The sequence below is a fragment of the Hymenobacter sp. UV11 genome (assembly GCF_004684095.1).
In the GTDB taxonomy this organism is placed as follows: Bacteria; Bacteroidota; Bacteroidia; order Cytophagales; family Hymenobacteraceae; genus Hymenobacter.
Genome location: NZ_SRII01000012.1, coordinates 55,381 through 113,051 on the forward strand (window position 1 = coordinate 55,381; position 57,671 = coordinate 113,051).

Genomic DNA, 57,671 nt, shown 5'->3' on the forward strand with positions numbered 1-57,671 from the left:
GAGCTGCAACCCTACGCCGATGCCGACCTGCACCTGCTGCCGGCCAGCGCCTACCAGGGCCCCGACTTTTTGCTGCCCGAGCGGCGCAGCCAAGGCTCTGGCCTGCTGGCCGCCTAGCTACCCGCCGGGGCTAAGGGGCTGCTAAGCAGCCATTCCTGCAAGCGGGCTTTAAGCTCGGAAGCGGCCAGGCCGCGGTAAATTTCGCCGTGGCGCACCAGGCTCATCTGGCCGGTTTCTTCGCTTACTACCAATACTACGGCATCGGAAGCCTCGGTGAGGCCCAGCGCGGCGCGGTGGCGCAGGCCCAGCGCGGCGGGCACCTCGGGGTTTTGGCTCACGGGCAAGATGCAGCGGGCGGCCATGAGGCGGCCCTGGGCTACTATCACGGCGCCGTCGTGCAGGGGCGAGTTTTTGTTGAAAATGGCCAGCAGCAGGCGCTTGCTGGGCTCGGCATCGAGGCGGTCGCCCGACTCGGCGTAGGCGCTGAGGTCGGAGGTGAGGGTGAAGCAGATGAGGGCGCCGGTTTCCTTACCCGCCAGGCTTTTGGCAGCTTCTACGAAGGGCAGAATGCTGGGCGCGCCGCCGCTGGCACGGCTGGGCCGCCGCCACCAGCCCAGCGGGCCGCCGCCCTCCAGCGCCACCTTACCCACATTGAGCAAAAACCGCCGGATTTCCTGCTGAAACAGGATAATGCTGGCCAGCACGCCCACGCTCATAAACTGCCCCAAGATGGCCGACAACAGCCCCAGCCCCAGCGCATTCACCACCAGGTAGAGCAGGTATAGGCTCAGCAGCCCGAGCGCCACATTGAGGGCCACCGAGCCGCGCAGCAGCTTATAGAGCTGATACAGCAGCCAGGTCACGAGCAGCACGTCGGCCACATCGACCAGCCCGAGGTGCAGGAAATAAAAGGGGTAGGGGAGCGACAAGGAAAAGGAAGTTGGCGCCGCAAAGAACGGCCGCCGCGCCGCTTTTTTAAAGCCGGGCCCGTGGTACCCCACCGCCCTCCCCCCCCGTGAGCAGGGCAATGGTCTGGCGGGCCTCGGCCACGTCGTGCACGCGCAGCAGGCGCGCGCCGCCCTGCAAGGCCAGCACGTGCAAAGCCGTAGTGCCGTTGAGGGCCGCCTCGGGGCCCAGGCCGAGAGGCTTGTACACCATGGCCTTGCGCGAGAGGCCCACCAGCAGGCCGTAGCCCAGGGGCTGCAGCTCGGGCAGGCGGCGCAGCAGCTCGTGGTTGTGGGCCGGGGTTTTGGCAAAGCCGAAGCCGGGGTCGAGCAGCACGTCGGGCAGGGGCTGGCCGCCGTTGGCTTGGCGCAGGGCGGCCAACTGGTCGCGGAAAAAGCGCAGCAGCGTGAGCACAATATCCTCCTCGTAGTGGGCCAGGCTGCGCATGGTTTGGGGCGTGCCCTTGAGGTGCATGAGGCAGTAGGGCACGCGCAGGCGGGCCACGGTAGCCAGCATATCGGCATCGAGGGTGCCGCCGCCGATATCGTTGACGAGGTCGGCGCCGGTGGCCACGGCCTCGGCAGCCACGGTGGCCCGAAAGGTATCGGCCGAGATGAACGCCTGCGGAAACTCGCGGCGCAGGGCGGCCAGGGCGGGCAGCAGGCGGCTTTTTTCTTCGTCGGGGCTGATGTCGTCGGCGCCGGGGCGCGAGCTGTAGCCGCCCACGTCGAGGGCGGCGGCGCCGGCCGCCAGCATGGCCTCGGCGCGGTGCAGCAGGGCGGCTTCATCGGCCGGGCCGAGGCGCGAGCCGGGGTAAAACGAGTCGGGCGTGACGTTGAGAATGCCCATTACCTGGGGCTGGCGCAGGTCGAGCAGCCGGCCGTGGGGGCTATGCAGTAAGTGAGTAAGCAGGGGGGTGGGCACGGGGGGGGTAGGGCGAATGAGGGGTTAAATATCCGGCATTGCGGGCGAACTTGCGGGGGTTTTCGGCCCGCACGGCGCGGGCGTCATTTCCCGCAGAGGGCGCAGAGGTTTACGCAGAGGTGCGCTGAGCGCTGTCGGCTCCTTCATCCACTCATTCGCTATATCCCTTGCAAACTCCCGCGCAATACGACCTAATCCTCAGCATCTGCCGCGAGCTATTTCTGGCTAAGACGCACGACTATGGTACGGCTTGGCGCATCCTGCGTTTGCCGTCCGTCACGGACCAAATCTTTATCAAGGCCAACCGCATCCGCACCATACAGGAGGCTGGCGTACAAAAAGTGGCCGATGGCATCGACGACGAATTAGTGGCCATCGTCAATTACTGCCTTATCGCGCTGATGCAGTTGCGCCTGCCAGCCGAGGCGCCGCTCGACTTGCCGACAGAACAGGTAACTGCTGCATACGACCACGAAAATGCCTTAAACCGCGAGCTGCTGCTAGCCAAAAACCACGACTATGGCGAGGCGTGGCGCCAGATGCGCATAAGCAGCATCATCGACCTCATTCTCATGAAATTGCATCGCATTAAGCAGCTCGAAAATCTTGGTGGGGCAGCCTTGGTGAGCGAAGGCGTAGAGGGCGGCTACCGCGATATGCTGAACTACGCTGTGTTTGCACTCATTTTGCATGAAGAAGCGGCCGCTGCCGCGCCGCGCCCGTAAGGGCCTAGCCAGGACGTAACGACCTTTGCCTACCTCCTTTATGAAGATTTACCTGCCCCAGCCGATGCGCCAAGTTACCCGCCTGTGCTGGGCGATGCTGGGCATCCTGTTTATTTTTTCGGGCCTCATCAAGCTCAACGACCCGGTGGGTACGGCCTACAAGCTCGAAGAATACTTCGAGGTATTTGCCGACGACGTGCCGTTTTTGAGCTGGCTTTTTGATGCGCTCAAAAATGCCAGCCGCTTCCTGAGCGTGGCCCTCAGCTCGCTCGAAGTGATACTGGGCGTGGCGCTGCTGCTGCGCTGGTACCTGCGCCAAACGCTGTACGCGCTGCTGGCGCTGCTCGTGTTTTTCACGTTTCTCACCTTCTACTCGGCCGCCTTTAACAAGGTGACGGACTGCGGCTGCTTCGGCGACTTCATCAAGCTCACGCCCTGGACGTCGTTTACCAAAGACCTGTTCCTGCTGCTTTTGTGGGGGGTAGTGTTTTTCAATCTGAAGCACCTGCGGCGCTCCTTTGTGCGGGGCATGGGCGGGCTCATGGCCATGACGTTTGCCAGCGCGCTGGCCATTGGCATTGGGGTGCGGGCGCTCGGCCACCTGCCGTACTTCGATTTTTTGCCCTATAAAGTGGGCAACAACATTCCTAAGCTGATGAAGCCGGCCGAGGCGCCGCGCTACCAGTACACCTTCACGCGCAATGGCCAAACGCTGACGGCCAACGACTTCCCAACCGACTCGACCTGGAAATACCAGTCGATGACGGTGCTCAACCCCGAGAAGTCGAAGCCGCTTATCACCGATTTCGTCATTACCGACCCCGACGGCAACGACATAACCAAGCAGGTGCTCACCGGCAACAAGCTGATTCTCATCGTGCAAAATACCAATAAGGCCGACCGCGAGCGCTTCGAGCAGTTCAACCAGCTCTTTGCCGAGGCCGCCAAGTCGCGCAAGCACATTGATGTGCTGACCATCACGAGCACGGCGGCGGGCAAGTTTGACTCGTTTCGGCACGACGTGAACCTCGCTACCCCCTATTCCTTTGCCGATGCCACGGTGCTCAAGTCCGTCATTCGCTCCAACCCCGGCCTGCTGGTGCTGCACGACGGCACCGTGATGGCCAAGTACCATTACCACGACATTCCGGCCCTCTACCAGGTCGAGAAAGCCATTCAGTAACCGGCTTATAAAACAGGATTTGTCATTGCGAGCCTGCGAAGCAATCGCCCCAGAACGAGTCGTTCGGGCATCGTTCTGGGGCGATTGCTTCGCAGGCTCGCCATGACAGGCGTTTTGCGGCAGAACCCTAGTCCTGGCTCACGGCAACCAGCGCGGGCGCTTCGACGGCCAGCGGGGGGGTAGGCGTGCCGGGCAGCGTCAGCGTAAACTCGGTGAATTCGCCCTCCTCAGTGGCTACGGTGAGCGTGCCACCGTAGCTTTTGGTGATGATATCGTAGCTGAACCACAGCCCCAGGCCGGTGCCCTCGCCGGGCGGCTTGGTGGTGAAAAACGGGTCAAATATCTTTTTGATAACCGCCGCCGGAATACCCGTACCGTTGTCGCGCACGCGCAGCACTACCTGCTCGCCCTGGCGGGCAGTACTCACGCGCACCTCGGGCACGTAGGCCGGGCCCAACCGCGCCGCCTTTTGCCGCACGGCATACACAGCATTGGCAAACAGGTTGAGGAGCACCCGCCCTATTTCCTGGGGCACCAGCGGCAGCAGCCCCAAGCGCGGGTCCAGGTCGAGGGTGCGGGTAAAGGTAAAGTCCTGGTTTTTAAGCTGCAGGTTGTGGTGGGCCAGGCGCAGGTACTCTTCGGCCGCCTTGTTCAGGTCGAGGGGCTGGCGCTGGCCCTTGTCGGCGTGGGCGTGCTCCAGCATTCCCTTCACAATGTCGCCGGCCCGCATGCCGTGCTGGTTGATGATGAGCAGGTTTTGCTTGATATCGGCCAGCAGGTCGATTTCCAGGGCCGCGTCACGGGTCGGCTTCTGCGTTTCCGCCTCCAGCTCGATGGCCAGCTCCAGGCCCACCTCCGAGAAGTTGTTGACGAAGTTGAGGGGGTTTTGAATCTCGTGGGCCACGCCGGCGGTGAGGGCGGCCAGCGCCACCATCTTTTCGGTTTGCACCAGCTGGCTTTGGGTAGCGCGCAGCTCCACCACCGTCTGGTCGAGGTTGTCGCGCTGGTGGGCAATGTAGGCGTTTTTCTCACCCAGCACCCGGTTGGCGCGCTGCTTGAGGTAGATGTTGCGCACCAGCAGCCCCACCACCAGCACCGTGCCCACGAGGCCCGCCAGCAGGCCCCACAGCTGCAGGCGCTGCAGCTGGCGCGCCTGCGTGAGCAGCGCTATCTGGTCCTGCTTCTTGCCCAACTCGTAACCGTAACGCAGGGCGCTGGTTTTGCGCTGCGTTTCGGCACCCGCCAATGAGTCCTGGTAGCTCACCCACAGGCTTTGGTAGTGGTAGGCCGGGGCAAAATCGCGGCGCCGGGCATAGGTCTGGGCCAGGATATCGCTAGCATCGGCCAGGCCCGTTTTGTCGTTCACCTGCTGGCTGAGGGCAAAGCCATGCTGCGCCAGCACCAGGGCGCTGTCGGCGTAGCCCATGTGCAGGTAGGCCCTGGCTAGGGCCAGCTCAGCGCCGGGCAGGTTATAGGTATCGTGGTGGGCCCGCGCCAGGGCGCGGGCCGCCTGGCCGTGCGCCAGGGCCAGCGCATAATTGGCCTGCTGCGCGTACATCTCGGCCAGGTTAATCTCATCGGTGGTGGCATTGCTGATGGCGCCCATCTGGCGGTGCAGCCGGGCCGCGCGCCGAAAATACCGGGTAGCCTGGGGCCAGTGCTTCAGCAGCAGGTGCGTTCGGCCCAGCAGGGTTAGCGTTGCGCCCACTACGGGCTGATTAGCAAGTTTTTGGCCGCCCGCAAGCGTGGCCTGGAGCGTGCGTAGCGCGTCGGTATAGTTACCCAGCTTGATGTAAATGTCGCCCAGCGTGTACTGCAAGTACAGCTGCGTTTCGTGGTCGTGGGCGCGTTCGGCGTAGGTCAGCCCTTTGAGGGCAGTTTGCAGCGCCGCCACCAGGTTCACGCCCGTCATCTCGTCTATCAGGCTCAGCTGCAGGTAGGCCCGGGCCTGGCCGCTCACGTCCTTGCTGCGGGCAAATACGGCCAGGGCCTGCTGCGCGTAGCGCCGCGCCAGCGGGAAGTTATCCTGCCGCCGGGCCGCCGTACCCAGGCTGATGAGCGCGCTGCCCTCGCCTTTTGAGTAGTGGAGGCGCCGGCTCAGCACCAGGGCTTTTTGCGAAAAGGCAATAACCTGCGGCAAGTCATTCGCCAACAAATCTGATAGCGTCTGGTACCGTTGCACCCGCGTGGTATCCTGCCGCGCATCGCGCTTCAGCAGCGTATATAGGCTGTCTACCCCCCGCGGCGGGGCCGCAAGGGCACGAAAGCAGAGTGAGCAGCTAAGCGCTGCCAAAGCAAGCCAGCATCTCATAAGCGGGAGCGCGGGGCGCAATAGCTGGTATCGGCATCTGGCTGGGTAGCGGCCGCGCCGAACCCGGTAGAGCGACTGTTATCACGGGGCGGGAGCCTACCGGCGCGAGCCGCGCAGCAGCCCCAGGGCGCCCAGCACAAGCGGCCCCACCGCCAGCCCTAGCAGCAGCCCGGCAATCGGGCTGGCGGTGGCAAAAAAGCCTTCCCTCTCTTCAACAAAGTGCGGCGGAAAATTGACGTTGGGGCTGCCCCCAAAAAAGTAGTTGCTGCTGTCGCCAACCACAAAACTGCCTTCCGCCGCCAGAGACGCGTCTTCCAGCACGCGGGTGTAGCCCAGCTTAGAGAGGTCCTCTTTGATTTGCTTAGTTGCATCAGGGTTTTTAGCCGGCCAGATTTCCCAGTAGATAACCGTGCGGTTTTTCAGTGGGGTGTCGTCAGTTGCGCGCAGCTCCAGGCGCAGCTCTATGTCCCGTTTTTTAGGTTCTGCGTTCGAGCCTACCTGAAAAGCATAGTATTGGTAGTTGTCTGTTCTTCCCACCTTTGGCTCGGTGCCTAAAACGGTTCGGTACAGCATCGCAGACTTTTGGTACGCCGAATCGGGCGTATCCTCACCCGTAAACCGGATGGATAAGATGGCCGGCCTAAGGACTTTGGCCTTTTGGTGAGGCGGGAAAGGTGGCAGTTTCATGCGCGTTGGGGGTAAAAAAGCGTGTGTAGTAGCGGCCCACCATCTCAGCCCTCCTGGCGGCGCCGGCAACTGGCCCCCACTCATTCAAGTCGGGGCTTGCTCGTTAAGTAAGGCTGGCTACCCAGGGTTATTTAGTTGATAATTAGTGAGTAAGACACGGAGCAATCGACATGAAACAACTTTCCGCCTTCGCCCCAGCGGGCGGCGGCGCAAGGCGGCTACCCCCTCCCGAAGCGGCTGAAGCTCCATCCATAAAAGTAAACTGCATAACCAGGGCGCTACATCAGTGTCAGCACTGAATTTTGAGCGCCCGGCGTTGGCCAGGGCAGCGGCCGGCGCCGGGGCGGCCGGGTGCCAGTAGGGCGAGTCGGGCTCATCTTTGCGCAGCTCAACGGCTGTCTTTGCGTATGCTTCTCTTCCTTTTGCGCCGCCTGGGCCAGGGCCTGCTTGTGCTGGTGGGCGTGGCCTGCACGGTTTTTTTTCTGTTTAATGTGCTGCCCGGCGACCCGGCCGCCCTGCTGGCCGGCCAGCGCTCGGACGTGGCCACCAAAGCCGCCATCCGGGCCGACCTGGGCCTCGACCAGCCGCTGCCCACCCGCCTGCTAGGCTACCTGAATGACGCCTCGCCGCTGGGCGTGCACCCGCGCGACTCGGCCGGCCGGGCCCGCTACGGGGGGGTAGGGCTGCTGCCGCTGGGCGGGCAGCGGGCGCTGGTGCTGAAATGGCCCTACCTGCGCCGCTCGTTTCAGAGCAACCAGGACGTGCTGAGCATCTTGCTCGACCGGTTTCCGGGCACGCTGTGGCTGGCGCTGGCCGCCATGCTCTTGGCCGCCGTGGGGGGGGTAGGGCTGGGCGTGGCCGCCGCGCTGCGCCCGCAGTCGTGGCTCGATAGGGTGCTCGTGACCGGCTCGGTGCTGGGCATTTCGGTGCCCTCGTTTGTGGCGGCCATTCTCATTGCCGTCAGCTTTGGCTTTTACTGGAGCCACTGGACGGGCCTGAGCCTGACCGGCCAGCTCTACGAAACGGACCCCTTCACGGCCCAGCGCCACCTGGTGCTGCGCAACCTGCTGCTGCCGGCCGTGGCGCTGGGCGTGCGCCCGCTGGCCATCATCATGCAGCTCACGCGCTCCAGCATGCTCGATGTGCTAAGCCAGGACTACATCCGCACGGCGCGGGCCAAGGGCCTGAGTCCCGGCCGCACGGTGCGGCGCCACGCCCTGCGCAATGCCCTCAACCCGGTGGTCACGGCCGTGTCGGGCTGGCTGGCCTCGCTCATGGCGGGCGCGTTTTTCATCGAATATATTTTCAACTGGAAAGGCTTGGGTACTACCACGCTGCAAGCCGTGCAGAACCTCGATTTTCCGGTCGTGATGGGCGCTACCCTCTTCGTGGCCGCCATCTTCGTGCTGGTCAACATCGGCGTCGATATGCTGTATGCCTTGCTCGACCCGCGGGTTAGAATCAATTAGGCCTTTTGTCATTGCGAGCGCAACGAAGTGAAGCGCGGCAATCTTTCCTTGCCGTTGGGTTACTACCCTAGTGAAGCGAACGACCAGGAAAGATTGCCACGCTTCACTTCGTTGCGCTCGCAATGACAGGCGATTTTTATCCTCCAAAACCATGAACCACCTCTACCTCATTGGCTTGCCGGGCTCGGGCAAAACCACGCTGGGCCGGCAGCTGGCGGCGCACTACGGCCGCGAGTTTCTGGACCTCGACGCCGCCATTGTGGCCGAGGCGGGGCAGTCTATTCCGGCCATTTTTGCCAGCGAGGGCGAGGCGGGCTTTCGGGCGCGCGAAGCGGCGGCGCTACGCGCCGTGGCCGCCCGGCCTACCCCCCTGGTGGTGGCCACAGGCGGCGGCACGCCCTGCTTTCACGACAATGTGGCGGTGCTGCGCAGCAGCGGCTTTTTGCTGTGGCTCGATGTGCCGCTGCCCGAGCTGGTGCGCCGGCTGGGGCGCAGCCGCACCAGCCGCCCGCTGCTGGCAGCGCCCACCAGCCCCGGCGAAACGCCCGCCCAGGCCCTTTCTGCGCACCTCAACCGAACCTTGGCCGCCCGCGAACGGTTCTACCACCAAGCTCACCTGCGCCACGCCGGAGCTGCCACTGCGGCGGCTATCATCTCGGCGCTGACCGCGGCCGGCTTTGCGCCTACTCCAACCTAAAGCCGGGGCTGGCGTAAATTTGCACTAAACTACCTGGTTATATTCGCTTTCGTATGGAGATGGACACTATCACGGACCAACCGGCCGCACCGACGGCAGCCCCGGTTCGGCCCAAGCACAAGGGCTCGGCCCAGCTATTTAAGAACCCCGTGCTGGAGCGGCTTTCGCACACCCACATTGCGCTGCCGGTCAGCATTTTTGTGGCCACGGCGCTCGTGAGCCTGTACTACGGTATCACCCGGGGGTTCGTGGTGGGCTTTTCGGGCCTAGGCCTGTTTTTGGGCGGGCTGCTGCTCTTCACGTTTGCGGAGTACCTGGTGCACCGCTATTTGTATCATATTCCGGCCACGTCGCCGGGCCGGATTAAGTTTCAGTACACCATGCACGGCGTGCACCATGAGTACCCCAAGGATGAAACCCGGCTGGCCATGCCGCCCATCCTGACGGTGTTTGTGGCTTCGCTGTTGTTCTTCATTTTCCGGTTTGCGTTCGGCAATTGGGCCTTTGGCATTCTGGCGGGCTTCACCTTCGGCTACGCGATGTACCTGTTTGTGCACTACGCCATTCACATGTATGCGCCACCCAAAAACTTTCTGAAAGTGTGGTGGACGCACCACGCCCAGCACCACTACCGCCAGGACGAGGTAGCATTTGGCGTGAGCAGCACCCTCTGGGACCACATTATCGGCACCATGCCTACCAAGCGCTCATAGCGTTTGCCCCCTACCCCCCTCAAAAAAGCCGGCGCTTCCATCTGGAAGCGCCGGCTTTTTTTATGCAGTTGATGTAGCTTAAACGGAGGTGCCGCCACCACCGCTGCCGCCGCTCATTTTGGAAACCAGCCACCAGATAACGAGCACCACCAGAAAAACACCGATGACGCCTATCCAGAGGCCGCCTTTGAAAATATCGCCCGCCAGCGAGCAGCCCGTGAGCGTGGAGGCCAGCACGGCAAATAGGAATAGCAGAGGAAGACGCGAAGTAGTCATGGAGAATAATCAGGAGGTGAAGTAATTATGAGTACCTGCCGCGGGGCAGCTTCTATGGCTTGGCTTACTACAATCGGCGTAAAAAGGTTGGCTCGGCGGGTTACTACCCGCTTTTTGGCGATTTTACTCACCCCTTATCCAGGAATATCCGCCACTTTTGCATCCCTATGGAATATCCCACTCTCTCCGCTGCCTTTACGCAGCACTTTGGCGCTGCCCCGGCCTTGGTGCTGCGCGCGCCCGGCCGCATCAACCTCATCGGCGAACACACCGACTACAACGACGGCCTGGTGCTGCCAGCGGCCATCGACAAGGAAATCCGCTTTGCTATGCGCCTCAATGGCACCGACCGCGTTCGGCTGGCGGCCCTCGACTTCGACGCGACCTACGAGGTGGCGGTGGCCGACATTGCGCCCCTGCCCGACGGCCACTGGGCCAACTACCAGCTCGGCGTGGTGGCGGGTCTGCTGCAGCGCGGGGCCCAGGTGCCGGGCTTCGACTGCGCCTTCGGGGGTAATATTCCGAGCGGGTCGGGCATGTCCTCGTCGGCGGCCCTCGAGTGCGGCGTGGCCTGGGGCCTGAATAATTTACTAGACCTTCGGCTCGATACCATGACGCTGGCCCAACTCTCGCAAACGGCCGAGCACGAGTATGCCAAGGTCATGTGCGGGCTCATGGACCAGTTTGCCAGCCTTTTTGGCCGGGCCGGGCACGTGGTGGAGCTCGACTGCCGCTCGCTGGAGTACAAGTATTTTCCCTTCGACACCAGCGCCAGCCGCCTGGTGCTCTGCAACTCGGGCGTGAAGCACGCGCTCGCCGACTCGGAGTACAATAAGCGCCGCGAGGAGTGCGCCGAGGGGGTAGCGATTTTGCAGAAGCACAACCCGGCCATTACCTCGTTGCGCGATGCTACGCTGGCCGACATCGACGCCGCCCAGGCCGAAATGGGCGAGGTCGTAACCAAGCGCTGCCGCTACGTGGTGGAGGAAAACCAGCGCGTGCAGGATGTCACCGCCCGCCTCGCGGAGGGCAAGTCGCTGGCCGAAGTGGGCGAGCTGCTCTATGCCAGCCACGCCGGCCTGCGCGACCTCTACCAAGTGAGCTGCAAAGAACTCGATGTGCTGGAGCGCCTGGCCCACAACGCCCCCGGCTGCTACGGCGCCCGCATGATGGGCGGCGGCTTCGGCGGCTGCACCCTCAACCTGGTGGCCACTGACCAAGTCAAGGAATTTCTGACCTACATGAAGCAGGGCTACCACGACCAGCTGGACCTCAAGCTGGATACGTACGTAACTACCCTAGCCGATGGGGTAGGGGAACTGCTCAACGAGGAGTAGCCTTGTTATCTGCGCTATTTGTCATTGCGAGCGTAGCGCGGCAATCGCACCAGAACGAGTCGTTCAGGTTTCGGACAGGTACGATTGCCGCGCTGCGCTCGCAATGACAGACGGCTTTTATTCTCATTCAACTAGTCTTCTCGCCATGTTTGATTTCACCGAACAACCCCACCGCCGCTTCAACCCCTTGCAGGATGAGTGGGTGCTGGTATCGCCGCACCGCGCCAAGCGGCCCTGGCAGGGCCAGCAGGAAAAGCCCCAGCCCGACGAGCGCCCCGCCTACGACCCCACCTGCTACCTGTGCCCCGGCAACACCCGCACCAGCGGCGACGTGAACCCGCAGTACGAGCACCAGTTTGTGTTCCAAAACGACTTCTCGGCCCTACTGCCCGACGGCGAAACCGGCACCTACGCCGAAGGCGGCCTGCTGCGCGCCGAAGCCGAAACCGGCCGCTGCCGCGTCCTCTGCTTCTCGCCGCGCCACGACCTGACGCTGCCCGAGATGGAGCTGTCGGAAATCCGCCGCGTGGTGGACCTGTGGACCGAGCAGTATCGCGAGCTGGGCGCTGACCCAACTATCAACTACGTGCAGATATTTGAGAACAAGGGCTTTGTGATGGGCTGCTCTAACCCGCACCCGCACGGCCAAATTTGGAGCGAGCGCACCGTGCCCGACCTGCCCGCCAAAGAAAGCCGCGCCCAAAAAGCCTATTTCGAGAAAAACGGCCGCACGCTGCTCAGCGATTACCTCGCCATTGAGGAGAAGACCAAGACCCGCTTCGTGGTCGAAAACGACACCTGGGTGGCGCTGGTGCCCTTCTGGGCGGTGTGGCCCTTCGAGACGATGGTGCTGCCGCGCCGTGCCGTGCAGGACCTCACTCAGCTCACCGAGGCCGAGCGCGACGGCCTGGCCGACATCCTGAGCCAGCTCACCATCAAGTACGATAACCTATTCGAAATCAGCTTCCCGTACTCGTCCGGCTTCCACCAGCGCCCCACCGATGGCCAGGATTACCCCGAGTGGCACCTGCACATGCACTTCCTACCCCCCCTGCTGCGCTCGGCCACGGTCAAGAAGTTTATGGTGGGCTACGAGCTGCTGGCCAATGCCCAGCGCGACATCACCGCCGAGCAGGCCGCCGAGCGCCTGCGTGCGCTGCCGAGCGTGCACTATAAAAAGCAGTAACGCACGCTTTAGCTTGCGAGCGAGCGCTAGCGAGCAGCTGGCACGTGTGGTTGTCCGGCTGTTCGCTGGCGCTCACTCGCAAGCTAAAACTTATGCTGCTTTTAACGGGCAAAGAAGGCTTAGGCTATAAAACTGCGGGTGTACAGCGCCTGGGGCACCACCTCTTGGAGCAGCACGGCGGGGCCGCTGTAGCGGGCGGCGGGCAGCAGGTCTAGCAGCAGGTGCAGGCCCGTGTCGGCTAGCTGGTGCCGCACGGGGGGCAGCAGGCCGCACCAGTAGAGGCCGGTACCCGCCACGCGGGCCCGCTGGTGGCCGTTGTAAATGGCGCGCTGGCCGTGCCAGCTCAGGGAGAGCAGGCGCTGACAATCGACCCACACCAGTGCCTGGTCGTAGCCAATTACCTCTTCAATGGCCTGCGCTAGCTGCTGGGCCGCGGCCGCGGTATCGCACCGGCCCCGCAGGCTCAGGCCCGCCGTAGTTTGCAAGTTGCCGACGTGGGCAGTAAACGTAGCCGAAACTGGAGAGGTAGCGCGTTTATTCATAGAATCATAGTTAAATCAGCAAGCTGACATAGCTATGCAAAACTACGCGCCCGCCCCACGCAGGCCAACGTGAAAAACCCTTATTTTTTCTCGGATAAATACCGACCCTACTCCGCTACGGTGGCTCTCAGGCGGCGCCTACCCCCCCGTTGGCACCGGCACCTGCAAAAAGAAGCTGGTGCCCTGGCCCGGCCGCGACTGGCTGCTCAACGTGCCGCCCAGCAGCCCCACCCGCGTGCGAATGCCCGCCAGCCCAATGCCCGCCCGCGAAGCCGACGGCTCGGCATCGAAGCCCACGCCGTCGTCTTCGACGCTGAAGTACACCTGGCCGTCTTCCTGCGCCACCTGCACCACCACTTCCCGGGCATAGGCGTGCTTCATCACGTTGTTAAGCAGCTCCTGCACAATGCGGTACACGGCCGTGGCCAGCAGGGGGGGTAGGGGCTGCTCCAGGCCGCGCAGGCTCAGGTCCACGGTCAGGCTGCTCGGAATGCGGCCCACTAGCTCTTGCAGCGCCACGGCCAGGCCAAAGTCTTCTAAAATACTGGGAGTGAGCTCAAAAGAAATGGTGCGCGTGGCTCGGATGGCCTCGTTGAGCAGGTCCTTGCTGGCGCGCACGGCCTCGGAGGGGGGTAGGCCGTCGAGGTGCAGGCGGGTGCCGTAGAGCAGCTGGCCCACGCCGTTGTGCAGGGCTTCGGCAATGCGGCGGCGCTCCTCCTCCTGGGTGGTGAGAATGGCCGAGAGCAGCTCCTGCTGCTGGCGCAGCTGCAAGCGGGTAGCTTGCTCCTTAAAGAGTTCCGAGTCGGTAATGTCGAGGGCAAACACCACGACTTCCTGCCGCTCGGCATCGTAAAAGCCAAAGCACTGCATCGTCACTTGCTGGCCTTTGCGGAGCAGTGATACCTGGTAGTTTTCGCTGTGGCCGGCCAGCAGCCGCGCTAAGTAGGGGGCCACGGCCGGAAATACTTCCGTTGCCACCTGGCCTACCAGCTCGTTGTCGGCCAGCCCTAGGCGGCGCAGGGCCTGGCCCACGTGCTCGCGGTAGCGGCCATCGGGGCCAATGCGAGCCAGCAGCACGGGCATATTCTGGAGCACATTACTTAGAAGGCGGTTTTTGTAGTGCAGCTCTTCCTCGGCCGCGCACCGGGCCGTGATGTCGCGCACCAGGCCGGTCAGGCGCAGGGCCTGGCCGCTGGCATCGTCGTAGCTAAAGCGCCCCACGTTCGCCACATAATGCACGCGGCCATCGGGCAGCAGCAGGCGGTGCTCCAGGTCAAATACCTCGCGCGTGTGCCGAGCCTGCGCCAGGGCATTTTCGACGCGGGCCCGGTCGTCGGGGTGAATGGCCTGTTGTAACCGGCCAAAGGATACCACGCTGGTGCCCTCCGGCGCCATCTCGAATATTTCCTGCGCGCGGGCATCCTGGTACAGCAGCTGGCTATCGAGCTCCCAGCCCCACACGCCGGCGCCGGCGCCGGCCAGCGCCAGCTGCAGGCGGCTTTCGCTTTCGCTCAGCCGCTGCTCGCTTTGCTTGCGGGCCGTGATGTCGCGCCAGGCCATATGCAGCAGCGCCCGGCCATGTATTTGCACCGGGTTAAACGAAAGCTCATCCCAGATTTCTTCGCCGGCCGGGCTGTAGCGCAGCCACTCGAGGCGGCACCAGCCGCGCTCCTGGGCCGTGCTCAGGCACTGGGTAAGCACCTCCTGCGAGCGGCGGCCATTGGGCTGCTGCTCGGGCCAGAACTCGGCCAGGCTGCGGCCCAGCACCTGGCTTTTGTCGGGGTAGCCCAGCAGGTGCAGCGCGGCCGTGTTGAGGTCGACAACCTGCTGGTCCTTAAGCAGCACCATGCCGTCGCGGGCCTGCTCGAAGGTGGCCCGAAAGCGGGCCTCGCTGGTGGTCAGGGCCTCGGTGGCCTGGCGGCGGGCCGTCACATCGAGCAGCACCAGGCGGCAGCTGCTGGGGGGTAGGCTTTCGTCGGCGCCCTCGGGGGCAGCCACGCCTTCGAACTGGGCAAAGAACGTCGTTTCGTCGGCGCGGCGCATAGTCAGCTCGCAGCTCTGGCGGCGGCCGGGGCTGGCCCACATCCGGCCCATAAACTCGGCAAACTGGTCACGCTCGGCGGGCACCACAAACAGGGCCAGGCGCCGGCCCCGCAGCCGCTGGCGCTCCTGGCCCAGCAGGTGGCTGGTGTGCAGGTTGAGCTGGCTGATGGTGCCCGTTGGCGCCAGCGTGCAGTAGCCCACCGGCGCAAAGTCGTAGAGGTCCACGTACTGCAGGCGGCTGGCCTCGGCCTCGGTCTGGGCCAGCAGCAGCTCCTCGTTCTGCATTTCGAGCTCTATCTGGTGCACTTGCAGCTCCTGCACCAGGCGCTGCACCTCGGGCGAGGCATCGGGGGGTAGGCTTTCCGAAACGAGCCGCCGCCGCTCGGCGCGCTGGCGCAGGCTATGCAGTACCGGGTGCGGGTCGGGGGCTTTCATGTGAGTAGCGGAGGGGGGTAGGGAAGGGGAGGGGAAGCGTTAGCTTGCCGTAGCCAAAGTGGGTAGCCAGAGCAGTTCCCAAGTCGGCGTACGGGGCGGCTGTACACGGACCTAAAACCCACTCCAGCAGGAAAGTTACGTTGTTCAGGTACTTAGGTATTTCCGGCCCGGCAAGCTAAAGCTTATCCTACGCTTTCCTACCCCCTCTTCACTCACTCACTCACTTCCTGCACGCCTAGCAGCAGCTGGCCCGTGGGCTGGCCCTGGTGCAGCAGCCGGCGGCCGTAGAGGCGCACCCGCCGCCGGCCCAGGCGCGGAAAATCGGCCTCAATTTCCAGGTTGTCCAGCTCCGGGCCGGGGGTAGGCGGGTCGAGCAGCGCCCGCAGGTACTGGTGCAGGGCGGGTTGGTTCCAGGCGCCGTTGCCCAGCGCGGCCAGCGGCTGGCCCACCAGCTCAGCCGGGTTTTCCTGAAAAGCCTCCGCGAAGGAACGGTTGGCAGAATACACGCGCAGGTCGGTATCGAGGGCGAGCAGGGGCTCGCGCACAATGTCGGCTATGCTTTCGCTGAAGCGGGCGGCCTGCTGCAAGCGGGCTTCCAGCAGCTTGAGCCGGGTAATATCGGTGAAGGTGATAACCACGCCGTTGATGTAGTTATCGAGCGAGCGGTAGGGCAGCACGCGCATCGTAAACCACTCGCCCCTCAGGGTTTGAATACTGATTTCGAGGCTGGTGAGGCGGTCCAGCACCTGGCGCACGTCGCGCACCAGGTGCTCGTGGCGCAGGCTGGAGGTAAAGTGCGCCAGCGGCCGGCCCACATCGCCGGGTAGCAGGCTGATGATGCGCGCCACGGGCGGCGTAAACCGCTTGATGATTAACTCATTATCCAGAAAGATAATGGCAATTTCGGTGGCATCGAGCAGGTTCTTCATGTCGTTGGCACTCTGGCTCAGCTCATCCGTCTTGGCCAGGTACTGCATGTTAAGGGTCATCAGCTCCTCGTTCAGGCTCTGCATCTCCTCCTTGTTGGTCATGGCCTCCTCGTTGGTGCTTTGCAGCTCCTCGTTGGCGCTTTGCAGCTCTTCGTTGGTGCTTTTGAGCTCTTCGAGGCTGCTTTCCATCTCCTCCACGGTGGTTTGAAGGCGGTGCTTGTTGTATTGCAGCTCCTTGTCGAGGGCTTCTACCACGGCATCGCGGTGGCGGCCATCGGCGGCGGGGTCGCGCTTGGTCTGGCGCACCCGGCGGGGGGTAGGCTGGTCCTCAAACACCACCAGCAGCAGGCCGGCCAGCGGCACGGGCTCGGTGAGGGGCCGCACCGTGAGGCGCAGCAGCTGCTCGCCGGTGTCGGTGCGCACGCGCACGTTGTCCACCACCACGGGCTCGTGGCTCTGGGCCACGCGGTGCACCGCCCCGCTGATTTCGAAGTTGAGTTCGGCGCGGGCCATCTCAAACAGGTTCATGCCGCTCAGGCCGGGCGCCGGCTCCAGGTACTTGCCGGTGCGCCCGTTCACGAATAGTATCTCGCCCTTGGGGTCGATAACCACGGCGGGCGGGGCGTAGGCCTGCAGCAGGTTTTTCTGCACCAGCGCGGCAAACGAGCTATTTTGGCGGTGGTTGGTACCAATCGGAGACATGAGAGCGGTAGTCGGGGGCGCGGCGGTGGGGTGCCGCGCCATGGCAAACGGAAACTTGATGAGGTGGGGCAGCGAGACCGTGATGGCCGTGCGCCGCGAAATTTTCCACTTCACATCCAGCGGCTGAAATAAGTCCTGGTAGCCGGTAATGTTTTCGCTCGGCCCCAAAAACAGCAAGCCATTGGGGTTCAAAGCGTAGTGAAACACCGGCAGCAGGCTTTTTTGCAGCTCGCCGCTGAGGTAAATGAGCAGGTTGCGGCACACCAGCAGGTCGAGCTTGATGAAGGGCGCGTCCTTGTTGATGTTGTGCAGGGCAAACACCACCACGTCGCGCACCTCCTTGCGAATCTGGTAGTGGGTATCGGTTTTCTGAAAAAAGCGCTCCAGCCGCTCGGGGCTCACGTCGGCCACGATGTTGTCGGCGTAGAGCCCGGCGCGGGCCGAGGCAATGCCCTCGGCCGAGATGTCGGTGGCAAAAATCTGCACCTTGAGGTGGTGGCGGTTGGGCTCCAGCTCGTCGAGGCACTCCACGAGCGTCATGGCCAGCGAGTAGGCCTCCTCGCCGGTCGAGCAGCCGGGCGCCCACACCCGCACGGTGCCATCGGTGGGCTTGGCGGCCAGCAGCGGGCGCAGGTGGGCCTTGAGGCTGGCAAAGGCCTCGGCATCGCGGAAGAACTTGGTAACCCCAATCAGCAGCTCGTGAAACAGCTGCTCTACCTCCTGGGGGTTTTCCTGGAGGTAGCGCACGTAGTGCGTAAACTCCTTGATTTGGTGGGCGTTCATGCGCCGCTCAATGCGCCGAAACACCGTATTGCGCTTGTAAAAGCTGAAATCGTGGCCCGTTTGGGTGCGAATGAGCAGAAATATTTTCTGGAGCGCGTGGCTGGGCTGGCTCGGCGAGCTGGCCGCCGGGTCGCGGGCGGGGCGCACATCCAGGGGGCGCTCCACGTAGTCGAGCAGCTGGGCTGGCATTTGGGCGGGGGGTAGCACAAAGTCCACAAACTCGGTGGCCAGGGCCGCGCGCGGCATGGCGTCGCAGGTGGCCGTGGTGGGCTCCTGCACCATCACCATCCCAAAGCTTTCCATCACCAGCTTCAGGCCCACGGTGCCATCGCTGCCCATGCCCGAGAGGATAACGCACACCGCCCGCTCGCCCGCGTCCTTGGCCAGGGTTTGCAGAAAGAAGTCGATGGGCTGGCGGCGGCTGGCGGGCTGCGTGGGCTGCAGCAAAAATAAGCTGCCGTGCAGCAGGCTCAGGTCGTGGTCGGGCGGAATGACGTAGACGTGGTTGGGCCGCACCCGCAGGCCATCCTGGGCCTCCAGCACCGGCAGGGCCGTGAAGCGCTGCAGCACCTGCGTGAGCTGGGTGCCGTCTTCGGGGTTGGGCAGCCGGTGCACCACCACCACGAAGGCCAGCCCGCTGCCGGGGGGTAGGGCGCCAAAAAACTGCTCCAGCGCCTCCAGCGCGCCCGCCGAGCCGCACAGCGCCACCACCGGAAACCGTTCGGCCACCTCGGCCCGGCTGCCCTTGGCGCGCCCGGCCCTACTCCCGCGGTCAGGCATCGGATTAACCGATTCCGACGCGATAGGGGTAGCTGCCTCGGCCGGGGCCAGCGCCTCAGCCAGCTCAGAAGAATTTTTCATGGGTATCTTGGAGAAGAGTGAGCCAGGCCGCTGCTCCAGCAGGGTAGGGGTAGGCGGCGGCGGCGCTGAATACGGGCCCGGCTGCGGCTACAAAGTTTTCAGCTACCAACCTTCTAAGATACGGGGTAGCGCGCGTTATCTATTTCTGCGGGGCCGCCGTAGAACGGGGCCGGTGCCGGCCGCAGTAGCTGCCAGCCGGGTGGCCGGGCACGCTTTTCTCCCTTCTCTATTTTTATGCCTCTTCCTTCCTCCCTTATCGTCATTGGCACCTCGGCTGGCGGCATGCCTGCGCTCACCCGCCTGGTGGCGCAGCTGCCGGCTACGCTGCCCGCTGCTGTGCTGGTAGTGCAGCACCTGGCGCCCGACTCGACCGGCGAGCCGCTGGTGGCGCGGCTGGCCAGCCACACGGCCCTGCACTGCGAGCTGGCCACCAACTACGCGCCCCTACAGGCCGGCCACCTCTACCTGGCCCCGCCCAACCACCACCTGCTCACGAAAGACGACCACCTGCTCGTGACCCAGGGCCCGCACGAAAACAACTACCGCCCCGCCGCCGATGCCCTGTTCCGGTCGGCCGCCGTGGTCTTCGACTCGCATGTGATAGGCGTGGTGCTCACCGGCATGCTGCACGATGGCACGGCCGGCCTCGACTTTATCAAGCGCTGCGGGGGCGTGGCCGTGGTGCAAGACCCCGTCGAGGCCGAGTTTGCCAGCATGCCCGAGAGCGCCCTGCGCCATGTAGAAATTGACCACGTGGTAACGCTCGACGCGATGGGCCCGCTGCTGGTGAGCCTGGTGAGCCCTACCCCCCCTACCACTGCCGATGTCATGGAAATTCCCCCCGATTTGAAGCTGGAGGCGGCCATTGCCGAGCGCGTAGTGGGCACCACCGAGCAAATTGCCCAGCTTGGCCACCAAGTGCCCCTCACCTGCCCCGGCTGCGGCGGCTCGCTCTGGGAGCTGAATGCGGGCAGCGTGCTGCGCTACCGCTGCCACACCGGCCACGCCTACACCGCCGACTCCTTGGTTGAAAGCTCGCGGCAATCCATTGAAGAAACCCTGTGGGTGGCCCTGCGCATGATGGAAGAGCGCAAGAACCTGCTTAGCAGCATGGCCAGCCACGGCGACGCGCAATGGCACAAGCCCCAGTTGGAGCGCGTGGAGGAAATAAAGCGCCACATCAACCGCTTGCGCGAGTTTTTGCTCACTGCTGAGCAAAGCGATGCTGTGGTAGCGGCTCCCACTACCTAGGCAGCGCGGGGTAGAGCCACGCTTCTCGGTGTTGCTTACGTTCAGCAACGAGCCGCCGGGCGCACGGACTACAGCGGTTTCCAGGTCGGATATCCGGACTCGAAAACCGCTGTATGTCCGGAGCTTGCGCTGCCGTCACTTAATCACTGCGCAACCGCTTAATCAAGCAGCAGTAAACAGGGAGCTATATTTGGGCAAACTATTATGTGCTGATGACGATGCAAACCTTGTTTGAACAGCCCGGCTTTGCCGTTCTGCACGACACCGACAATTGCTGGCTGTATGCGACGTGGCAGGGCAAGCGTACCAGCCAGGCATCGCAAGCCTGCTGTGAAGCGCTACTAGCGCAGGTGCGCGCCACCGGCAGCACCAGAATTCTCAATGACAGCAGCCTCGACCTCGATGGCTGGAGCGATATTGTAGCCTGGGTAGGACAGGATTTTTTCGACCTGCTGGCCGACGCGGGGGTTTTGGCCTTTGCCTGGGTGGTACCGCACAACCTGCGCGCCCTCACCGATGTGTACAAAGTAATGGCAGCCATCACGCGCCCCGCCGTGAGCATGTTTGAGGATATAGAGGGTGCCTACACCTGGCTGGATAAATCGCCGGGCATCAGCCACGAGCCGGTAAGCTGCTAGCCGCAGCGCGCCCTTTGCTACCCCCTCGGAAACGAGAAAAGGCCGTTTTCACTAGGAAAACGGCCTTTTTAGTAGCGGGGACTGGACTCGAACCAGTGACCTTTGGGTTATGAGCCCAACGAGCTACCAACTGCTCCACCCCGCATTGTTTGGGAGTGCAAAGGTACGAAAAAAAGCCATTGGCGCAAACATGGCCGCATAAAAACAGCTCGTCGGGCGCTGACTAGCTGATAATCAAGCCCAAAAAGTTTGCCCGCCCGCTGCGGGCTATGGTCGCGCCTACCCCCTGGCCGCCCCGCCAGGGCGAGGCGGGGTACCTGTTTTTGGGCGGCTGGTAGCCGCTTGCGCTGGGTAGGCTGTGGCTAAACTGGCCCAGGCGCCCAGACAGCGCCTCGTGGCCCGGTCGGCCGGGCCGTAGTGGCCTACCTACCTTTAGGCCGGCTCAAGCGGCTACGATAATGGACTCTCTGCACGTGGATGATTTTTTGACTATCAGCTACCGGGCCGACCTCGATGTGCTGGTGGCGCGCTGGCTGCGGCCCATTGACCTGCCGGAGATGCGCCGGGGCTACGATGCCCTGCTGGTAGCGGCCCTGCAGGGCCGCCACCGGCACTGGCTGCTCGACGTGCGCCGCCGCCTCAACACCCACCTGCTGGGGGCGCAATGGATGGCAAGCACCTTTTTACCGCAGCTGGGCCCGCGCCTGGGCGGCCACACCCGGCTGGCCTACCTGCTGGCCCCGGAGTACCTGCGCGACGAAGCGGCCGACGCGGCCTTTCCGCCGCCCAGCTATTTTGTGGGCCAGCCCTTCGTGGCCGACCGCTTTACCGAGGAGCAGGCGGCCGTGGCCTGGCTGCTGGCGGCCAACCTAGCCCCCGGCGCGGCGGCGTAGCTTGCGCACTTATCACTGCCTACCCCCCGTATGTCGCCCAAACGCCCCGCTGCCCTGGCTTTCATCTTTGTCACGATTCTTATCGATGTAATCGGGCTGGGGGTTATCATCCCGGTGCTGCCCGCGCTCATCGAGCAGCTCACGGGCGAGGGCGTGAGCCGGGCCTCGCAGTACGCGGGGTGGCTGTCGTTTGCCTACGCGGCGGCGCAGTTTGCCTTTGCCCCGGTGATGGGCGGGCTGTCTGACCGCTTTGGGCGGCGGCCGGTGCTGCTGGCGTCGCTGCTGGGGCTGGGCTGCGACTACATCTTCCTGGCCCTGGCCCCCACCATTGCGTGGCTGTTTGTGGGCCGCGTTATCGCGGGCATTACGGGGGCCAGCTTTACCACGGCCACGGCCTACATTGCCGACGTGAGCCCGCCCGAAAAGCGGGCCCAGAACTTTGGGCTGGTGGGTGCGGCCTTCGGGCTGGGCTTCATTATCGGGCCGGTGCTGGGCGGGCTGTTTGCGCACTACGGGCCCCGGGTACCCTTTGTGGTGGCGGCCGTGCTGAGCCTATGCAACTTCCTCTACGGCTTCTTTCTGGTGCCCGAGTCGCTGCCCGTGGCGCAGCGCCGGCCCTTCGAGTGGGCGCGGGCCAATGCCGTAGCCTCCCTGGTGCGGCTGGGCAAGTACCCGCAGATAATCGGGCTGGTAGTGGCCCTGGTGCTGCTCTACCTGGCGGGCTCGGCCACGCAGTCGGTCTGGACGTTCTACACCATCCTCAAGTTTGGCTGGACCGAGAAGCTCATTGGCTATTCGCTAGGCGCGGTGGGCCTGGGGGCGCTGATAGTGCAGGGCGGGCTGGTGCGCACCGTCATTCCGCGGCTGGGCGCGGCGCGGGCCGTAGCGCTAGGTATAGTGTTCTATACTATTGGTTTCGTGTTGTTTGCATTTGCCAGCCAGGGCTGGATGATGTTCGCCTTCACGGCCGTGTATGCGCTGGGCGGGCTGGCGGGCCCGGCCTTGCAGGGCAGCATTTCGAGCCAGGTGCCGCCCACCGAGCAGGGCGAGCTGCAGGGCGCGCTCACCTCGCTCATTAGCGCCACGGGGGTAGTGGGGCCGCTGTTCATGACCAGTCTCTTTGCCTGGTTTACGCGGCCGCAGGCCCCGATTTATTTTCCGGGCATGCCGTTTCTAGTGGGGGGCGCCCTCACGCTGGCGGCGCTGCTGGTGGCGGTGGGGCCGCTGCGGCGGCTACCCCATGCCACCCTGGCGCCAGGGGCGGGGGTAGGGGCTGCCGCGCACTAATTTTCGTTTATTGGGCTGCGGTCCTGCTACCCGCCGCTAGCCGACCTGGCCGTGGCCACCGACTGCCGCTTCTGGCCAGGCGACCCGCGCCGCCGCGAGTCGCCGGGCCAGGAAACCAAGCGCGGGCTGCTGAAAGAATATTGGCCCCACGTAGCCCGGCACCCGGGCCAACAGTTGGGGAGGCCCCCGGCTATGCCCTGCCCCAGGCCTACGCGGGCAGTCCCTACAGCCTCGATTTTTTTGGCAGCGAAGACGAAGCTATTTACCGGCTATAGTCTTACTCGCCACTGCGCAACGTCAGTTACCAGCCCTCAACCGCGCCAGCTGCTGGGGTGGCATGGGGCTACGCAAGGGGGGTAGGGAAGAGCTACGGATGGGGAGGTGAGTAGCTAGCCGAAAAAACAGCGCTGTCGTCCGAAAATTTTTGGGAAGAAATAAGCCGCTTTTGAGGGTGCGAAATGGGTTTTTGGCAGCGGGCTGAAAAAAATGGGTGAGCAGGCATTGCCCTTATTACGAAACATTCGTAGTATTACGAAAAATTCGTAATGCCCCAGTATGGAACGCCTCACCCAACCCGAAGAAGACGCCCTGCGCGCCCTCTGGCACACCGGCCCGGCCTTTGTCAAGGACGTGCTGGAGCAGCTGCCGGCCCCGCGCCCACCCTACACCACCCTGGCCAGCACGTTGCGCAACCTAGAGCGCAAGCTGTACGTGCAGGCCGAAAAGCTTGGCAATTCCTTCCGCTACGCGCCGCTACTAAGCGCCGAGGACTACCAGCGCCGCTCGCTGGGCGCGCTGGTGCGCGAACACTTCCGCGACTCGTATAAGGAGCTGGTGTCCTTTTTCGCGAAGGAGGAAAAGGTGAGCGCCGCTGACTTACAGGAGATTATCCGGCTCATCGAAAACCAAAAGCCCGAGTAGTCATGGGCGTCCTCCTCGTGTATTTGCTGAAGGCCAACGTGGTGCTGGCCTTCTTCGCGCTGGCCTACTACGGGCTGCTGCGCCGGCTCACCTTCTTTGGCCTGAACCGCGCCTACCTGCTGGGGGCGCTGCTGTTTGCGGCCGTGTACCCGGCCCTGCCGGTGCCGGCGCTGCTGCCCGCCGAAGCGGGGCTGGCCATCCCGGTGGCCATCAGCCAGCCGGTGCCGCTCCGCCTGGCCAGCTTCTCGCCAGCCGGCGCGGGCACGGCCTGGCTGGTCATCATGGTGGCCAATGTATATGCGGCCGGCGCGGTTTTGCTGCTGCTGCGCCTGCTGGGCCAGCTGCTGAGCCTGGCACGGGTGCGGCTACGCTCGCGGCCAGCCGTGGTGCTGGGCCAGCCGGTGCGGGTGCTGGCGGGCGCGGGCGGGCCGTTCTCGTTCGGCCGCACTATCTACCTGAGTGAGAGTAGCCTGGCTGACCCGGCCGCCCTACCCCCCGCCCTGCGCCACGAGCAGGCCCACGTGCGCCAGTGGCATACCCTGGATGTGCTAGTGACCCAGCTGGCCACCGCCCTGGCCTGGGCCAACCCGGCTGCCTGGCTGCTGCGCCGCGCCGTGCTCGACAACCTCGAATACCTGGCCGACCAGGCCGCCCTGCGCACTGGCCTCGACCGCCGCGCCTATCAGTACAGCTTGCTGCACCAGCAGCCGGGCGGCGTGCCGGCCCCGGCCCTGGCCTTTCATTTCTCCTTTCTCACCCTCAAAAACCGCATCACCATGCTCAACCAACCCGCTTCTACCACCGCCCAGCTGGGCCGCTACCTACTGGCCGCGCCACTCGTGGTGGCGCTAACCCTGGGCTACGCCGGGGCGCGCGCCCAAACTGCGCCGGCTACTGCGCAACCAACTGTTTATCACCCAAATATTCCGGATAATGCCCTGTATTACCTGGATGGCCAGCCCAGCAGCAAGCAGGCCATGGGGGAACTTCCCGCAACCACTATTTTCGACATGGAAATCATCCAAGATGAGCCAGCTAAGATTAAGCGGGTTTTTGGGAATACCACGGCGACCAGCGCTGTTATCATCACTACAAAGGATAATGCCAACCAGCCGGCCGTGCTGGCCCTGCGTGAGAAGGCCGACTTGGGCTCGGCCTACGTGTACACCCCGGCGCAGGTGAATGCGGTGGTACCCAAGGCGCTGGCCTATATCACCGACCACTACCCCGATGCGCGGCTGAGCGGCCAGGTAATGGAGATGAAGAAAAAAAGCACCAGCGCCGTGAAATACCAGGTGCAGCTGGTGCGGGGCAAGCGGCCGTTCTACGTCTATTTCTCGCCGCAAGGCGATTTTCTGGGCGAGTAATCAGAAGTCAATCTTCTTTCCAGTTACTTGATAGCCAGTAAATTGGTCTGACGTAGTTTTTCATTGCCTTGACTCACCCTTTAAAATCTCCATTTTCCATGTTTACCCAACTCGCTTCGACTACCCGCTCGCTGGGCTGCTACCTGCTGGCAGCGCCTTTACTCCTAGCCTTGGTACTGAACTCGTCATGCGCGCAGAAAGTAGTGGCTCCCGTACCCACCGCCACGGTTGCAAATAGCCAAGCCACCAAAATGCCCACGGCTATTATCTACGTTGATGGCCAGCGCCAAGACTCCACCGCCCTGCGCAAAATTAACCCTGCTGATATTGCCAGTATAAATGTGGTGAAGGGGGAAGCTGCCCGTGCGTATGCTCCGACTGCTGATAAGCAAGGAATTATCTTCGTAACTACCAAGCAGAATCAGGACCGGGCCGACGTGGCGGCTTTCAATAAGTCATTTCCCCTGACGCCCGCCACGCCCGCGCAAAATGCCGCCGTGGCCGCCATTATGGCCTACATGACCAAAGCCTACCCCACCGCCAGGCTCGAAACGGTGGGCCCGCTGGAGGGAAGCTCTGACCGCTACCGCGCCACCTTCAAGCAAAGCGACCAGCGGCGGCAGTTGCTGTTCGACGGGCAGGGCCAGCCGGTGAAAGAGTAGCGCAACGCGCCTGCCGCAGCAAGCCGAGCACTTTCGCCACTGAAGTATACTTCAGTGGCGAAAGTGCTCGGCTACGGTGTTTAAACCGAGCTAACTAGCTTTCCCTTACCTTTGCAGCAAACTGGCTGTTAGCTTTATAATTACGAAAAGCTAATAACCTACATTTATTTGCTGAATGGTTGATACTACAAGCGTCTATACTGGCAGGCAATTGCACCCCGACTGCCATTTATGACGCACTATTTGCCGACCGAGCTACTTGAGCTCACTTATCGGGAAGACCTGGAGCTGCTGATGGGCCGCTGGCACTACCAGCCCGAGCTGGCCGAGCTGGCCGGTGCCTATGAGCGGCTCTACGATGCTTTTCAGCGCACCCAGGCGCGGCACTGGCTCCAGGATATTCGCTGCCGCACCCTGCCCGACCCGCACACTACGCAGTGGCTGATGTCTGATTTTTTTCCGGATGTGGCGCAGCAGCTGGGCCGGCAGCTGCGGGTGGCCTACGTGGTGGGGCCGGCGCTGCGCGGCCTTATTAACGCGGGCCCCGATTTCCAGCCCCTGTCGGCCTACGCGGGCAAGCCGTCGTTTGTGGTAAATTTTTTTGGCGAAGAACAGGCCGCTATTGCGTGGCTATGCGAAGCCTGAGCGGCGGCGAACTAGCTGCTACCCCCCCGGCGTTGGCCCAAGCAGGTGTAACTTGTTGCGGCGCGGGCCGCAGCAACGCCCGCCTCCTCTTAGCCTATGACGATGGTAGCGGACCGGCCGGCGGCAGCCGGGGTTTCTTCGACTGACTTTCCGGCCCTGGCCCAGGTGCGGGCCGAGCTGGATGCCTACAAGCACAAGTTTTACCTGAGCCTGCTGGTGCGCGGCGGCCTGGTGGCGGCGGCCCTGCTGCTGAGCTTGTTCGTGGTGTTCAACACCCTGGAGTATTTTCTGTACCTGCCGCCAGCGGTGCGGGCGGGGCTGCTGTTTGGCTTCCTGGCCCTGGTGGTGTACGCGGTGGGCCGCTGGCTGTGGCAGCCGCTGGCCGCGCTGGCCAACCTGCGCCGCTTGCTCAGCGATGAGCAGGCCGCCCGCCAGGTGGGCGACTTGTTTCCGCAGGTGCAGGACCGCCTCCTGAATGCCCTCCAGCTGCAAGGCCAGGCCCGCGGCAACGAGCTGCTGCTGGCCAGCCTGGAGCAGCGCGCCGCCCAGCTGCAAGGCGTATCGTTTGCGCAGGGCATTGATATTCAGCAGCAAAGCCGGCCGCTGTGGAAGTACGTGCTACCCCCCCTGGCGGTGCTGCTGCTGGCGCTGGCGTTTTTTCCGAGCTTCATTACCCAGCCCACCAGCCGCATCTGGCACTACCAGCGCCACTACTCGCGGCCCGCGCCGTTCGATTTTGTGGTGAAGAACAAAAACCTGACGGTCTTTAAGGGGGAGAGCTTTACGCTGGATGTGGCTGTGGCCGGCAAGGCCGTGCCCGCCAGCCTGAGCCTGCTGGCGGCGGGCGGCCCCGAGCGGCCGCTGGCCAAGGTACCAGGCCGGGCCGGCGAGTTTCGCTACACCTTCGAGCAGCCGGCCAGTGACGTTATGTTTCAGCTCAGCGGCGCGGGCTTCGTGAGCGATGAGTACCACCTCACGGTGCTGGAGCGGCCCGATTTGCGCGACTTCACTGTGCGGGTTTCCTACCCCCCCTACACCGGCCGGCCCGCCGAAACCATCCGCAACGGCGGTAACCTGACCGTGCCCGAGGGCAGCCAGCTGCGCTGGGAATTCAGCACGGCCGCCACCGAGGCGCTGGCCCTGCGCTTCGATAATCCCGCCGAGCTGGTGCAGGCAACTCACCAGGGCGACAGCTTCGTGGCCGAGCGCCGGGCGCTGCGCTCGCAGCCCTACCTAGTGCAGCTGCGCAACGCGGCCAGCGCCAATGCCAACCCCATCAGCTACCAGCTCACGGTGGTGCCCGACGCCTATCCCACCCTCACGGTGGAAGCCTTCGCCGACACCACCGCCCAGCGCTACCTGGCCGTGGGCGGCACCGCTACTGATGACTACGGCCTCACGGCCCTGCGCCTGCACTACGCCGTGTACCGCGGCCAGAGCAAGCAGCCGGCCAGCAGCAGCCAGCGCGCCCTACCCCTGCCCAGCGGCGCGGGCGGCACCTACGCCTACACCTGGAACCTGGCCGCGCTGAATTTGCAGCCCGGCGACCGCCTCGAATATTTTGTAGAAGCTGCTGATAACGACGGTATTCATGGCTCGAAGAGCACGCGCTCGCGGCCCTTGGAATATCGCCTGCCCAGCCGCCGCGAGCTCGATAAGCAGCTGGCTTCGCAGGCCAACTCGGTGGCCAGCCAGCTGAGCTCGGCGGCCAAGCAGAGCAAGCAATTGGAGCGCGAGCTGGCCCAGAGTCAGGACAAGCTCAAGACCAAGCGCGACATGAGCTTTCAGGACCGCAAGCAGCTCGAAGACATGCTCGACCAGAAGCAGCAGCTCGACCAGCAGATGCAGCAAATGCAGCAGAAATTTGAGCAGTTGCAAAAGCAGCAGGACCAGCAGAGCCCCAAAAGCGAGGAGATGGCCAAGAAGGCCGAGGAGTTGAAAAAGCTGATGAACGACCTGCTCGACCCCGAAACCAAGAAGCTCTACGACAAGCTGCAAAAGCTGCTGGAGCAGCAAAAGCAGCCCGACGCCGAGATGCAGAAGCTGCTCGCTCAGCTCGAAAACAAGGAAAATACCTTGCAGAAAGAGCTGGACCGCGCCCTCGAAATGTTCAAACAAATGCAGTTTGAGCAAAAGGCCGAGCAAACCGCCGACCGCCTGGAGCAGCTAGCTAAGGAAGAAGAAAAGCTGGCCGAAAAAACCGCCGAGAACGACAAGGAAAACCCCGCCAACCAGCTCAACAACAAGGAACAAAACGCCAAGAACCAGGAACTTCAAAAAGAGCAGACCCAGAAGCGCCAGGAGTTTGAGGAGCTGAAGAAAGACATGGCCGACCTCAAGCAGCAGGACAAGGAAATGGGCGACCAGAACGACATGGACGAGCAGAAGCCCGACCAGCAGCAAACCGACCAGGACATGCAGGACGGCGAGCAGCAGCTGAGCAAAAACCAGAACAAGAAAGCCAGCCAGAGCCAAAAAGCTGCCGCCGAGCGGATGAAGAAAATGGCCAAGAAGATGAAGGACCAGATGAGCGACGACGAGCAGCAGAAGGCCCAGCAAAACATCGACGACCTGCGCGACATCCTCGACAACCTGGTCACGCTCAGCTTCGACCAGGAGAAATTGATGAAGGACTTCCGGGCCGTGGACCAGAGCGACCCGCGCTTTGTGCAACTGGGCCAAACGCAGCGCAAACTGCGCGACGACGCCAAAATTATCCAGGACTCGCTCTACGCCCTGGCCAAGCGCGAGCCGCGCATTCAGAGCTTCGTGACCCGCGAGGTGGGCGAGATGAATGGCCGCATGGACGAGTCATTGACCCACATTAAGCAGCGCGATGTGCCCCGCGCCACCGCCACCGAGCAGCAGGCCATGACCAGCGTCAACAACTTGGCCCTCATGCTCTCCGATGCCCTCAAGCAGATGCAGCAGGACTTGCAGCAGATGCAGGGCAAGGGCCAGGGGCCGCCCCAGCCCGGCAGCGGCAAGGGTAAGAAAAAAGGCAAGGGCAGCTCGCCCGGCCCCGGCAGCCTGGGCAAGATGCAGCAGCAGCTCAACGACCAGATTCAGCAGCTGCAGCAGAGCGGCAAAACCGGCCGCGCCCTCTCGCAGGAGCTGGCCCGCCTGGCCGGCCAGCAGCAGATGCTGCGCCAGGCCATGCAGCAAATGGACCGCGGCCAGCCCGGCGGCAAACCGGGGGGTAAGGATGGCAAGGCAGGCGGCAAGGATGGCAAAGAAGGCGAAAAGGACGGCCAGGGCGGCGGCGGCAACGCCGCCGAGATGAAGAAAATGATGGAGCAGACCGAAACCGACCTCGTTAACAAGCGCCTCACCGAGGAAACCATTCAGCGCCAGCGCCAGATACTGACGCGCCTGCTCGAAGCCGAAAAATCGGCCCGCGAGCGCGACCAGGATACCAAGCGCGAGGCCCAGGCCGCTCAAAACCACTCGCCCGTATTTCCGCCCGCGTTCAACAAGTACAAGCCCGCCGGCCAGGAGCAGCAAACCGAAATGCTGCGCCGCCAGCAACCCACCCTCACACCTTATTATCAGCAGAAAGTAAGTGAATATTTCCAAAAAACCCGGTAGGTAAACCGCAACCTTACTTCTAGTCGTACGTAGAGGCGGGTTGCTACCTTTTCTGATTAGGCCGTATTGCGCCAAGTGGCCGAAAACCACTGCACTACAAGATTAGCTGCATTTTCGCCCGTCGTTTTCTACTTTTGCCGTTCCGCTTACTGCCTGCTCCCTTATTTACTCGCACTTCCTGTATGAAGCAAGTTAAAATTCAGATTCCATCGCTCGTGGAAAACATCCGCGTCGTGGAGAGCTTCATTGACAACTCCAAAGACACGTTCCAGATTGAGGATGATATCTATGGAAACATAATGGTAGCGGTGACGGAAGCGGTAAACAACGCCATTCGTCACGGCAATAAGTTCGACAAAGACAAGAACGTGTACCTCTCGCTCTACGTGAACCCGAATCAGCTCAAGTTTGAGATTGAGGACGAAGGCGCTGGCTTTGACTTCACTAACCTCGACGACCCCACGGCGCCCGAAAACCTGGAGAACCCTGGCGGGCGCGGTATTTTTCTCATCCGCCACTTGGCCGATGAGGTCGAATTCAGCAAGGATGGCCGCCGCCTGGAGCTAACCTTTGCCCTGCACCCTAGCACCGAAACCACCGAGCAAGCCGCCGCATGAGCGTAGCTACCACCGCCGGCGTGCGCTATTTTGAGGCGCCCGGCATTGAGTTTGTCGTCGAGGATGTGCCCGAGTTTGGCCTGCACGACGCCGAGGACCTCGTGGCCTGGGTCGAGCGCATTGCCGTGGTGCACGAGTATCGCATTGCGCAGCTCACGTTCATCTTTTGCTCCGACGACTACCTGCACAAGCTGAACGTGGAATACCTCAACCACGACACGCTCACAGATATTATCACCTTTGATAATGCCGACGACGCGGAGGTGCTGGAGGGCGATATCTTCATTAGCGTGGAGCGCGTGGCTGACAACGCCAAAGACCTGAATATCAGCTTTCGCGACGAGCTGCACCGCGTCATGATTCACGGCGTGCTGCACCTGCTGGGCTACCACGACAAGGACCTGCTGAGCCAGACGGCCATGCGCCGCAAGGAAGACTACTGCCTGTCGCTGCGCACTTTTTAGGGGGTAGAGCGCCTTTTACCCGCATGAGTATCGCGCTTTCCCGCCTGCCCGGCGATTTCCTGGATTATTACCTCGGGCAGGGCTACTACCGCATGGGACAGAACCTGTTCACCTGCGAGTTCCTACCCCTCGACAGCGGCCTGTATACCACGCACTGGCTGCGCCTAGCGGTGGCCCACGTCGCCTACGGCCCCAAGCAGCGGCGCCTGTTCCGGCTCAATGAGCGATTTAAAGTAACCAGCCGGCCCTTTCAGTTGCGGCCCGAATACGAGGAGCTGTACGCCCGCTATTACCAGTCGATTGATTTCGACGCTAACCCCTCGTTGGCCGACCTGCTGCTGGAAGGCGGCACACACAACGTATTCGATACCCACGTGCTGGAAGTGCGCGACGGCGAGCGGCTTATTGCGGCCGGCGTTTTCGACAGCGGCACCGATAGCATCGCGGGCATCGTCAATTTTTACGACCCCGACTACTACAAGCACAGCCTAGGCAAGTACCTGATGCTGCTCAAGCTAGAGCACGCCCGCCGCCACCAGCTGGCGTATTACTACCCCGGCTACCTGGTGCACAATTACCCCAAGTTCGACTACAAGCTCTTCGCCTGCCCGGCCGCCACGGAGGTATTCAATGCCCGCACCCACCAGTGGCGGCTCTTCAATTGGGAAGAAGTAAATCGGCAAGCCGCCGAGCTGCTGGCTGAGCGCCAGGAGCGGGACTTGGCGGAAGAGGCGGAATAGCTTGGCAGATTAGAACGTCATGCTCATCTGGCGTCCGCTTGTCGAAGCATCTTGCTCGCTTCGTTGGATTACTACTCCCAACGAAGCGAGCAAGATGCTTCGACAAGTTCAGCATGACCGTCTGACGAATGCCCACCCCAGCCCTACCCCCCATGCTACGCCTCATCCGCACCTCTTCCGAAAACTCTGATTTTCAGCAGCTGGTGCAGCTACTCGACCGCGACCTGGCGGCGCGCGACGGCGACGAGGCTACCTTTTACGCCCAATACAACAAGATTAACCTCATTCGCCACGCGGTGGTGGCCTACGAGGGCGATGAGCCGGTGGGCTGCGGCGCCTTCAAGGAGTTTGGGGCCGACGCGGTGGAAATCAAGCGGATGTATGTGCGGCCCACGCACCGGCAGCGGGGCGCGGCGCGGGCCGTGCTGACCGAGCTGGAAAGCTGGGCGCAGGAGCTGGGCTACCCCGCCACCGTGCTCGCAACCGGCCGCCGCCAGCCCGAGGCCATTGCGCTCTACGAGCGCTGCGGCTATGCCGCTACCCCCAACTACGGGCAGTACGTGGGGGTAGCTAATAGCGTGTGTTTCCGCAAGTCGCTGAGCCAGTAAGTGGCGCGCAGCTTTTTGTGGCGAACTTTGTAGGCTGTTTCCGTTGTCCTGCTTCCTGCTAAGCCAACGGACTCCCCTTAGCGCTGCTGCTTATGTTTTCCGATACTGAATACGACCTGATTGTGGTAGGCGCGGGCCACGCCGGCTGCGAAGCCGCCGCCGCCGCCGCCAACCTGGGCTCGAAAGTGCTGCTGGTGACGATGAACATGAATACCATCGCCCAGATGTCGTGCAACCCCGCCATGGGGGGGGTAGCGAAAGGCCAGATTGTGCGCGAAATCGACGCGCTCGGTGGCCAGTCGGGACTCATTACCGACCGCACCATGATTCAGTTTCGAATGCTGAACCGCTCCAAAGGCCCCGCCATGTGGAGCCCACGCGCCCAAAGCGACCGCATGCGCTTTGCCGAAGCCTGGCGCATGACGCTGGAGCAGATTCCGAACGTCGATTTCTGGCAGGAAGCCGTGACGGGTTTAGTTATCGAAAACGACGCCTGCGTGGGTATTCGCACCGCGCTGGGCATCGAGTTTCGGAGCAAAACGGTGGTGCTTACCAACGGTACGTTCCTCAACGGCCTCATTCACATTGGCGAGAAGAACTTTGGGGGGGGTAGGGCCGCCGAGAAAAACAGCCGCGGCATCACGGAGCAGCTCGTGGAGCTGGGCTTCGAGGCCGGGCGCATGAAAACCGGCACCCCGCCCCGCGTGGACGGCCGCTCACTCGACTACTCCAAAATGGAAGTGCAGGACGGTGACGCCAACCCCAGCCGCTTCTCGTACCTCGACACGCCGCCGCTCACCGGGCAGCGCCCGTGCTACATCACGTACACCAACGAGCGGGTGCACGAGATTCTGAAGGAAGGCTTCGAGAAGTCGCCCATGTTTCAGGGCCGCATCAAGGGCCTGGGGCCGCGCTACTGCCCGAGCGTGGAAGACAAAATCAACCGTTTCGCCGATAAGGACCGCCACCAGATTTTTGTGGAGCCCGAAGGCTGGAGCACCGTGGAATGCTACGTGAACGGCTTCAGCAGCTCGCTGCCCGAAGATGTGCAGTACCGCGCCCTGCGCGCAATCGCGGGCTTCGAAAAGGCCAAGATGTTCCGGCCCGGCTACGCCATTGAGTACGACTTTTTCCCGCCCACGCAGCTCACTAATACGCTCGAAACCAAGCCAGTGCGCAACCTCTGGCTGGCCGGCCAAATTAACGGCACCACCGGCTACGAGGAGGCCGCCTGCCAGGGCCTGATGGCCGGCATCAACGCCCACCAGCGCGCTGCTGGCAAGGAGCCCTTCACGCTGCGGCGCGACGAGGCCTACATCGGCGTGCTCATCGATGACCTTATCAACAAGGGCACCGACGAGCCCTACCGCATGTTTACGAGCCGCGCTGAGCACCGCATTATGCTGCGCCAGGACAATGCTGACCTGCGCCTCACGCCGCTGGGCCACGCCCTGGGCCTGGCCAGCGATGAGCGCCTGGCCCGCGTGCGCCAGAAGGAAGCCGACACCACCGCCGCGCTGGCCGTGCTGGCAAATTTCGGCATCGAGCCAGCCTCGATTAACGGCTTTTTGACTGAAAAAGGCTCGGCCGAGATTCACGAGAAAACTCGCGCCCTCAACCTCTTGCGCCGGCCCAATATCGAGCTGCCCGAGCTGGCCGCCGCGCTGCCCGAGCTGGCCCAAAAGCTGGCCGCCTTCAGCGAGGATGCCAAAGAACAAGCCATTATCCAGACCAAGTACGAGACGTATTTGCAGAAGGAGCAGCAGCAGGCCCAGCGCATGCGCGAGCTGGAAGACTTCCAGATTCGGGGCCGCCTCAACTACGGCGCCATGCCGGCGCTCAGCCACGAGGCCCGCGAAAAGCTGCTCAAAATTCAGCCCGAAACGTTGGGTCAAGCCTCGCGCATCAGTGGCGTGAGCCCGGCCGACGTGTCGGTGCTCATGGTGTACCTTAATCGGTAATTATGAGTTAGGAATTATGAGTTATGAATTGGGTAAAAGCGCTTTAGGTACCTTTGTATCCCATTTTTAACTCATAATTCCTAACTCATAATTCCTAATTCAAACGAGTGAACGAGTTACTAGAAAGTTGCCCAATATGCGGCGGCACCGATTTGCCCGCCAAGCTGCAAGTGCAGGACAAGTCGGTGAGCCAGGAAACGTTCACGATTGCGCAGTGCGCGGGCTGCGGCTTGCAGTTTACTAACCCCCGGCCCGACGCCGCCCACATTGGGCGGTACTATGAGTCAGCGGCTTACGTGTCGCACAACTCAGCGGCGCAGGGCCTGGTAAACCGCGTGTACCGGATGGCACGCTTCTTCACCATGCGCCACAAGGTGGCGCTTATTACGAAGCTGAACGGCGGCCGGACGGGCCGGCTGCTCGACTACGGCTGCGGCACGGGCCACTTTCTGGCGCGGGCCAAAAGCGCCGGCTGGCAGGTAACGGGCCTGGAGCCCAACCCCGGCGCCCGCCAGGATGCCGCCGCCCGTGTGGGCCAGCCCATTCTGGAAGTGAGCGCGCTGACTGCCCTACCCCCCGCCAGCTTCGACATCGTGACGCTGTGGCACGTGCTGGAGCATGTGCACACCCTCAACGAGACGCTAACCCAGCTGGTGGCCGCCCTGCGGCCGGGCGGCCGGCTGCTCATCGCGGTGCCCAACCCCGATAGCCTCGACGCCCAATATTACCGCGACAACTGGGCCGCCTACGATGTGCCGCGCCACCTCTACCACTTCGTGCCCGACACCATGCGCCGGCTGCTGGCCCGCCACGGCCTGCGCATCACCCACACCCTACCCCTGATGCTCGACGCCTACTACGTGAGTATGCTGAGTGAGCAGCTGCGCACCCCAGCCCAGCCGGTGGGGCCACTGGTGGTGCTGCGGGCGGGCTTGCGCTCCAACCAGTACGCTGCCCAGAATGGCGGGCAATATTCGAGCTTGCTCTACGTAGCTGAGCGGGCCGCCGGCTAGCCGGGGCCGCCGCAACGGCAGCGGTTATTTTTGTTGAGTTTTTCCGCCGCTTTTTTGCTGATGAGTTTTCGCGCTGTTTTTCGTTCGTTGTGGAGTAAGGGGGGGGGTAGGGCCGCCGGGCTAAGCGCGGGCTCGCGGGCGGCGGGGGCGCTGGCGGCGCTGCTGGCGCTGGGCAGCTGCGCGGCCATCAGCTCGCCGCAGGGCGGCCCGCGCGACAAAACGGCGCCGCGCCTGATTGCCACCTCGCCCGACAGCGCCGCCCGCAACGTGAAGCAGCAGTTTATCAAGCTCACGTTTTCGGAGGCCATTCAGCTCAAGGAATTACCTAAAAACCTGCTCATTACCCCCCAGCTGCCGGCTGATAACCCCTACTCGGTGCGCCAGGACCGCGACGCGGTAACGCTGCTGTTTAAGAAGCCGCTGGAGGCGAATACGACGTATTCGTTCAACTTCCGCAAGGCCATTGTGGATGCTAATGAGAGCCTGCCGGCTAAGTATCAGGCGCTGAGCTTCAGCACCGGCGCTACCCTCGACTCGGGCGTGGTGCGCGGCAGCGTGGTAGACCTGCTCACGACCCGCCCCGCCAAGGATGCCATCGTGGGCCTCTACCGCACCACCGATACCGTGGGCGTGCGCCGGGGCCAGCCCTACTACCTCACCCGCACCGACGACAAGGGCCAGTTTCAGCTCAACTTTGTGCGGTCGGCGCCCTACGATATCTATGCCTGGGCCGATAAAAATAACAACGGCCGCTTCGACGACGGCGAGAAAATCGCCTACCTGCCCGCCCCGCTGCCGGTGAGCGACACCACCGCGCCGCGCACGCTGGTGCTGGTGCGGCCCGACCGCCTACCCCCCCGCCGCACCGGCCTCGAAACCACCGCCCTCCAAGCCCGCGTGACCTTCAACGAGGGCCTGCGCACGGCCACGCTCGCGGCCCTACCCCCCGGCGATGTGGCCACCCAGGCCGCCGTGCAAAATGCCACCGAGCTCACCGACCAGGCCCACGTATTTATTATCTATAAAACGCCGGCCGTGGGCGATGGCCGCTACCTGCTGGCCACCGCCGACAGCGTGGGCAACGAGCGCCGCGACACGCTCAACCTGCGCTTTCCGGTGCCCACGGCGGCCGGCAAGAAAGCGCCGCCCGCTGGCACCAGCCTGGTGGGCGGCGCCCGCTCAGTGTACCGGCAGGGGCAGGTGAAATTCCGGTTTCCGGTGCCGGTGCAGCTGGTGGCGGGCAAGAGCCCCGGCACGCTCAGCGAAGACTCGGTGAAAACCCACGCGTTGCGCGTGCCCGCCGAGGCCAGCCTTAGCCCCGACCGCACCCTGCTGACGGTGAACCTCGATACCAAGGCGCTGAAAACAGTAGAAATCCGCCTCGATACCACGGCCATCGTGGCCATCACGGGCCAGAGCCTGGAGCTGCGCCGCCCGGTGCGCCTGGCCGTGACTGACCAGGACCCGAGCGGCCTCATCTCGGGCACTATTACGAGCAAATACCCGCAGTTTGACCTGCAGTTGCTTAATGACCAGTTTCAGGTGGTGGCGCAGCTGCGCTCGCCGCGCGGCACCTACCGCTTCGACCACCTCGCGCCCGGCAAGTACCGCCTGCGCGCCCTCATCGACCAGGATGGCGACGGCCGCTGGCGCAGCGGCGACCCCAACCTGCGCCAGCCCGCCGAGCCCATTTTCCTCTACCCCAAAACCCTGGACGTGCGCGCCGGCTGGGAAGACGAAGAAAACCTGAGCTTCTAGGCTGCGCGGGGCCTTCTGGCGGTGCGAGGGGGGTAGGGATGCCCCGGCGAACGGCAGGCCAGGGCGCGGAAGGCCATCGCGGCGGTCGCTTGCCCAGTGTGCGGCCAAAAATGCCCCAGCTGGCTTTCCTACCCCCTTTATCCACTGAGTAGCAGCCGCTGAGCCGTCTTTCGTGGATAACTGCGCGGTTAATGTTGGTTACTGCGCGGCGTTTTCGGCTTGTTTGGGCGAAATATGTGCATAAACGGCCTCAACTCACCAGTTGAGGCCGTTTTGCTTGGAGCTTGGTGGATAACTCACCTGCATTTCCAGTTACTGAGGCGGGTTTTTACCCATTATCCACTAGTTATCCACCGGGTTTCCCACAGCCGGGCCGTTGGCTGGGCTTTTTTGTGGATAACCGTGGGGAAACCCACCGGCGGGCGGTGGATAAAATGCGGACAAGTTTTTTTGGTAATGCGGCCCGGCGAGCAGTTCAGCAGCGCTGTGGATAACCGTGGATAACTCTGCCCCCCTACGAACACTATCCACACACCCTACCCCCTGTGAATAGTGGATAAGTGGATAACCCCTGTGAATAGTGGAAAACCCGGTTAAGTTTCTCACCAATAGCCCCATGATATGCACATTGCCTGTGGATAGCCGGTGCATAAGCCCATAGTTACCCACCTCTTATCCACGCTGTGGACAACTCCCGCAGGTTATCCACTTATCCACTGCCCTGATGGATGGAAATAGAAAAGAGATTTTTTAAAAAGAAATTAATTCACAATTTGAGTTTGTGGAAAACTTCGGCCAGCCGGTTTCTCTACCCCCTCCGGCCGGGCCAACCCTGGGCGGCGGGCGGCCGTTGAAAAAGTGCCCGCGGCCGTTCGCGACCCGCTTACTACCACCCCCCGAAATGCCGTTCGACTACAACCTCGATTTTGCTGCCACCGATTTTCGAGCGCACCCCGAGCTGTACCGCGTGGGCAAGGGCGAGCAGGGCGTGCTGCTGGTGCAGCCCTACAAGGGCGAAATTCTGCCCCACTGGCGCTTCAAGGACGCGGCGGCGGCCCGTGAGTCATCGGCGGCCATTTGGGCGCTCTTCGAGGCTTATTTGAAGCAGGAGGACTTTGTGGGGGCTGACATGGCGCGCAAGTTTTTGCAGATGGGCTTCACCCGCGCCCGGCGCTACGCCAACCACGCCGGCGGCAAGAAGTACGCCGGCCCCGTGCCCGATGACAAAAAAGGCCAGAGCGGCGCCCACGGCCGCGCCGAATTGCCCCGTAATCCACACCCCGATGTGGATAAAGTAGAAGCCGCCGCCATTTTCAAAGCCAAGTGGGACGAGGCCAAGGCCCTGCCCGAGTACCAGCGCCAAAAAGCTGCCTTCGAGGCGAAGTATGGGAAATAAGTGTGGGGTAAGCTTTAGCTTGCCGGGAAGTAGCTGCCAGTGCTACCATGGCCAGCTAAAGCTTACCCCACACTTCCCGGCAAGCTAAAGCTTACCCTACACTTTACCTTTGCTTTTAATCTAACCTCCCTACCCCCCATGAGCACCCCGACGACCACCCCCAGCAGCATCGAGGAAAACGAAATTATCTTGGGCACCGGCATGGGCCCGCTGCGCTTCGGCACTACGATGGATGAGGTGCGCACCCTGGTGGGTGAGCCCGAGGAAATCGACGAGTCGGAAGACGAGGACGAGTTTGAGCACCAGGCCTGGAACTACTACGAGGACGACCACCTGCTCTCGCTCTACTTTGACCGCGAGGACGACTTCCGCCTGAGCTGCATTGAAACCGACAACCCCGGCCTGCGCCTCTTCGGCGAAATTATCCACGGCCAGCCGCTGGATAAGATAAAGGACCTGATGAAGCGCCACAACCAGGCCGCCCCCGAAGTGGAAACGATGGAAGGCGGCGAGGTGCGCCTCTCCTACGAGAAGTCCATGATTGACATGTACTTCGAGGAAGGTTTGCTGCAATTCGTGAACTTCGGCGTCTTCATTAATGACGACCTGGAGGTGCAGTGGCCCAAATAAGCTTTCTTGGCATTAGCCTGAAAGTTCCCAGGATTATCCACTAGGGTTAAAAGTTATCCACAAAAAGGCCGTTTTTGGCTGTTGATAAGTGGATAACTCAGTGAAGCAGGGATTATTCCCACGTTATCGCTTCTGGCCTTGGCCAAATAGCCTAGCAAAAAAGCCAACCCTAATCGGGTTGGCTTTTTGCGTGTAGCGCGGACGCTGCGAGTCTGCGCTACTTACCCTGCGAAAGAGCGGAACAGCAGAAACAGCAGCCCTGATAGCACCATGGTTACGGGTAGCGTGAGCACCCAGGCCAGGGCAATGCTGCGCACCATTTCGGGGTTGATATTCTTGACGCCGCGGCTAGCCACCATGCTGCCCGCGATGGACGAGGTGAGCACGTGCGTGGTAGAAGTAGGCAAGCCCGACTGCGTGCTGAGGCCAATCATGGCGGCCGCCACCAGCTCCGAGCTGGCGCCCTGGGCGTAGGTAAGGTGCTCCTTGCCGATGCGCTCGCCGATGGTTTTTACGATGCGCTGCCAGCCGATGGTGGTGCCGGCTGCCAAGGAGAGCGACACCATGAGCAGCACCTGCCAGGGCGCGTAGTCGGTGAAGGTTTTCATCTCGTCGATGGCCTTGGTGTAGGTGGCGCGGTCAGCGGTGCTGATGCTCACTTGGTCGGAGCCGAGCAGCTTTTTGCCGCGGTTGGCGAGCAGCAGGATGTCGCGCCGAATCTCGAAGCGGGCCTGCTTGGGCAGGTCGGCCACTTTGTTTTTGCCGGCAAATACGCGGTCGAGGTCGGCGGTTTGGGTGCGCACCTGGGTCAGCATCTGCTGGTCGGCCGCGCTGAGGCTGGTCGGCTCCAGGCGGTTGAGCACGTACTCTACCTTGGTGAGCGAGTCGCGCAGGTCGAGCGGGTTTTTGTTGCTGTCGAGGGCAAATTGGATGGGCACGATGCCGATGAGGATGAGCATTATCAGCCCTACCCCCTTCTGGCCGTCGTTGGAGCCGTGAAAGAAGCTCACCAGCGTGCAGGTAGTGATGAGCGTGAGGCGGATGAACAAGGGCGGCGGCTTGCGCTTGTGGGGCTCCTTAAACAGGGCCTTGCTCGGGAAAAACCGCTTGAGCAAGAACATCATAATAATGGTGAACGTGAAGCCCAGGATGGGGCTCAGCAGCAGGGCCAGGCCGCTTTCGCCGGCCTTGCCCCAGTTTACGGCCGCGCCCTTGCCGCCGGGCAGCAGCGAAAACGCAATCCCTACCCCCAGGATGGAGCCGATAAGCGCGTGCGACGACGAGGACGGAATGCCGTAGTACCAGGTGCCGACGTTCCAGATAATGGCCGCCACGATGAGCGCGCCCACCATGGCAATGCCGTGGTACACGTTCTGGTCCACGAGGCTCTCCACGGGCAGCAGGTACACAATGCCCATGGCCACGCCGATGCCGCCCGAGAAGACGCCGATGAAGTTCCAGAAGGCCGACCACACTACCGCCACCCAGGGCCGCAGCGTGTTAGTATAGATAACGGTGGCCACGGCGTTGGCCGTGTCGTGAAAGCCGTTAACAAATTCAAACGCGCACGCGGCTAGCAAACAGACGACTAGCAGCAGCAACACATGGGGTTCAAGTCCGAACATAGAGAGGGGCCGGAGTGGGTAGCCGGCCCGCAAAATTAGCGCGGTATCACGTTAGCGTCATGTTACCGAATTGTTGGCCTTCTTGGTTTCATTGCAACCGGTTCTTGATTTGTGAATAAGACGCGGTAAAACGGGGCCTACAGCTTGATGCGCACCACCACATCGCTGGCCCCGCCGAAGAGGCCGTAGCCGCCCTGCACGTTGGAGCGTAGCGGCGCGGGCTCGGCAAAGGGGTTGTCGTTGGCCGTGCGGTAGCGCTGCACCGACTGGTAGAAGTCGTAGGTGCTGGCCGGGATGCTGCTCACCGTGAGCTCGAGGTAGGCGGGCGGCGGCGGGGTAGGGCGGTTGGAGGCGTAGCCGCCGCCGTAGTAGAGATAGATGGGGCTACTGTACACGAGGCGCTGGCCCTGGCGCCCGGCATCGCTGATGGGTATGATAGAATTAACGTTGCCGACGTAGGATAAGACGAACTGATTGAGGTTGATAGTCGGCGTCGGCACATTACTATTGTTAATATCAGATTCTTGATAGGCGTAGCCCCAAAACGCGCCAGCCGCATCGAGCACCCGGGGGGCATAGGCTATGTAGTAATCGGTAGTAGCCGCCGGGTCGAGAATAGCAAACGACAGCAGCCCGTAGTAGTCGAAGGTGAAGCCGCTTGCGCCCGGCGCTGGCACCGGCTGCGGCACATAGCTAACCGCCTCCAAAGCCGGCAGGGGGGGTAGGGCCATCGTGGCCTCCAAGGCCTCCAGGCCGGGCGCGCTGGCGCGCAGCAAGTACGCCTGGCCCGGCACGCCCACGTAGTTGCGCACCGGAATGTAAGCGCCGTAGCGGTAGTCGGTGGGCAGGCGGGCGTAGCGGCTGGTGTCGGGCCGAAACTCCTCCACCACCTGCCCGCTGGCATCGCGCACCTCAATGGTGGCGTCGGCCCGGCCCTCCAGGTTTTTATTCACCAGAATGGCCTGGCTGGTGCTGGCAAACGCCCCGCGGTCGCTGAAAGACTGTTGGTAGCGGGCCGTAGGCGGCTGGTTGCTGAGCGTGTAGGTGAGCGAGAGGCGCGGCGTGTGGGCCGGCGGCGTCACGGTCACCACGCTTTCGCAGCTGGCCAGGGCCGCCAGGGCGAGTAGGAGCAGAGCTGGTTTCATGGCACAAAGGGGGGGTAGGGACTTAAAACTTGAACGCCTTGCTGACCGACGGAATGATGGGAAACAGCGACACCTGCTTGTAGCTGGCCGGCTGCACCACCGTGCCGTTCAGCTCCACAAGAGCCGCGTCGAAATAGAGGTAATACGGGTTCCGGCGGCTATACACATTGTAGATAGACAGGCTGTTGACCACCTCGCCCCAGCGCTTTTTCTTGGTCTTGCTCAGGTCGAGGTCGAAGCGGTGGTAGGCCGCCATGCGGTACGAGTTGCGGTCGCCGTAGTCGTTGAAAATGACGCCGCCGCCCACCTCATAGCGCCCCGAGGCCAGCGTGGTGGCGTTGCCGGTGCCATACACCCAGGTGCCCGACAGCGTGAGCGTGGGGCTGAAATGGTGAATGACCACCACCGACACGTCGTGCCGCCGGTCGTACTTATAAGGGAAAATCTGCCCCCGATTCAGCTCCGCAAACTGGCGGTTGCTCCAGGCCAGCGTGTAGCCCACCCAGCCGGTGGTGCGGCCGGTTTTCTTCTGCAAAAACAGCTCGCCGCCGTAGGCCCAGCCCCGGCCGCTCGTGATTTGGCGCTGCCAGTCGCCGTCGGTAGTGTTCAAAAAGCTGGCGCCCTCGCGGTACTCCACCAGGTTTTGCATGGGCTTGTAGTACGTCTCGAAGCTGAACTCAAACGCTTCGCCCCGGTAGCGCAGCGTGCGGGCCGCGCCCAGGCTGAACTGGTGCGCCACCTGCGGCCGCACCGTTGCCGTGGCCGGCACCCACAAGTCGGTGGGCAGCCCGATGCCGCTGTTGGTGAGCAGGTGGATGTACTGCGTGGTGCGGGCGTAGGAGCCCTTCAGGGCCCACTCGTCGGTGAGCATGTAACGGGCGGCCAGTCGCGGCTCCAGGGAGGGGTAGAGTTTGTTTTCGACGTAGAAGCTGCTCAGGCGCAGGCCGGCGTTCACCTTCAGGCGGGCGCTGAGGCGGTAGTCGTCCTCCACGTACACAGCGCTTTCGGTGCCCGCCGTGCGGCTGCCCGAGGCCGAGGCACTGGCTAGGTTGTCGGTCATGCTGTTCTGCACCACCGCGCCCGGCCGAAACGCGTGCCGGATTACCTGCCCCCCAAACCGCAGGTAGTGGTCGGGCGAGGGCAGGTAGTCGAAGTCCGTTTTGAAGCTGAAATCCTTGATGCTCGACAGGTAGTTGAGGGCGCTGGTGCTGGTGGCGGGCTGGCCCTGGTCGAGGTAGCGCCGCTCGCTGCCCTCGCTAATGTCGAACTGGTACTGGCTGTAAGTCAGGTGGGTGTTCATAAACAGCCGGTCGTTCACCACGTGGTTCCAGCGCAGCGCGCCGGTGAGGTTGCCCCAGCCCAGCCGGCTATCCGAGCGCCGGAAGTTGGTGCGGCCTTCGTCGGCATCGTGCAGGTTGGCGTAAAAATTATCGTAGCCCCGGTAGGCGCTCAGGTACAGGCGGTCGCGCGGGCTCACCTTCCAGTTGAGCTTGGCGTTGAGGTCGTAGAAGTAGTAGCCCAGCGAGCCCGCCTGTTCCTCTTTTTTCAATTGACTCTGAATAAAGGGCCGGGCCACCACGTCGATGTAAGTGCGCCGCGCCGACACGATGAACGAGGCTACGTCCTTCTTAATGGGCCCTTCCAGGGTGAGCCGCGAGGCTACCAGCCCAATGGCGCCCTCGCCGTGCAGCGCCTGCGCATTGCCCTCCTTCATCGAAATATCGAGCACCGACGACAGCCTACCCCCGTACCGCGCCGGGAAGCCGCCCTTTATCAGCTCCACATTGTTCAAGGCATCGGCATTGAACACCGAGAAGAAGCCAAACAGGTGCGCCGCATTGTACACCGGCGTGCCATCAAGCAAAATCAGGTTCTGGTCGGGCGAGCCACCGCGCACGTAGAGGCCGCTGCTGCCCTCGCCGCCGCTCTGCACGCCGGGCAGCAGCTGCAGTACCTTCAGCACGTCGGTTTCGCCCATGAACTTAGGCAGGCTTTTGATTTGGGCGATGGGCACGTTGATGGTGCCCATGCGGGTGCTGCGCGGGCCGTGGTCGTCGGCGGCCCGGCGGTCGCCTACCACCTCCACGTCGGCCAGCTCGTTGGCGGCGGCCGGCAGCCGGAAGGTGTGCTGCGCGCTGCCGGTGGCCGGCGCGGCCCAGCGCCCGCGCTCATAGCCCACGTAATTGGCCACCAGCCGCACCGAGTCGAGCCCCGCCGTGGGCACGGTGAGCGAGTAGAAGCCGTAGGTGTTGGTGGCAGTGCCCCGCCCGGTGCCCGCCTGCACCACGGCCACGCCAATCAGGTTTTCGCCGGTGGCCAGGTCGCGCACGTAGCCGCTGAGCGTGACGTGGGCCGGCGGCGGGGGGGTAGGGGCCTGCGCCTGGGCGGTGCTCACGCGCAGCCCGCCTAGCAGCAGCAAGCAGTAAAGTTGTTTCACAGTGGAAAAGGGTAGAATTCAGGTATTGCCGACGAAGGTAGGGTAGGGCCCGCCGCCACGTGTGCGGTTGATGAGTAAATAATTGACTAATTAGTTGCTTGCCCTACCCCCCTCACGGCGCGTCAAGCGGACCAAGCCCCACCCAAACCCCGCCGCCAACAATGAGCAGAAGAAGCCCCCAACCAAAAGCGCACCCAGCCCGCGCAGCGGGCGTATCTGTTTAATCCGTTATAATCTGCGGTCTACCTTTGCTACTTATGAGCAAGCCCGCGTCTACGCCTACGCCTGAGAATACTCAGCTAAAAGATATCGTCGCCCACGCCAAAGAATACGGCTTCGTATTTCAATCCTCTGAAATATATGACGGCCTCGCCGCCGTGTACGACTACGGCCCCAACGGCGTGGAGCTGAAAAATAACCTCAAGCGCCTGTGGTGGGAGGCCATGACCCAGCTGCATGGCAACGTGGTGGGCATCGACGCGGCCATCTTCATGGCGCCCCAAACTTGGGAGGCCAGCGGTCACGTGGCAGGCTTCAACGACCCCCTCATCGATAACCTCGACAGCAAGAAGCGCTACCGCGCCGACGTGCTGCTCGAAGAAAAAGCCGCCGAGTACGAAAACGCCGGCGACCCCGCCCGCGGCGCCGCCCTCACCGCCGAAATGGGCCGCCTGCTCACCGCCAACGACCTGGCCGGCGTGCGTCAGCTCATTCTCGACGAAAAAATCAAGTGCCCCGTCTCCGGCACCGGCAACTGGACCGAGGTGCGCCAGTTCAACTTGATGTTCTCGACCCAGGGCTCGGCCGTGGACTCGGACGCGCCGCCTGTGTACCTGCGGCCCGAAACGGCCCAGGGCATTTTCGTCAATTTTCTGAACGTGCAGAAGTCGGCGCGGATGAAAATTCCGTTCGGTATTGCGCAGATTGGCAAGGCGTTCCGCAACGAGATTGTGGCCCGGCAGTTCATCTTCCGGATGCGGGAGTTTGAGCAGATGGAGATGCAATTCTTCGTGCGCCCCGGCACCGAAGGCGAGTGGTACGACACCTGGAAGGCGGCGCGCCGCCGCTTCCACGAGGCCCTCGGCCTACCCCCCGAAAAGCTGCGCTTTCACGACCACGACAAGCTGGCCCACTACGCCAAGGCCGCCGTCGACATCGAGTACGAATTCCCCTTCGGCTTCAAGGAAATGGAGGGCATCCACTCGCGCGGCGACTTCGACCTGACCCAGCACCAGAACCTGAGCCGCAAAAAGCAGCAGTACTTCGACAACGACATCGACGAGGCCACCGGCAAGCCTTACGGCAACTACGTGCCCTACGTGGTCGAAACTTCGGTGGGCGCCGACCGCCTGTTTCTGGCTACCCTCTGCCAGGCCTTCCAGGAAGAAACCATCACCGAAGGCGAGGGCGAAACCCAAACCACCAAGCAGCGCACCCTCCTGAAGCTGCACCCGGCAGTGGCGCCCATCAAGGCTGCCATCTTCCCGCTGGTGCGCAAGGACGGCATGCCCGAAAAAGCCCAGCAGATTTTCGACGACCTGCGCTTCGATTTCCGCTTGGTTATCGAGGACAAAGACGCCATCGGCAAGCGCTACACCCGCCAGGACCTCATCGGCACGCCCTTCTGCATCGTGGTGGACGGCCAGACGCTGGAAGACGACACGGTGACGGTGCGCCACCGCGACACCCGCGAGCAAACCCGCATGCCCATCAGCGCGTTGCGGGCCTATATCGGCGAAGCCGTGAGCTTCAAGACGGTGTTTGCCAAATTGTAAAACGGAGTGGCACTCAGTTTGGCGTCAGGTTCGTAGTGCCGAAAGGCTGCGTGCCATTCCACCATAACTTTACCCTATCGCCAAACGGAGTACCACTCCGTTTTACATCTATCCTATGTATTATCAGCGTAATCTGCCGCATATTATGCCGTCGGGAGCTACGCTGTTCATCACCTTTCGGCTAGCGGGTTCGCTGCCGGGCCAAGTTATTGAGCAACTAAGGAAGGAATACTCCCAACCTGAACATACTCAGGAAGACGCTGAGCAATCGTACGCTCGCCAGCGCCGTTATTTTGGTGCTTTCGACCAATTGCTTGACGCTGATGATACTGGTCCAACCTGGCTGCGACAAGCAGAGATAGCTGCTGTTGTAGGTGAGGCACTGCATTTTCGTTCTGGCATTGAGTATACCTTGTGGGCTTACTGTTTAATGGCGAACTACGTACATCTGCTAGTTAGTCTGCCTGAAATTGAGCACCAACCTTTTTACCGTATTCTACAATCGTTGAAAGCCCGAACTGCCCGCCGTTGTAATGAGTTGTTAGGGCGCAGCGCAGTTGCCTTTTGGCAGGCTGAAAGCTATGACCACTACGTGCGCGATGGTGCGGAAATGGACCGCATCGTGGCGTACATCTTGAATAACCCGGTAAAGGCTGGCTTGGTAGAAGACTGGACTAAGTGGCCCCACACGTACCTAAACCCTGAATGGTAATGTAAAACGGAGTGGCACTCCGTTTCCCGCCAGGATTATTAGATAATGTAAGACGGAGTAGCACTCCGTTTTTCGCCAGAATTATTAACTGATTGATTACTAGCCGCACGCCAAACGGAGTACCACTCCGTTTTACATATTCCTTATCCTATGTGGGGACATATCGCCCTCTTTATCATCAAGTTCCGCCGGATTTTGCTGATACTCATTGCCGTTTCGACCCTAGGCATGGCCTGGATAGCGAAGGACGTGCAGATGACCTATGACTTTGCCCAGGTGGTGAGCCCGAAGGACCCCGACATGGTGTACTTCCAGCAGTTCAAAAAGACCTTCGGCGAGGATGGCAACATCCTGGTGCTGGGGATGCAGGACAGCTCGGTGTACAAGCTCAAAAACTTCCGGCTCTACGACCAGCTGGCCAATGAGCTGGTGAAAGTGCCGGGCGTGTCGGGCGTGCTGGGCCTGCCCAAGCTCATTCAGATTCAGAAGGATACGGTGAACAACAGCTTCGTGACCGTGCCCGTGTTTGCCCGGCCGCCCACCAGCCAGGCCCAGCTCGACTCGCTGATGCGGGTGGTGAACAACATCGAGTTTTACCAGGGCCAGGTAGTGGCGCCGCGCACCGGCGCCACGCTGCTGGCCGTGACGCTCGACCCCAAGTGGCTTAACTCGGACCGCCGCAAGGAGGTGATGAACAACATCTTAAATCTCAGCGCCAAGTTTGAGAAGGACTCGGGCATCAAGCTGCACTACGCGGGCCTACCCTACGTGCGCTCCACGATGACGAGCAAGGTATCGGCCGAGATGAAGTTTTTTGCCGGGCTCATGGTGGTGGTGATGGCCATTATCCTGTTCGTGTTTTTCCGCACCTGGTCGGCGGTGGTGGTGCCACTGCTGGTCGTCATCATCGTGATGATATGGTGTATTGCCACCATTGTGCTACTCGGGTTTAAAATCAACCTGCTCACGGGCCTGATACCGTCTATCCTGGTGGTTATCAGCGTGCCCAACTGCACTTACCTGCTCTCGCGCTACCACTACGACTACCGCAAATCGGGCAACCAGATACTGGCCATGACGCGGGTAATCCGCAAAATCGGCCTCATTACGCTGGTCAATAACACGACCACGGCCATCGGCTTTTTCGTGTTCACCTTCACCGATATTGCCATTCTGTTTCAGTTTGGGCTGGTGGCCACGATTAACATTTTCGTGGCCTTCATCATCAGCTTCATCATGATTCCGGCGGTGTTTACCTACCTGCCCGGCCCCACCGACAAGCAGCTGGAGCACCTCGACTCGAAGCCGCTGGTGGGCATTATTCACTTCCTCGACTTCATCGTTTTGCGGCGGCGGCGCACCATTTACATCACGGCGGCGGTGCTGGTGGGGCTGGCCTCCATCGGCATTTCGCGCATTGAAGCGGTGTCGTTTATGGTGGACGACCTGCCCAAGCAAAGCTCCGTAAACGAGGACTTGAATTTCTTCGAGGCCCGCTTTGGCGGGGTGATGCCGCTGGAGTTTGTGGTGGATACCAAGCAGCCCAAGGGCCTGCTGAAGCTGCCTAACTTGCAGAAAATCGACCAGTTCGACAAGTTCCTGCAGGCCCAGCCCGAACTGTCCACGCCCATCAGCATGGTCACGTTTTTGAAGGCGTCGAAGCAGGCGTTCTACAACGGTGACCCGCAGTTTTACAAGCTGCCCGATAACGACGACAAGAACTTCATCCTGAGCTACCTGGCCAACTCGCAGGGCAAGGGCGCCAACTCGACCAGCAAGCTGCTCAAAACCTTCGTGGACAGCACCCAGCAGCGGGCCCGCATTAGCGTGAAAATCGCCGATATCGGCTCACATAAGCTCGATACGCTGGTGAATAAGCGTATTGAGCCGGCCATCAAGCGCATCTTTGCTGGCACCGATATGGTGGTGCGCCGCACGGGCACGACGGTAATTTTCACGAAGGGCAACGAGTACGTTATCGGCACCCTGGGCGAGAGCCTGTTGTGGGCCTTTGGGCTAGTGGCGCTGGTAGTGCTGCTGCTCTTTCACTCGGTACGTACTATCTTCTACGCGCTGATACCTAATATCTTAACGCTGACCCTGACAGCCGGCGTAATGGGCTACTTCGGCATTGCGCTGAAGCCGGCTACGGCCCTGATTTATGTAATTGCCCTGGGCATCGACGGTGACAACTCGATTCACCTGCTGGCCAAGTTTCGGCAGGAGATGGCCGTGACCGGCAAAAGCGTGAGTGAGGCCATTACCAACACGTTGAGCGAGGCCGGAACGAGCATGTTCTACACCAGCATTGTGCTGTTTATCGGCTTCAGCATCTACGGCTTCAGCGAGTTTGGCGGCACGAAGGCGCTGGGCGTGCTCATGGGCGCCTCGCTGCTGATTACCAACTTCTCCAACCTGGTTTTCCTGCCGGCGCTGCTGGTCACGTTCGAGCGCGGCGGTAGCTGGAACACGCCCAAAACGGCCCTCGTGCACCACTACGACGACAGCTACCACGAGGAAGACGACGACATGGACCAGAACCTGCAACGCCTGAGCGTGGAGCGGACGCCGGTTAAAACGACTTAGATTACCTGAATTACAGCAAAAAAGAACGTCATGCAGACCGCAGGGAAGCATCTCGCTCACCTCGTTGAGTTAGTAACCCCAATGTCAGCGCGCGAGATGCCTCCCTGCGGTCTGCATGACGAACGAACAAAAAGCTAACGGCTAACAGCTACTAGCTAACAGCTTAAAAAAATGACTTACCCCGAATACAAGCAGCCGCTCGACTACGCCAAGCTCGCCCAGGACGTGCGAGCTTACTGGGACGCCAACGGCATCTTCGAAAAGAGCGTGAGCAGCCGCGAAGGCCAGCCTACGTTCGTGTTTTACGAGGGCCCGCCCTCGGCCAACGGCCAGCCCGGCATTCACCACGTGATGGCGCGGGCGGTGAAAGACATCTTCTGCCGCTACCAGACGCAGCTCGGTAAGCAGGTGCCCCGCAAGGGCGGCTGGGATACCCACGGCCTGCCCATCGAGCTACAGGTGGAGAAGGAGCTGGGCATCACGAAAGAGGATATCGGCCACAAAATCAGCGTCGAAGACTACAACCAGCGCTGCCGCGAAACCGTGATGCGCTTCAAGGCGCAGTGGGACGAGCTGACCCAGCAAATGGGTTACTGGGTGGACCTCGACGACCCCTACATCACCTTCGAGCCCGAGTACATCGAGAGCTGCTGGGCCTTGCTCAAGAAGCTCTACGACAAGGGTTTCCTCTACAAAGGCTACACCATTCAGCCCTACTCGCCGGCCGCTGGCACTGGCCTCAGCTCGCACGAGCTGAACCAACCCGGCACGTACAAGGACGTGAAGGACACGACCATTGTGGCGCAGTTTAAGGTGGTGCGCGATGTGGCTTCGGAGAAGCTGTTTGCTGCGGCTGAAATCGAAGGTTCAGCTGCGCTTGGAATATCTATCTTAGCTTGGACAACTACACCTTGGACATTACCTGCAAATACCGGGTTAGCTGTAGGGCCTAAAATCGTCTATCAGCTTGTTCAAACCAAAAATCAGTACACTGGTGAACTAATCAATGTATTGCTGGCGAAAAGTCGTTTCACTTCATACTTCTACTACGACACGACTTATCCCGTAGGTCATGGAGTGCTACCATCAGTAGAAGCATGGTCAGGTGCAGTTGCTGCTGGAGGTAAATATCTGCCATTTAAGGTTCTAGGCGAGTTTACGGGCGCCGATTTGGTAGGCATCCACTACGAGCGCCTGTTCAATACCGAAGCCGGTTTCCCCCATTTTGAAGGTGAGGAAAATGCTTTCCGCGTCATCCCCGGCGACTTCGTGACCACCGAAGACGGTACAGGAATCGTGCATATTTCGCCCACGTTTGGCGCCGACGACTTCCGGGTGGCGCAGCTCAACGGCATCCCCGCGCTGATGGTGGCCGACGACCAGGGCAAGCTTGGCCCCATCGTGGACCGCACGGGCCGCTACGTGGCCCAAATGGGCGAATTTGGCGGCCGCTGGGTGAAGAACTACGACGGCCACGACCAGAGCGGGGCCGACTATAAAACGCTGGACGAGAGCATCGCCATCCGGATGCGCACCAACGGCACGGCCTTCAAAACCGAGAAGTACGAGCACACCTACCCCCACTGCTGGCGCACCGACAAGCCGGTGCTCTACTACCCCCTCGACTCGTGGTTTATCAAGACCACGGCCGTGAAAGACCGGCTCATCGAGCTCAATAAAACCATCAACTGGAAGCCCGAAAGTACCGGCACCGGCCGCTTCGGCAACTGGCTCGAAAACCTGGTGGACTGGAACCTCAGCCGCTCGCGCTACTGGGGTACGCCGCTGCCCATCTGGCGCACCCAGGACCGCACAGAGGAAATCTGCATCGGCAGCATTGCCAAGCTGAAGGCGGAGATTGACAAGGCCGTGGCGGCCGAAGTCATGACCCACAACCCCTACGCCAACGGCGAGAAAATCGACCTGCACCGGCCTTATGTGGACGATATTTTCCTCGTTTCGCCCAGCGGCCAGCCCATGTACCGCGAGCCCGACCTCATCGATGTGTGGTTTGACAGCGGCGCGGTGCCGTATGCGCAGTGGCACTATCCGTTTGAGAATCAGGAGAAATTCGCCAAGAACTTCCCCGCCGATTTCATTGCCGAAGGCGTGGACCAGACGCGCGGCTGGTTCTTTACCCTGCACGCGCTGGCCGTGATGCTGGAAGACTCGGTGGCATTTAAGAACGTGATTGCCAACGGCTTGGTGCTCGACAAAAACGGCGAGAAGATGAGCAAGCGCCTCGGCAACGCCGTGGACCCGTTCGAAACCATCGCGCAGTACGGCCCCGACGCCACGCGCTGGTATATGATTGCCAACTCTTCGCCCTGGGACAACCTCAAGTTTAACCCGGCCGGCATTGTGGAGGCGCAGCGCAAGTTTTTCGGCACGCTGTATAACACGTACTCGTTCTTTGCGCTCTACGCCAACCTGGATGGGTTCCAGGTCAGTCCTACCCCCCTTCCGGTGGCCGAGCGCACTGAGCTCGACCGCTGGATTCTGAGCAAGCTGCAGAGCCTGCTGGCCGAAGTGCGCGGCCATTTCGACAGCTACGACCCCACGAAAGCCGCCCGCGCCGTGCAGGATTTCGTGACCGACCAACTCTCCAACTGGTACGTGCGCCTCTCGCGCCGCCGCTTCTGGAAAGGCGAGCTAACTACCGATAAGCAAGCCGCTTACGAGACGCTGCACGAGTGCCTTAGCACCGTGGCGCAGCTCATGGCGCCCATCGCGCCCTTCTTCGCCGACTGGCTGTATGGCAACCTGGCGAAAGGGGAGGGGGTAGCAGAATCCGTCCACCTGACTTACCTGGCCGAGGCCGATACCTCGCTCATCGACAAGGCGTTGGAAGAGCGCATGGAGCTGGCCCAGCGCATCAGCTCGCTCACGCACTCGCTGCGCAAGAAGTCGGTGCTGAAGGTGCGCCAGCCTTTGCAGCGCATCCTGGTACCGGTGCTGAACGACTCGACTAAGGAGCAGGTGGGTAAGGTCGAAGACCTTATTTGCGCCGAGGTAAACGTGAAGCACGTGGAGTTCCTGGACGACACCAGCGGCGTGCTGGTGAAGTCGGTGAAGCCCAATTTCAAGCGCCTCGGCCAGGTGTACGGCGCGCGCCTGAAGGCCGTGGGTGCCCGCATCCAAACCTTGAGCCCCAACGAGTTGAGTCAGCTCGAGAAGCAGGGCGAGCTCGCCGTGGAAGTGGAGGGCGAAACCCTCACGCTGCACCTCGACGAAGTTGAAATCCGCACCCAGGACCTGCCCGGCTGGCTGGTCGCCACCGACGGTCCGCTCACCGTGGCCCTCGACGTGACGCTCACCGACGAGCTGCGCCAGGAAGGCCTGGCCCGCGAGTTGGTCAACCGCCTCCAGAACCTGCGCAAAGACTCGGGCCTCGACGTGCAGGACCGCATCAGCGTGCACCTGGCCGCCAGCGCGCCCGCCGAGCTGCAAGCCGCCGTGGCCGCCTTCGGCGAATACATCCGCGAGGAAGTGCAGGCCCTGCGTCTCGACTTCGTGCCTGAAGTAGTAGGCGGCGCCGTGCTGGAGTTTGACGACTTCTCGGTGCCCGCTAAAGTAGATGTTGTAACTGCCTGAGTGTAAGTGACCCGGCTGCGCCTGAAAACGCGGTCGGGTTTTCCCGCGCACAACGCTTCGCTTACCCCGTTTTTAAAGGTTCTGAAACCTTGTAATTCGGTATAAAACAGTACAAAGTAACATGAGTTTCACTAGTGCAGCCTGATTCATCCGATACCGCTTCCGCTTCCTTGCCGCCCCGCCCGGCGCGACGGGGTAGCGTGCTGCCTTTCTTCCTGCTGGCCTTTTTTGTCATTGTCCTCGACCAGCTATCTAAGTATCTGGTGCATAGCCACATGCGGCTGGGCGAAACCATTCCGCTGCTGGGCAACGTCCTGAAGCTGCTTTATACCGAAAACCCCGGTATGGCCTTTGGCGTGGAGCTGCCGGCGCCGTTTGGCAAGCTGCTGCTCACGGGTTTTCGGTTGCTGGCGGTGGGAGGCATCAGCTACTACATTGCGCGCTTGTGGCGGCAGCGGGCGGCGGGCGGCTTTCTGGCGTGCATGGCGCTCATTTTGGGCGGGGCGCTGGGCAACGTGCTTGACTCGGTTTTCTACGGCGTTATCTACCACAATGCGCCGGCCGGCTCGCCTACCCCCTGGTTTTATGGCCAAGTCATTGATATGATTAATGTGCCTATCTACCAGGGTTTTTACCCGTCGTGGGTACCCGTTGTGGGCGGGCAGTACACGAGCGGCTTCCCGATTTTCAACCTGGCCGACTCGTCTATTTTCATTGGGGTAGCGCTGATTTTACTGCTGCAAAACCGCTTTTTCAAGCCTGAGCAGCCGGACGCTGCATAGTAGCGCGAACTTTGTAGTTCGCGACCCAGAACGATACTTGTTGAACCGGCGCGGGTACGCGAACTACAAAATTCGCGCTACTGACAAGCGCCAGTCAGCGACTTGAAAAGCAATAAACAATTAATTATCAATAATTTACGTACGCTATAATTTGCCAGTGTCTACCGAGTTGCCTATCGATACCTCTGCGCGGCCCCCGCGCACCCCGGCGCGACGCGGCAGCGTACTGCCTTATTTCCTGTTGGCTTTGTTTGTTATTCTGCTTGACCAGCTTTCCAAGTACTTGGTAAATAAGCACATGCAGCCGGGGCTGAATGGGGAAGTTCCGCTCATTGGCAACTGGTTTAAGCTGCACTACACGCTGAACCCCGGCATGGCCTTCGGTGTGGAGCTGCTGCCGCCGCCCTACGGCAAGCTGCTGCTCACGGCGTTTCGGCTGCTGGCAGCGGGGGGCATCAGCTACTACATCGTGCAGCTGTGGCGGCAGCGGGCGGCGGCGGGCTTCATTGCCTGCATGGCACTCATTCTGGGCGGGGCCGTGGGCAACGTGATTGACTCGGTTTTTTACGGCGTCATTTACCACAATGCGCCGTTTGGGTCGCCTACCCCCTGGTTTTTCGGCCAAGTCATAGATATGATTTACGTCGATATTTACGAAGGATTTTTGTCTAGTGCCTGGCCCATTTTGGGTGGGAAATATGTGTCGCTCTGGCCAATTTTTAATCTGGCCGACTCGTCCATCTTCGTTGGGGTAGCGCTGACTCTGCTGCTGCAAGGGCGCTTCTTCAAGCAAACGGAGCAGAATACGGCGCTGGCCACCCCGGCCCCGCCCACTTCGGAGCCTGCCTAGTAAACTTGCGGCGCGGTATCTTCCGCGCCGCTTCTTTTTGCCCCATGCCCTTACTCTCTGTTCAACATCTCACCGTCGATTTTCATGCGCAGCGCGGCATCACGCGGGCTGTAGCGGGCGTGTCGTTTGAGGTGGGTAGGGGAGAGGTGGTGGCGATTGTGGGCGAGTCGGGCTCGGGCAAGTCGGTGACCTCGCTGGCGCTGCTGGGGCTGCTGCAAAAGCCGGCCGCGCACATCGAGAGTGGCACGGCCATTTTTGAGTCGGAGAAGATAGGCCAGGTCGACCTGCTCCAGCTCAGCGAAGCGCAGCTGCAACAGGTGCGGGGCAATGACATCAGCATGATTTTTCAGGAGCCCATGACCTCCCTGAACCCCGTGCTGACTTGCGGCTATCAAGTGGTGGAAGCCCTGCTGCTGCACACTGCACTCAATAAGCCGGAGGCGGAGGCCCGCACCATTGAGCTGTTTACTGAAGCGCAGCTGCCGCGCCCGACCCAGATTTTCAAGTCCTACCCCCACGAAATCAGCGGCGGCCAGAAGCAGCGCGTGATGATTGCGATGGCCATGGCCTGCCGCCCAGCGCTACTCATTGCCGACGAGCCCACCACGGCCCTCGACGTAACGGTGCAGGCGCGTATCCTGGACCTCATCCGCGACCTGCGGCGCGACTACGGCACGGCCGTACTTTTCATTACCCACGACCTAGGCGTGGTGGCCGAGATTGCCGACCGCATCCTGGTGATGTACCGGGGTAGGGTAGTGGAGCAGGGGCCGGTGCTCGACATCTTCACCAACCCGCAGCACCCGTATACCAAGGGACTGCTGGCCTGCCGGCCACGCCTGTCGATTGGCAAGAGCCGCCTGCCGGTGGTGGCCGACTTTATGCAGGCCGATGAGGCGGGCAACCTCGTGGCGCGGGTGGCTGGAGTAGGGGCGGAGCCGCTGCAAACCGACGCTGTTCAGTTACGAAGCAATTCTGAAAGCGCCAAAACGTTCCCCGTGGAACAAAAAACGGGTTTTGCGGGGTCGCCTACCCCCCTGCTACAGGTCGAAGACCTGCGGGTATACTTTCCGATTCGCAAGGGATTTTTTGCGCGCACCACCGAGTTTGTGCGGGCCGTGGATGAGGTCAGCTTCACCATCTACCCTGGCGAAACGGTGGGACTGGTGGGCGAGTCGGGCTGCGGCAAGACCACGCTGGGCCGGGCATTGCTACGCCTCACGGAACCAACGGCCGGCCGTATCCTGTTTGAAGGCACGGACCTGGCCCGCCTGCCGGCCGGCGAGTTGCGCCACCGGCGGCGCGAGTTTCAGCTGGTGTTTCAAGACCCGTATGCGGCCCTGAACCCAATGCTCACGGTGGGCGAGGCCATCCTGGAACCGTTGCGGGTGCATGGGGTAGGCGGCAGCCGTGCCGAGCAAAAGGCCAGGGTGCGCGAGCTGCTGCGCACCGTAGGCATGAGCGACGATGCGGAGCAGCGCTACCCGCATGAGTTTAGCGGCGGGCAGCGGCAGCGCATCTGCATTGCGCGGGCGCTGGCCTTGCGGCCTAAGCTCATTGTGTGCGACGAATCGGTGTCGGCGCTCGACGTGAGCGTGCAGGCCCAGGTGCTCAACCTGCTCAACGACCTCAAGCGCGAGTTGGGCATTACCTACCTGTTTATTACCCACGACCTGTCGGTGGCCCGCTTTATGAGCGACCGCCTGCTGGTGATGAGCCACGGCCGCATCGTAGAAAGCGGCCCGGCTGCCGATGTCTACGCCCACCCGCAGCACCCGTATACCCAGCAGCTGCTGGCTGCCATCCCGAGCGACGACCCTGCCCGCATCGCGGCGCGGGTGGCCTTGTAGAACGGAGTGGCACTCCGTTCCCGGTCGCGCTATACCGCTCAGGTAGCGCCAGCCGAACAAGCCGCTCCCGTCTACGTTCTACTTTCATCCAACAACGAGCGGAGTACCACTCCGTTCTACTTTCTTTACCCCACGTCGCCTTCGTCAATCTTACCTCAAGCTGTCCGGCGGCCGTCTTACCCATTAAATGAAAAACCCCCAAGACCCCGCCGCCCCCCGCGCCGCTCGCGCGAAGGCAGGCCCCGCCACCAAGGCTCCTAAAGCTGCTGCTGCGGCCAAGACTTCTAAAGCAGCCCCGGCTACTAAGGCTCCCAAAGCAGCCCCGGCTACTAAGACCGCCAAAGCTGCTCCCGCCGCTAAGGTCCCCAAAGCCGCTTCCGCAGCTAAGACTGCTAAGGCAACTCCCACAGCAAAGACTGCCAAAGTCGCTCCTGTAGTTGAGGTTGCCAAAGCTGCTCCCATTGCTGAGGCTGCTAACGCTACCCCCGTAATTGAGTCTAACAACGCCGCCCCGGCCACCCAAGAGCCGAAAGCCGCCAAGGTGGCTACCCCCTCCGTTGCGGCCGGCCTGAGCCAGGACCTGGTGTACCGGCAGTTTGCCGATAACCCCGGCAAGGTGCTGGCTTATCGCCAGCTCTCGCGCCGCCTCGGCATTACCACTAAAGCCCAGCGCGAAGTGCTGTTTGCCCACCTCAAGGACCTGCGCCAGGATGGCCGCCTGGAGCTGCTGCAAAACGACGAATACCGCCTGGCCAGCCCCACCGACCTGCAAGTAGCCGCCAGCGCGGCCAAGGCTCGGAAACCAGCTAAAAAAGCACCGGAGGCCGCGGCGGCTGAGCCCGTGCTGGAAGAAGAGTTTGGGCAGGACCCCATCATTCACCGGCGCCGCGCGGCGGGCTTCGACCACGTGGGCGATGGCCCCGACCGCCGGCCCCAGCGCGATACCAACACTGTTATCGGCACGGTGTCGCTCGCTACCCCCCGCTTTGCCTTCGTAGTGCGTGAAGACGGCGAGGGCGATGACATCCGGGTCTTCACCGACCAGCTGCGCTACGCCCTCGACGGCGACTTGGTGCGGGTGCGCCTGCGCGGCGTGCGCGACGGCCGCCTCACCGGCGACGTGACGGA

At 62.1% G+C, this 57,671-nt stretch carries 45 protein-coding genes and 1 tRNA gene (2 of these 46 only partly in view); 34 read left to right on the forward strand and 12 right to left on the reverse strand.

Annotated features, from left to right (window positions below; translation table 11 throughout):
• A protein-coding gene (locus tag E4631_RS20625) for a hypothetical protein (RefSeq protein ID WP_133655794.1) crosses the window boundary here: on the forward strand, positions 1 to 117 show its end. 303 nt of this gene lie to the left of the window's left edge; the window shows 117 of its 420 coding nt (coding positions 304–420); the start codon falls outside the window, past its left edge; the stop codon is at positions 115 to 117.
• Here the strand turns inward: E4631_RS20625 and cdaA are convergent.
• Together cdaA and folP are read right to left on the reverse strand one after the other, a co-directional pair.
• Complete coding sequence (gene cdaA, locus E4631_RS20630) at positions 114 to 929, reverse strand: diadenylate cyclase CdaA (RefSeq protein WP_133655793.1); 816 nt, start codon at positions 927 to 929, stop codon at positions 114 to 116. The two genes, E4631_RS20625 and cdaA, sit on opposite strands and share 4 nt — an antisense overlap.
• Before the next feature lie 46 nt (positions 930 to 975).
• On the reverse strand, positions 976 to 1,869 hold the full coding sequence (gene folP, locus E4631_RS20635; protein WP_240735109.1) for a dihydropteroate synthase: 894 nt from the start codon (positions 1,867 to 1,869) through the stop codon (positions 976 to 978).
• Between the two features lie 167 nt (positions 1,870 to 2,036).
• On the opposite strand from folP, the gene E4631_RS20640 reads away from it, so the two are divergent.
• Together E4631_RS20640 and E4631_RS20645 are read left to right on the forward strand one after the other, a co-directional pair.
• The gene (locus E4631_RS20640) at positions 2,037 to 2,594 is read left to right on the forward strand and encodes a DUF1599 domain-containing protein (protein WP_133655792.1); all 558 of its coding nucleotides are present in this window, start codon (positions 2,037 to 2,039) and stop codon (positions 2,592 to 2,594) included.
• 40 nt (positions 2,595 to 2,634) lie between these two features.
• The gene (locus tag E4631_RS20645; protein ID WP_240735111.1) at positions 2,635 to 3,777 is read left to right on the forward strand and encodes a BT_3928 family protein; all 1,143 of its coding nucleotides are present in this window, start codon (positions 2,635 to 2,637) and stop codon (positions 3,775 to 3,777) included.
• Between the two features lie 127 nt (positions 3,778 to 3,904).
• On the opposite strand, the gene E4631_RS20650 is transcribed toward E4631_RS20645, so the two are convergent.
• Both E4631_RS20650 and E4631_RS20655 read right to left on the reverse strand, forming a co-directional pair.
• Positions 3,905 to 6,088 carry an ATP-binding protein gene (locus tag E4631_RS20650; protein WP_133655791.1) on the reverse strand — a complete coding sequence of 728 codons (2,184 nt, stop codon included), beginning with the start codon at positions 6,086 to 6,088 and terminating at the stop codon, positions 3,905 to 3,907.
• Between the two features lie 96 nt (positions 6,089 to 6,184).
• Entirely contained in the window at positions 6,185 to 6,775 is a 591-nt protein-coding gene (locus E4631_RS20655) for a hypothetical protein (RefSeq protein ID WP_133655790.1), read from the reverse strand.
• Between the two features lie 407 nt (positions 6,776 to 7,182).
• Here E4631_RS20655 and E4631_RS20660 point away from each other — a divergent pair, with 407 nt between their 5' ends.
• From E4631_RS20660 to E4631_RS20670, 3 genes are all read left to right on the forward strand, one after another.
• Positions 7,183 to 8,244, forward strand: coding sequence for an ABC transporter permease (locus tag E4631_RS20660; protein ID WP_133655789.1), 1,062 nt, complete (start codon positions 7,183 to 7,185; stop codon positions 8,242 to 8,244).
• 151 nt (positions 8,245 to 8,395) lie between these two features.
• Positions 8,396 to 8,941: a shikimate kinase gene (locus E4631_RS20665; RefSeq protein ID WP_133655788.1), complete on the forward strand. Its 546-nt coding sequence runs from the start codon at positions 8,396 to 8,398 to the stop codon at positions 8,939 to 8,941.
• A gap of 53 nt (positions 8,942 to 8,994) precedes the next feature.
• On the forward strand, positions 8,995 to 9,654 hold the full coding sequence (locus tag E4631_RS20670; protein ID WP_133655787.1) for a sterol desaturase family protein: 660 nt from the start codon (positions 8,995 to 8,997) through the stop codon (positions 9,652 to 9,654).
• 78 nt (positions 9,655 to 9,732) lie between these two features.
• Here E4631_RS20670 and E4631_RS20675 read toward each other — a convergent pair whose 3' ends face one another.
• Positions 9,733 to 9,930, reverse strand: a complete 198-nt coding sequence (locus E4631_RS20675) for a hypothetical protein (RefSeq protein ID WP_133655786.1) — start codon at positions 9,928 to 9,930, stop codon at positions 9,733 to 9,735.
• Between the two features lie 167 nt (positions 9,931 to 10,097).
• On the opposite strand from E4631_RS20675, the gene galK reads away from it, so the two are divergent.
• Together galK and E4631_RS20685 are read left to right on the forward strand one after the other, a co-directional pair.
• The gene (galK, locus tag E4631_RS20680) at positions 10,098 to 11,267 is read left to right on the forward strand and encodes a galactokinase (protein WP_133655785.1); all 1,170 of its coding nucleotides are present in this window, start codon (positions 10,098 to 10,100) and stop codon (positions 11,265 to 11,267) included.
• Positions 11,268 to 11,412: 145 nt separating this feature from the next.
• Entirely contained in the window at positions 11,413 to 12,453 is a 1,041-nt protein-coding gene (locus E4631_RS20685) for a UDP-glucose--hexose-1-phosphate uridylyltransferase (RefSeq protein ID WP_133655784.1), read from the forward strand.
• A 119-nt stretch (positions 12,454 to 12,572) separates the two neighbouring features.
• On the opposite strand, the gene E4631_RS20690 is transcribed toward E4631_RS20685, so the two are convergent.
• The 3 genes from E4631_RS20690 to E4631_RS20700 form a co-directional block, all read right to left on the reverse strand.
• Positions 12,573 to 12,995: a hypothetical protein gene (locus E4631_RS20690; RefSeq protein WP_133655783.1), complete on the reverse strand. Its 423-nt coding sequence runs from the start codon at positions 12,993 to 12,995 to the stop codon at positions 12,573 to 12,575.
• Between the two features lie 138 nt (positions 12,996 to 13,133).
• Complete coding sequence (locus E4631_RS20695) at positions 13,134 to 15,473, reverse strand: PAS domain S-box protein (RefSeq protein ID WP_133655782.1); 2,340 nt, start codon at positions 15,471 to 15,473, stop codon at positions 13,134 to 13,136.
• 212 nt (positions 15,474 to 15,685) lie between these two features.
• On the reverse strand, positions 15,686 to 18,748 hold the full coding sequence (locus E4631_RS20700) for a CheR family methyltransferase (protein ID WP_133655781.1): 3,063 nt from the start codon (positions 18,746 to 18,748) through the stop codon (positions 15,686 to 15,688).
• A 234-nt stretch (positions 18,749 to 18,982) separates the two neighbouring features.
• On the opposite strand from E4631_RS20700, the gene E4631_RS20705 reads away from it, so the two are divergent.
• Positions 18,983 to 19,999, forward strand: coding sequence for a chemotaxis protein CheB (locus E4631_RS20705; protein WP_133655780.1), 1,017 nt, complete (start codon positions 18,983 to 18,985; stop codon positions 19,997 to 19,999).
• A 212-nt stretch (positions 20,000 to 20,211) separates the two neighbouring features.
• Positions 20,212 to 20,637, forward strand: a complete 426-nt coding sequence (locus tag E4631_RS20710; RefSeq protein ID WP_135318635.1) for a hypothetical protein — start codon at positions 20,212 to 20,214, stop codon at positions 20,635 to 20,637.
• A 72-nt stretch (positions 20,638 to 20,709) separates the two neighbouring features.
• On the opposite strand, the gene E4631_RS20715 is transcribed toward E4631_RS20710, so the two are convergent.
• A tRNA-Met gene (locus E4631_RS20715) sits at positions 20,710 to 20,782 on the reverse strand.
• Positions 20,783 to 21,095: 313 nt separating this feature from the next.
• Between E4631_RS20715 and E4631_RS20720 the strand changes: the two genes are divergently transcribed.
• The 16 genes from E4631_RS20720 (at position 21,096) to E4631_RS20795 (ending at position 39,187) form a co-directional block, all read left to right on the forward strand.
• Entirely contained in the window at positions 21,096 to 21,530 is a 435-nt protein-coding gene (locus tag E4631_RS20720) for a hypothetical protein (RefSeq protein ID WP_133655778.1), read from the forward strand.
• 30 nt (positions 21,531 to 21,560) lie between these two features.
• A complete protein-coding gene (locus tag E4631_RS20725) occupies positions 21,561 to 22,817 on the forward strand; it encodes a TCR/Tet family MFS transporter (RefSeq protein ID WP_133655777.1) in 1,257 nt (418 codons plus the stop codon).
• Between the two features lie 555 nt (positions 22,818 to 23,372).
• The gene (locus tag E4631_RS20730; protein WP_133655776.1) at positions 23,373 to 23,738 is read left to right on the forward strand and encodes a BlaI/MecI/CopY family transcriptional regulator; all 366 of its coding nucleotides are present in this window, start codon (positions 23,373 to 23,375) and stop codon (positions 23,736 to 23,738) included.
• A 2-nt stretch (positions 23,739 to 23,740) separates the two neighbouring features.
• A complete protein-coding gene (locus E4631_RS20735) occupies positions 23,741 to 25,105 on the forward strand; it encodes a M56 family metallopeptidase (RefSeq protein WP_133655775.1) in 1,365 nt (454 codons plus the stop codon).
• 98 nt (positions 25,106 to 25,203) lie between these two features.
• Positions 25,204 to 25,767: a hypothetical protein gene (locus E4631_RS20740; RefSeq protein ID WP_133655774.1), complete on the forward strand. Its 564-nt coding sequence runs from the start codon at positions 25,204 to 25,206 to the stop codon at positions 25,765 to 25,767.
• Between the two features lie 231 nt (positions 25,768 to 25,998).
• A complete protein-coding gene (locus E4631_RS20745; protein WP_133655773.1) occupies positions 25,999 to 26,412 on the forward strand; it encodes a hypothetical protein in 414 nt (137 codons plus the stop codon).
• A gap of 96 nt (positions 26,413 to 26,508) precedes the next feature.
• Positions 26,509 to 30,000 carry a DUF4175 family protein gene (locus E4631_RS20750; RefSeq protein WP_240735113.1) on the forward strand — a complete coding sequence of 1,164 codons (3,492 nt, stop codon included), beginning with the start codon at positions 26,509 to 26,511 and terminating at the stop codon, positions 29,998 to 30,000.
• Between the two features lie 182 nt (positions 30,001 to 30,182).
• Positions 30,183 to 30,617, forward strand: a complete 435-nt coding sequence (locus E4631_RS20755) for an ATP-binding protein (protein WP_133655772.1) — start codon at positions 30,183 to 30,185, stop codon at positions 30,615 to 30,617.
• On the forward strand, positions 30,614 to 31,081 hold the full coding sequence (ybeY, locus tag E4631_RS20760) for an rRNA maturation RNase YbeY (RefSeq protein ID WP_133655771.1): 468 nt from the start codon (positions 30,614 to 30,616) through the stop codon (positions 31,079 to 31,081). The genes E4631_RS20755 and ybeY overlap by 4 nt, the downstream gene beginning before the upstream one ends.
• A 23-nt stretch (positions 31,082 to 31,104) precedes the next feature.
• Positions 31,105 to 31,821: a GNAT family N-acetyltransferase gene (locus E4631_RS20765; RefSeq protein WP_240735115.1), complete on the forward strand. Its 717-nt coding sequence runs from the start codon at positions 31,105 to 31,107 to the stop codon at positions 31,819 to 31,821.
• Positions 31,822 to 31,973: 152 nt separating this feature from the next.
• Positions 31,974 to 32,429 (forward strand): GNAT family N-acetyltransferase, encoded by a 456-nt coding sequence (locus E4631_RS20770; protein ID WP_133655854.1) that lies wholly within the window; start codon positions 31,974 to 31,976, stop codon positions 32,427 to 32,429.
• A 92-nt stretch (positions 32,430 to 32,521) separates the two neighbouring features.
• Complete coding sequence (gene mnmG / locus E4631_RS20775; protein WP_133655770.1) at positions 32,522 to 34,390, forward strand: tRNA uridine-5-carboxymethylaminomethyl(34) synthesis enzyme MnmG; 1,869 nt, start codon at positions 32,522 to 32,524, stop codon at positions 34,388 to 34,390.
• 107 nt (positions 34,391 to 34,497) lie between these two features.
• Entirely contained in the window at positions 34,498 to 35,403 is a 906-nt protein-coding gene (locus E4631_RS20780) for a class I SAM-dependent methyltransferase (protein WP_133655769.1), read from the forward strand.
• 60 nt (positions 35,404 to 35,463) lie between these two features.
• Positions 35,464 to 37,161, forward strand: a complete 1,698-nt coding sequence (locus E4631_RS20785; protein ID WP_133655768.1) for an Ig-like domain-containing domain — start codon at positions 35,464 to 35,466, stop codon at positions 37,159 to 37,161.
• A 901-nt stretch (positions 37,162 to 38,062) separates the two neighbouring features.
• Positions 38,063 to 38,557 carry a DUF4385 domain-containing protein gene (locus tag E4631_RS20790; RefSeq protein WP_133655853.1) on the forward strand — a complete coding sequence of 165 codons (495 nt, stop codon included), beginning with the start codon at positions 38,063 to 38,065 and terminating at the stop codon, positions 38,555 to 38,557.
• A gap of 138 nt (positions 38,558 to 38,695) precedes the next feature.
• Positions 38,696 to 39,187 (forward strand): hypothetical protein, encoded by a 492-nt coding sequence (locus tag E4631_RS20795; RefSeq protein WP_133655767.1) that lies wholly within the window; start codon positions 38,696 to 38,698, stop codon positions 39,185 to 39,187.
• A gap of 221 nt (positions 39,188 to 39,408) precedes the next feature.
• Here E4631_RS20795 and E4631_RS20800 read toward each other — a convergent pair whose 3' ends face one another.
• From E4631_RS20800 to E4631_RS20810, 3 genes are all read right to left on the reverse strand, one after another.
• Positions 39,409 to 40,812 (reverse strand): inorganic phosphate transporter, encoded by a 1,404-nt coding sequence (locus E4631_RS20800; RefSeq protein WP_133655766.1) that lies wholly within the window; start codon positions 40,810 to 40,812, stop codon positions 39,409 to 39,411.
• Between the two features lie 137 nt (positions 40,813 to 40,949).
• The gene (locus tag E4631_RS20805; RefSeq protein WP_133655765.1) at positions 40,950 to 41,957 is read right to left on the reverse strand and encodes a DUF4249 family protein; all 1,008 of its coding nucleotides are present in this window, start codon (positions 41,955 to 41,957) and stop codon (positions 40,950 to 40,952) included.
• 22 nt (positions 41,958 to 41,979) lie between these two features.
• Positions 41,980 to 44,394 (reverse strand): TonB-dependent receptor, encoded by a 2,415-nt coding sequence (locus E4631_RS20810; protein ID WP_133655764.1) that lies wholly within the window; start codon positions 44,392 to 44,394, stop codon positions 41,980 to 41,982.
• Between the two features lie 257 nt (positions 44,395 to 44,651).
• Here E4631_RS20810 and E4631_RS20815 point away from each other — a divergent pair, with 257 nt between their 5' ends.
• The 8 genes from E4631_RS20815 to rnr all read left to right on the forward strand — a co-directional run.
• Positions 44,652 to 46,169 carry a glycine--tRNA ligase gene (locus E4631_RS20815; protein ID WP_133655763.1) on the forward strand — a complete coding sequence of 506 codons (1,518 nt, stop codon included), beginning with the start codon at positions 44,652 to 44,654 and terminating at the stop codon, positions 46,167 to 46,169.
• Between the two features lie 115 nt (positions 46,170 to 46,284).
• Positions 46,285 to 46,881 (forward strand): transposase, encoded by a 597-nt coding sequence (locus E4631_RS20820; protein ID WP_133655762.1) that lies wholly within the window; start codon positions 46,285 to 46,287, stop codon positions 46,879 to 46,881.
• 150 nt (positions 46,882 to 47,031) lie between these two features.
• Positions 47,032 to 49,467: an RND family transporter gene (locus E4631_RS20825; RefSeq protein ID WP_133655761.1), complete on the forward strand. Its 2,436-nt coding sequence runs from the start codon at positions 47,032 to 47,034 to the stop codon at positions 49,465 to 49,467.
• Between the two features lie 171 nt (positions 49,468 to 49,638).
• Complete coding sequence (gene ileS / locus E4631_RS20830) at positions 49,639 to 53,061, forward strand: isoleucine--tRNA ligase (protein ID WP_133655760.1); 3,423 nt, start codon at positions 49,639 to 49,641, stop codon at positions 53,059 to 53,061.
• A gap of 170 nt (positions 53,062 to 53,231) precedes the next feature.
• The gene (locus E4631_RS20835; RefSeq protein ID WP_240735117.1) at positions 53,232 to 53,843 is read left to right on the forward strand and encodes a lipoprotein signal peptidase; all 612 of its coding nucleotides are present in this window, start codon (positions 53,232 to 53,234) and stop codon (positions 53,841 to 53,843) included.
• A 169-nt stretch (positions 53,844 to 54,012) separates the two neighbouring features.
• Entirely contained in the window at positions 54,013 to 54,693 is a 681-nt protein-coding gene (locus tag E4631_RS20840; protein WP_317129139.1) for a lipoprotein signal peptidase, read from the forward strand.
• A 44-nt stretch (positions 54,694 to 54,737) separates the two neighbouring features.
• Positions 54,738 to 56,543: an ABC transporter ATP-binding protein gene (locus E4631_RS20845; RefSeq protein ID WP_133655759.1), complete on the forward strand. Its 1,806-nt coding sequence runs from the start codon at positions 54,738 to 54,740 to the stop codon at positions 56,541 to 56,543.
• A gap of 187 nt (positions 56,544 to 56,730) precedes the next feature.
• A protein-coding gene (gene rnr / locus E4631_RS20855) for a ribonuclease R (RefSeq protein WP_205704283.1) crosses the window boundary here: on the forward strand, positions 56,731 to 57,671 show its 5' portion. It continues 1,900 nt past the right edge of the window; only the first 941 of its 2,841 coding nucleotides appear in the window; it begins with the start codon at positions 56,731 to 56,733; its stop codon lies off the right edge, out of view.

Bases quoted from the DNA above. Each gene is read 5' to 3' on its own strand.
- E4631_RS20645 (WP_240735111.1), top strand. From the start codon at position 2,635: ATGAAGATTTACCTGCCCCAGCCGATGCGCCAAGTTACCCGCCTGTGC.
- E4631_RS20650 (WP_133655791.1), bottom strand. From the start codon at position 6,088: ATGAGATGCTGGCTTGCTTTGGCAGCGCTTAGCTGCTCACTCTGCTTT.
- E4631_RS20655 (WP_133655790.1), bottom strand. From the start codon at position 6,775: ATGAAACTGCCACCTTTCCCGCCTCACCAAAAGGCCAAAGTCCTTAGG.
- E4631_RS20660 (WP_133655789.1), top strand. From the start codon at position 7,183: ATGCTTCTCTTCCTTTTGCGCCGCCTGGGCCAGGGCCTGCTTGTGCTG.
- E4631_RS20665 (WP_133655788.1), top strand. From the start codon at position 8,396: ATGAACCACCTCTACCTCATTGGCTTGCCGGGCTCGGGCAAAACCACG.
- E4631_RS20670 (WP_133655787.1), top strand. From the start codon at position 8,995: ATGGAGATGGACACTATCACGGACCAACCGGCCGCACCGACGGCAGCC.
- E4631_RS20675 (WP_133655786.1), bottom strand. From the start codon at position 9,930: ATGACTACTTCGCGTCTTCCTCTGCTATTCCTATTTGCCGTGCTGGCC.
- galK (WP_133655785.1), top strand. From the start codon at position 10,098: ATGGAATATCCCACTCTCTCCGCTGCCTTTACGCAGCACTTTGGCGCT.
- E4631_RS20685 (WP_133655784.1), top strand. From the start codon at position 11,413: ATGTTTGATTTCACCGAACAACCCCACCGCCGCTTCAACCCCTTGCAG.
- E4631_RS20690 (WP_133655783.1), bottom strand. From the start codon at position 12,995: ATGAATAAACGCGCTACCTCTCCAGTTTCGGCTACGTTTACTGCCCAC.
- E4631_RS20695 (WP_133655782.1), bottom strand. From the start codon at position 15,473: ATGAAAGCCCCCGACCCGCACCCGGTACTGCATAGCCTGCGCCAGCGC.
- E4631_RS20700 (WP_133655781.1), bottom strand. From the start codon at position 18,748: ATGAAAAATTCTTCTGAGCTGGCTGAGGCGCTGGCCCCGGCCGAGGCA.
- E4631_RS20705 (WP_133655780.1), top strand. From the start codon at position 18,983: ATGCCTCTTCCTTCCTCCCTTATCGTCATTGGCACCTCGGCTGGCGGC.
- E4631_RS20710 (WP_135318635.1), top strand. From the start codon at position 20,212: ATGACGATGCAAACCTTGTTTGAACAGCCCGGCTTTGCCGTTCTGCAC.
- E4631_RS20720 (WP_133655778.1), top strand. From the start codon at position 21,096: ATGGACTCTCTGCACGTGGATGATTTTTTGACTATCAGCTACCGGGCC.
- E4631_RS20725 (WP_133655777.1), top strand. From the start codon at position 21,561: ATGTCGCCCAAACGCCCCGCTGCCCTGGCTTTCATCTTTGTCACGATT.
- E4631_RS20730 (WP_133655776.1), top strand. From the start codon at position 23,373: ATGGAACGCCTCACCCAACCCGAAGAAGACGCCCTGCGCGCCCTCTGG.
- E4631_RS20735 (WP_133655775.1), top strand. From the start codon at position 23,741: ATGGGCGTCCTCCTCGTGTATTTGCTGAAGGCCAACGTGGTGCTGGCC.
- E4631_RS20740 (WP_133655774.1), top strand. From the start codon at position 25,204: ATGTTTACCCAACTCGCTTCGACTACCCGCTCGCTGGGCTGCTACCTG.
- E4631_RS20745 (WP_133655773.1), top strand. From the start codon at position 25,999: ATGACGCACTATTTGCCGACCGAGCTACTTGAGCTCACTTATCGGGAA.
- E4631_RS20750 (WP_240735113.1), top strand. From the start codon at position 26,509: ATGACGATGGTAGCGGACCGGCCGGCGGCAGCCGGGGTTTCTTCGACT.
- E4631_RS20755 (WP_133655772.1), top strand. From the start codon at position 30,183: ATGAAGCAAGTTAAAATTCAGATTCCATCGCTCGTGGAAAACATCCGC.
- ybeY (WP_133655771.1), top strand. From the start codon at position 30,614: ATGAGCGTAGCTACCACCGCCGGCGTGCGCTATTTTGAGGCGCCCGGC.
- E4631_RS20765 (WP_240735115.1), top strand. From the start codon at position 31,105: ATGAGTATCGCGCTTTCCCGCCTGCCCGGCGATTTCCTGGATTATTAC.
- E4631_RS20770 (WP_133655854.1), top strand. From the start codon at position 31,974: ATGCTACGCCTCATCCGCACCTCTTCCGAAAACTCTGATTTTCAGCAG.
- mnmG (WP_133655770.1), top strand. From the start codon at position 32,522: ATGTTTTCCGATACTGAATACGACCTGATTGTGGTAGGCGCGGGCCAC.
- E4631_RS20785 (WP_133655768.1), top strand. From the start codon at position 35,464: ATGAGTTTTCGCGCTGTTTTTCGTTCGTTGTGGAGTAAGGGGGGGGGT.
- E4631_RS20790 (WP_133655853.1), top strand. From the start codon at position 38,063: ATGCCGTTCGACTACAACCTCGATTTTGCTGCCACCGATTTTCGAGCG.
- E4631_RS20795 (WP_133655767.1), top strand. From the start codon at position 38,696: ATGAGCACCCCGACGACCACCCCCAGCAGCATCGAGGAAAACGAAATT.
- E4631_RS20800 (WP_133655766.1), bottom strand. From the start codon at position 40,812: ATGTTCGGACTTGAACCCCATGTGTTGCTGCTGCTAGTCGTCTGTTTG.
- E4631_RS20805 (WP_133655765.1), bottom strand. From the start codon at position 41,957: ATGAAACCAGCTCTGCTCCTACTCGCCCTGGCGGCCCTGGCCAGCTGC.
- E4631_RS20815 (WP_133655763.1), top strand. From the start codon at position 44,652: ATGAGCAAGCCCGCGTCTACGCCTACGCCTGAGAATACTCAGCTAAAA.
- E4631_RS20820 (WP_133655762.1), top strand. From the start codon at position 46,285: ATGTATTATCAGCGTAATCTGCCGCATATTATGCCGTCGGGAGCTACG.
- E4631_RS20825 (WP_133655761.1), top strand. From the start codon at position 47,032: ATGTGGGGACATATCGCCCTCTTTATCATCAAGTTCCGCCGGATTTTG.
- ileS (WP_133655760.1), top strand. From the start codon at position 49,639: ATGACTTACCCCGAATACAAGCAGCCGCTCGACTACGCCAAGCTCGCC.
- E4631_RS20845 (WP_133655759.1), top strand. From the start codon at position 54,738: ATGCCCTTACTCTCTGTTCAACATCTCACCGTCGATTTTCATGCGCAG.